The organism is Pseudomonas sp. CCNWLW23 (assembly GCF_037095675.1).
Lineage (GTDB): Bacteria > Pseudomonadota > Gammaproteobacteria > Pseudomonadales > Pseudomonadaceae > Aquipseudomonas > Aquipseudomonas atacamensis.
Genome location: NZ_JBAWKM010000032.1, coordinates 1 through 40,434, shown reverse-complemented (window position 1 = coordinate 40,434; position 40,434 = coordinate 1). Strand labels below are relative to the sequence as shown.

The 40,434-nt window shown below is 61.7% G+C and carries 34 protein-coding genes; 11 read left to right on the top strand and 23 right to left on the bottom strand.

The genetic code is table 11. From position 1 onward, the window contains the following. Positions 1-256: 256 nt before the first annotated feature. The 5 genes from V8J63_RS26400 to V8J63_RS26380 all read right to left on the bottom strand — a co-directional run bounded on the left by V8J63_RS26400 (position 257) and on the right by V8J63_RS26380 (position 7,022). Positions 257-619 carry a DUF6124 family protein gene (locus V8J63_RS26400; protein ID WP_016771835.1) on the bottom strand — a complete coding sequence of 121 codons (363 nt, stop codon included), beginning with the start codon at positions 617-619 and terminating at the stop codon, positions 257-259. 520 nt (positions 620-1,139) lie between these two features. Continuing rightward, the gene (locus V8J63_RS26395; RefSeq protein WP_281881569.1) at positions 1,140-2,810 is read right to left on the bottom strand and encodes a ShlB/FhaC/HecB family hemolysin secretion/activation protein; all 1,671 of its coding nucleotides are present in this window, start codon (positions 2,808-2,810) and stop codon (positions 1,140-1,142) included. A gap of 134 nt (positions 2,811-2,944) precedes the next feature. Continuing rightward, on the bottom strand, positions 2,945-4,510 hold the full coding sequence (locus tag V8J63_RS26390; RefSeq protein ID WP_336464882.1) for a collagen-like triple helix repeat-containing protein: 1,566 nt from the start codon (positions 4,508-4,510) through the stop codon (positions 2,945-2,947). 302 nt (positions 4,511-4,812) lie between these two features. Next, a complete protein-coding gene (locus tag V8J63_RS26385; protein WP_336464881.1) occupies positions 4,813-5,667 on the bottom strand; it encodes a MaoC family dehydratase in 855 nt (284 codons plus the stop codon). A 2-nt stretch (positions 5,668-5,669) separates the two neighbouring features. Further along, positions 5,670-7,022 (bottom strand): 3-oxoacyl-ACP reductase, encoded by a 1,353-nt coding sequence (locus V8J63_RS26380; protein ID WP_336464880.1) that lies wholly within the window; start codon positions 7,020-7,022, stop codon positions 5,670-5,672. Between the two features lie 257 nt (positions 7,023-7,279). Between V8J63_RS26380 and V8J63_RS26375 the strand changes: the two genes are divergently transcribed. From V8J63_RS26375 to V8J63_RS26365, 3 genes are all read left to right on the top strand, one after another. After that, positions 7,280-8,557 (top strand): acetyl-CoA C-acetyltransferase, encoded by a 1,278-nt coding sequence (locus tag V8J63_RS26375; protein ID WP_130901780.1) that lies wholly within the window; start codon positions 7,280-7,282, stop codon positions 8,555-8,557. 429 nt (positions 8,558-8,986) lie between these two features. Then, entirely contained in the window at positions 8,987-9,883 is an 897-nt protein-coding gene (locus V8J63_RS26370) for a PA4780 family RIO1-like protein kinase (protein WP_016771829.1), read from the top strand. A 559-nt stretch (positions 9,884-10,442) separates the two neighbouring features. After that, the gene (locus tag V8J63_RS26365) at positions 10,443-11,651 is read left to right on the top strand and encodes an MFS transporter (RefSeq protein ID WP_336464879.1); all 1,209 of its coding nucleotides are present in this window, start codon (positions 10,443-10,445) and stop codon (positions 11,649-11,651) included. Here the strand turns inward: V8J63_RS26365 and cueR are convergent. From cueR to V8J63_RS26350, 3 genes are all read right to left on the bottom strand, one after another. Beyond that, positions 11,605-12,018, bottom strand: coding sequence for a Cu(I)-responsive transcriptional regulator (gene cueR / locus V8J63_RS26360; RefSeq protein WP_336464878.1), 414 nt, complete (start codon positions 12,016-12,018; stop codon positions 11,605-11,607). The two genes, V8J63_RS26365 and cueR, sit on opposite strands and share 47 nt — an antisense overlap. Then, positions 12,015-14,408, bottom strand: coding sequence for a copper resistance metal-translocating P1-type ATPase CueA (gene cueA, locus V8J63_RS26355; protein ID WP_336464877.1), 2,394 nt, complete (start codon positions 14,406-14,408; stop codon positions 12,015-12,017). Before cueA ends, cueR begins: the two co-directional genes overlap by 4 nt. A gap of 208 nt (positions 14,409-14,616) precedes the next feature. Beyond that, a complete protein-coding gene (locus V8J63_RS26350; RefSeq protein ID WP_024011458.1) occupies positions 14,617-15,000 on the bottom strand; it encodes a hypothetical protein in 384 nt (127 codons plus the stop codon). A gap of 148 nt (positions 15,001-15,148) precedes the next feature. On the opposite strand from V8J63_RS26350, the gene V8J63_RS26345 reads away from it, so the two are divergent. Both V8J63_RS26345 and V8J63_RS26340 read left to right on the top strand, forming a co-directional pair. After that, the gene (locus V8J63_RS26345; protein ID WP_041479643.1) at positions 15,149-15,346 is read left to right on the top strand and encodes a cation transporter; all 198 of its coding nucleotides are present in this window, start codon (positions 15,149-15,151) and stop codon (positions 15,344-15,346) included. An 87-nt stretch (positions 15,347-15,433) separates the two neighbouring features. Next, complete coding sequence (locus V8J63_RS26340) at positions 15,434-16,630, top strand: multidrug effflux MFS transporter (RefSeq protein WP_024011460.1); 1,197 nt, start codon at positions 15,434-15,436, stop codon at positions 16,628-16,630. 17 nt (positions 16,631-16,647) lie between these two features. Here the strand turns inward: V8J63_RS26340 and V8J63_RS26335 are convergent, their stop codons facing one another. From V8J63_RS26335 to V8J63_RS26325, 3 genes are all read right to left on the bottom strand, one after another. Further along, complete coding sequence (locus V8J63_RS26335) at positions 16,648-16,821, bottom strand: hypothetical protein (RefSeq protein WP_016771823.1); 174 nt, start codon at positions 16,819-16,821, stop codon at positions 16,648-16,650. A 152-nt stretch (positions 16,822-16,973) separates the two neighbouring features. Next, positions 16,974-17,987, bottom strand: coding sequence for a zinc-binding alcohol dehydrogenase family protein (locus V8J63_RS26330; protein WP_130928024.1), 1,014 nt, complete (start codon positions 17,985-17,987; stop codon positions 16,974-16,976). Between the two features lie 32 nt (positions 17,988-18,019). Then, positions 18,020-18,313 (bottom strand): putative quinol monooxygenase, encoded by a 294-nt coding sequence (locus V8J63_RS26325; RefSeq protein ID WP_122611296.1) that lies wholly within the window; start codon positions 18,311-18,313, stop codon positions 18,020-18,022. A gap of 121 nt (positions 18,314-18,434) precedes the next feature. Here V8J63_RS26325 and V8J63_RS26320 point away from each other — a divergent pair, with 121 nt between their 5' ends. The 3 genes from V8J63_RS26320 (at position 18,435) to V8J63_RS26310 (ending at position 21,911) form a co-directional block, all read left to right on the top strand. Next, the gene (locus tag V8J63_RS26320) at positions 18,435-19,364 is read left to right on the top strand and encodes a LysR family transcriptional regulator (RefSeq protein ID WP_110603751.1); all 930 of its coding nucleotides are present in this window, start codon (positions 18,435-18,437) and stop codon (positions 19,362-19,364) included. Positions 19,365-19,681: 317 nt separating this feature from the next. Then, complete coding sequence (locus V8J63_RS26315; RefSeq protein WP_016771819.1) at positions 19,682-20,416, top strand: ArsR/SmtB family transcription factor; 735 nt, start codon at positions 19,682-19,684, stop codon at positions 20,414-20,416. Positions 20,417-20,543: 127 nt separating this feature from the next. Continuing rightward, positions 20,544-21,911 (top strand): MFS transporter, encoded by a 1,368-nt coding sequence (locus V8J63_RS26310; RefSeq protein WP_125926203.1) that lies wholly within the window; start codon positions 20,544-20,546, stop codon positions 21,909-21,911. Between the two features lie 121 nt (positions 21,912-22,032). On the opposite strand, the gene V8J63_RS26305 is transcribed toward V8J63_RS26310, so the two are convergent. The 3 genes from V8J63_RS26305 to V8J63_RS26295 form a co-directional block, all read right to left on the bottom strand. Beyond that, positions 22,033-22,986 carry an adenosine deaminase gene (locus V8J63_RS26305; protein ID WP_024011466.1) on the bottom strand — a complete coding sequence of 318 codons (954 nt, stop codon included), beginning with the start codon at positions 22,984-22,986 and terminating at the stop codon, positions 22,033-22,035. Between the two features lie 80 nt (positions 22,987-23,066). After that, complete coding sequence (locus V8J63_RS26300; protein WP_130928022.1) at positions 23,067-24,032, bottom strand: 2-oxoglutarate and iron-dependent oxygenase domain-containing protein; 966 nt, start codon at positions 24,030-24,032, stop codon at positions 23,067-23,069. Between the two features lie 144 nt (positions 24,033-24,176). After that, positions 24,177-25,250, bottom strand: a complete 1,074-nt coding sequence (locus V8J63_RS26295; RefSeq protein ID WP_016771815.1) for a BMP family ABC transporter substrate-binding protein — start codon at positions 25,248-25,250, stop codon at positions 24,177-24,179. Positions 25,251-25,537: 287 nt separating this feature from the next. Here V8J63_RS26295 and V8J63_RS26290 point away from each other — a divergent pair, with 287 nt between their 5' ends. After that, positions 25,538-26,629: a calcium:proton antiporter gene (locus V8J63_RS26290; RefSeq protein WP_336464876.1), complete on the top strand. Its 1,092-nt coding sequence runs from the start codon at positions 25,538-25,540 to the stop codon at positions 26,627-26,629. Positions 26,630-26,753: 124 nt separating this feature from the next. Here V8J63_RS26290 and V8J63_RS26285 read toward each other — a convergent pair whose 3' ends face one another. From V8J63_RS26285 to V8J63_RS26245, 9 genes are all read right to left on the bottom strand, one after another. Continuing rightward, positions 26,754-28,112, bottom strand: a complete 1,359-nt coding sequence (locus V8J63_RS26285; RefSeq protein WP_016771813.1) for an 8-oxoguanine deaminase — start codon at positions 28,110-28,112, stop codon at positions 26,754-26,756. 256 nt (positions 28,113-28,368) lie between these two features. After that, positions 28,369-29,055: an SDR family oxidoreductase gene (locus V8J63_RS26280; RefSeq protein WP_039764086.1), complete on the bottom strand. Its 687-nt coding sequence runs from the start codon at positions 29,053-29,055 to the stop codon at positions 28,369-28,371. Positions 29,056-29,332: 277 nt separating this feature from the next. Further along, positions 29,333-30,259 carry an ABC transporter permease gene (locus tag V8J63_RS26275; RefSeq protein ID WP_041479652.1) on the bottom strand — a complete coding sequence of 309 codons (927 nt, stop codon included), beginning with the start codon at positions 30,257-30,259 and terminating at the stop codon, positions 29,333-29,335. Beyond that, positions 30,259-31,365 carry an ABC transporter permease gene (locus V8J63_RS26270; protein ID WP_336464875.1) on the bottom strand — a complete coding sequence of 369 codons (1,107 nt, stop codon included), beginning with the start codon at positions 31,363-31,365 and terminating at the stop codon, positions 30,259-30,261. Before V8J63_RS26270 ends, V8J63_RS26275 begins: the two co-directional genes overlap by 1 nt. Positions 31,366-31,377: 12 nt before the next feature. Continuing rightward, positions 31,378-32,925 (bottom strand): ABC transporter ATP-binding protein, encoded by a 1,548-nt coding sequence (locus V8J63_RS26265; RefSeq protein WP_336464874.1) that lies wholly within the window; start codon positions 32,923-32,925, stop codon positions 31,378-31,380. A gap of 534 nt (positions 32,926-33,459) precedes the next feature. Beyond that, entirely contained in the window at positions 33,460-34,041 is a 582-nt protein-coding gene (locus V8J63_RS26260; RefSeq protein ID WP_125917571.1) for an IMPACT family protein, read from the bottom strand. Positions 34,042-34,048: 7 nt separating this feature from the next. Next, positions 34,049-34,699: a TetR/AcrR family transcriptional regulator gene (locus V8J63_RS26255; RefSeq protein WP_024011475.1), complete on the bottom strand. Its 651-nt coding sequence runs from the start codon at positions 34,697-34,699 to the stop codon at positions 34,049-34,051. 88 nt (positions 34,700-34,787) lie between these two features. Continuing rightward, positions 34,788-36,176 (bottom strand): uracil-xanthine permease family protein, encoded by a 1,389-nt coding sequence (locus V8J63_RS26250; RefSeq protein ID WP_336464873.1) that lies wholly within the window; start codon positions 36,174-36,176, stop codon positions 34,788-34,790. Between the two features lie 115 nt (positions 36,177-36,291). Continuing rightward, complete coding sequence (locus V8J63_RS26245) at positions 36,292-37,212, bottom strand: LysR family transcriptional regulator (RefSeq protein WP_016771807.1); 921 nt, start codon at positions 37,210-37,212, stop codon at positions 36,292-36,294. Between the two features lie 137 nt (positions 37,213-37,349). On the opposite strand from V8J63_RS26245, the gene V8J63_RS26240 reads away from it, so the two are divergent. Together V8J63_RS26240 and V8J63_RS26235 are read left to right on the top strand one after the other, a co-directional pair. After that, complete coding sequence (locus tag V8J63_RS26240; RefSeq protein ID WP_064362892.1) at positions 37,350-38,699, top strand: aspartate aminotransferase family protein; 1,350 nt, start codon at positions 37,350-37,352, stop codon at positions 38,697-38,699. Positions 38,700-38,773: 74 nt separating this feature from the next. Continuing rightward, entirely contained in the window at positions 38,774-40,267 is a 1,494-nt protein-coding gene (locus V8J63_RS26235; protein WP_336464872.1) for a CoA-acylating methylmalonate-semialdehyde dehydrogenase, read from the top strand. Positions 40,268-40,434: the final 167 nt, after the last annotated feature.

Sequence of the window (40,434 nt, the reverse complement as noted above, 5' to 3'; positions counted from 1 at the left end):
TTCTCGCTGATGTACTCGATTCAAACTGTGGGAGCGAGCTTGCTCGCGAAGGCGGCCTGCCAGCCAACCTGTTTCTCACTGAACGCACCCGATCAAACTGTGGGAGCGAGCCTGCTCGCGATAGCGCCCTGCCAGCCAACCCATTCCTGCCTGATGTACATCAATCCTGTGGGAGCTGGCTTGCCAGCGAAGGCGGCCAGTCAGTCAACAACGCTCTGCCTGACTCACCACCTGCGCAACCAACATCCTGCTCTTGTCACTCCGGCACGAGCCTGTCCAGTACGCGGTTGACTGCCAGTTCGCCCAGCATGATCACTTGCTGTATTCCCAACAGGGAATTGCGCTGCGGTCCATCGATAAATCCGGCGAGGTCGCTGGCCATGATGCTTGCCGAGGCCAGTGATTCGCAGGCATGCACCAGCAGGGTTTCGTTGTCCGCAGCCGGGTCGACGATGAACAGGGTGCTGGGTTTGCGCGGTGCGGCAGGGTCTTTGATGAGGCGGGGGTTGAGGTAGTAATCGATGGCGCGGTCGGCGGCTTCCTTGAGTTTTTGCGCTTCGACGAGCGGGTCGGCGAAAGTCGGATCGGCAAGGGGTGGATCGGGCGTTATCTTTTTCACGGGCTCAGTCTCCTTGTGGAGTAAGGGCCGCAACCTCACGCTGCTAAACGATAAGGGTGGCAGCTGGACGCAGGTTAGCAGACCGATGAGCCACGAAATCGGCGCGCCCGAGGGCGCCCTGCGCACAGCCGCCATCAAGCACAGGAATGTATTCCGGACTGATGGAACTGGTGCAACGTGGTATCGGCGAGCTGCTAAACCCGACCACTGATGAGCAGTGGCAGGCAAACGATAGAACCCGCGCCCCAGGCGCACAAGCCGGCGGATTCTGGCGTAGCCGTAGGCAAAGGCGCAAGGATTTGTGGGCTGTTGCGAGGTAACGGGGCGTGTTTTTAAACGGCTGGTTTAAGCGCTGCGATAAATCGGTTGAATAGCCGAACGCTTTCGCGAGCAGGCTTGCTCCTACAGGGCCGGCGGTTGTACTGAGGAACCGTGAACACCGCCGAATCTGTGGGAGCGAGCCTGCTCGCGAAGGCGGTGCGTCAGTCAAAAAAATCCTGACTGACACACCGCTCGGCCCTTACAACTGGTAACTGAAACTGATGCTGTACCGAGGCTTGCGATTGAACGTGTCCAGCGCTTCATCCGACATGGCCTTCGCCACTTCCAGGGCGACGTTGTAGTACTTGGCATCGCCGAACCTCAGTCCGAGCGCGGTGGATGACAGGTTGTTGGCCTGCACCGGCAGTTGGTTGAACCAGCTGCGCGAGCGGTCTACGACTACGTAGGGTTGCAGGATGCGCACCCAGTTGCCGTCGCGGTTGAAGCGGTAGTTGACCTCGTAGGCCACGCCCCAACCCTTGTCGCCCGAGGCCTGGTCGTCGGGGTAGCCACGACCGAAGTTCTGCCCGCCGAACACCGCTCGTTCGCTGTCGGGCAAGGTGTCGTCGCTCCAGTACAGCGCCGCCGAGAGCACGCCTTGCCAGTTGTCGAGAAACTTGTCGCTCTGCACGCCGGACAGTCTGACGCGGAAAAAATCCAGGTCGATGTCGTCGTAGTTGGTGTGCGCGCCGAGGCTGTCGAAGCCCTGGTAGACGCCGGCGCTGAGGATGCGCAGTTGGCGGGCGTCGGCCTTGCGCCAGTCGCCTTCGAAAGCCAGGGCGCGGACGTCGGTGCGCAGTTCGGTGCTGAAGGGAAAGTTGATGCCGTCGTAGCGCGTCTTGTCGTCGACCGCATACAGGCGCGAGCCGGCGGTCAGCAGTTCGTTGGCGGAGGCGATCAGGGGCGTGCTGAAGCCGATCGAGTAGCGATCGTTCTCGCGGTGGGTACTCAGGCGTCCGCCACCGCCGACCAGCACTTCGGTGTCCGGGTCGGCGCGGTAACGCGAGGCCGAGACGTTGAGTTGCGTGCCTTCGGTATCGAGGAACTGGCTGTAGTCGAGACGGTAGTAATGCTCTTTGTCGTCGCCCGGTGGGAACAGGCCGCTGAGGCTCAACTGTTCGCCCATCGAAGTCTGCGAATTGCTGCTGACACCGAGCAACGCCTGCGGGCCGTTGCGGTTGTCTTCGGTGGTGCTCAGGGTGCTGGTGAACGGTTTGCGACTGGCCTGGGCGACCAGTGTGGTCGCGCCATCGGTGGTGCCCGGTGGCGGCACTTGCGCTTGAATGGTGACGCCGGGAATGCGGCTCATCAGCGTGGTGTAGCGCTCGAAGGTCTTGCGCGTCAGCGGGCGTTCGGCCTGGATTTTCGCGGCGAGTTTGTCGAGCAGACTTTTGACCCGGCCGATGTCGCCCTGCATCTGGATATCGCGCACGTAGCCCTCGACCAGTACCACGCGGGCCACGCCATCATCGAAGTTCTGTTGCGGCAGGAACGCGTAGGACAACAGATAGCCGTCCTGCTGATAGCGGCGGGTGATGTTGCGCGTGGCTTCGATCAGTTCGGCAAGGCTGGCCTGGCGGCCGATCAGGGGCTTGTAGATTTCCGCGAGTTCGTTGAGCGGGTAGATCGTGCCGCCTTCGATCTGCACGGTCTTGAGGTTGACCTTGGTTTCCATCAGCAGTGGCTGTGCGGCGGTCGCACCCGGGTCCGGCACTTGCAGCGGCGCCGCGCTCGGCCGATAGGCGTCGGCGGGCAGGTTGGGTACGGGGAGGTTGCGGATGGTTTCGTTGCTGTTGAGAAAGCTGGGCAAGGTGTCGGCGAGGGCAGCGGAACTGAGGCTCAGGCACAGCAGGGATGCCAGTACGCGCATAGGACACTCCATGGTCAGAACACAGCACAGGGCAAGTTTTTCCTTAGAAAAAAGGCGGAAGACTCGTGGGAATCTTCCGCCCTCAACCAAGCGTAGGCGCTGTAGGTAAGGCCGTCGAATCGGCCAGGTGCAATTTAGCGTTGAGTGCCGCTCAACGCGCCGGTCAGGCCACCGAGTACCCCGCCCAGACCGCCAGTTGTGCCGCCGGTGGCAGTGCCGCTGTTGACCAGACCACCGACCGCTGCCACGGTGCCGCCGACGTTGGTAACCAGACCGCCGACAGCAGTGGTGACCGGGTTGTTGGTGGCGGCAATCGCTCCGCCGAGATTGCCGACGGCGGCGCCCACCTGATTTGTAAGACCAGCGACCGGAGTGCCGAGACCGGTAGCGGCGCCGACCTGTTGAGTGACCGTGGTGACCGCGCTGGTGGCCGGATTGAGGCCCGCACCGACTGCGGCGCCGACACTGGCCAGCGGCGACGTGGTTGCAGTGATCGGTGTGCCCGAGCCGCCAAGTACGGTGTTGATCGACGCAATCGTGGTGCCCAGCCCGCCAGCGGTGACGCCGCCGGCACTGACCACTCCGCTGGTGCTGCCGGCATTCAGGCCGCTGCCAACGTTGACCACCGCACCACCCACGGTTTGCAGCAGGCCGGTACCGCCCAGCCCGCCACCGATGCCACCGATGCCGCCAGTACCCGAGCCAGTGCCATTGGACACCAGGCCGCCCGCTTTGCCGACCGCCGTGCCGGTGTTGCTCAGGGCGCCGCCGAGGGTGTTGGTCAGGGCATTGCCGCTGCCTGCGTCGGTGACTTTGCCGCCAAGGCTGTTCACCGTGCCGCCCACTTTCGAGATCACCCCTTTGAGCGGATCACCCAGACCGGTGGCATCGCCGAGTTTGTCAGTGGTGCTTTCGACCATGGCGATCACCGGCACCAGGCCGCTGCCGACCTTGTTGGTCAACTGGCTGGTCGGGCCGCTGGTCAGTGAGGTGTTGAGGGTGTCGCCAAGCATGGTGACTTTTTCACCGATGCCATCAACCAGCGGCGCCACGCGGGTGACTACACCGCCAACGACGGGAACGCTACCGGTCGCGGTGTTCAGTTTGACGCTGAGGTCCGACACGCCGTCGCCAACATCGGAAACCACGCCGCCAACCGAGGCGACGGTGGTGGTCAGGCCATTGGGGTCAGTGGCCAGTTTGCCGATGCCATCAGTGACGCCATCGCCCAAGGTGCTGACCACGTTGCCGGTGGTGTTGGCCACGCTTTGCACGATGCCGCCAGCGACCGGAACAGTGCTCAGCGAATCGCCGATCTGGCCGACGCCATCGCCGACACCGCTGACGGTTTTGCCGACATCCTGAACAAGTGTTGTGGTCACCAGCGAAGGTGCAGCGGGATTGGTCGGGTTGGTGGGATCGGTCGGGTCTGTCGGATTGGTTGGGTTGGTCGGATCGGTGCCGCCGCCGGTACCGCCAGTGCCACCGGTTCCGCCGCCAGTGCCGCCAGTGCCGGCAGTATCGCCGCCGGTTCCGCCGCCCGCGCCACCGCTGCCATCGGTGCCCGCCGTGCCGTCCGCCGTCGAGCTGCCCGAACTGCTGCGATGGCCGCCACCGCCGCTGCTGCAGCCGACGAGGCCGACCGAAAGAATCAGTGCCAGCGCGATTGCCGATTTGGACCACATCACTTGAGTTTTCATGATTGAGATTCCTGCACCTGTCACAACGTTACGTTGCCTTCGATGGCTCGCCGATCTGTCGTCGGCGATGCCTCGTCCGTGGCTGTAATCTCAGTCGAGGGCAGGTTTTTCACCATTCTCAAGTTGGTATTAACCCCTTTATATAGAGGCTCGGAGCTATGCCGAAGGACTAATACCCAGGTAATAAACGGGCAAAAAAAAGCCTTGAAATTCAAGGCTCGGTTTTTTGCAAAGCGGCGGGCAGGGCGCGGAAAAACTTAAGTGATATATACACAATTAACGGTTTTTTCCGCCCCGCCAGATCAGGCGATCGGTTGCCACTGACCGACCATATGTTCCAGGTCGCCGGCACCGACCAGGCCCAGTTCACCGCTGGAGCCCGCTGCACTGGCCAGTAACGTCACCTCGCTGGGCAGACGCACCGGTTTGCGAAAGTGCACGGCGATTTCCAGGTTGGCTTTGGGCAGGTGATCGGAGAGTCCCGCCAGTGTCCGCGCCTTGTTCCACAGTCCATGGGCAATCGCGGTGGGAAAACCGAACATTTTGGCGCTCGCTGCACTGAGGTGAATCGGGTTGTAGTCGCCGGAGACTTTCGCATACTGGCGACCGATATCGGCCGGCGCAGTCCAGCGCGTCACCTCAAGCAAATCCTGCGACGGCTGCCAGTCCTGTGCCAGCGCCTCGCCCTCGAGTTTTACCCCGCGACAGAGCATCTGGCTTTCGGCTTCCCACAGCGGCCCGAGCTGATCGTCGAGGGTGGTCAACAGATCGAACGTCGCGCCCTTGGCATGTGGTTGCAGGTTGTGCACGCGCACGCTGACTTGCGCGCGACTGATCGCGCCCATCGGCCGCAGCACGCGGATGCGGTTTCTCAGGTGAATCAGCCCCAGCAGCGGGAACGGAAAATCCCTGGCCGTGAGCAATTGCATCTGCAAGGCGAAGGCGAGGATGTGTGGATAGGTCGGCGGCAGCAGGCCGTCATCGACGAAACCGCAGACCTTGCGATAGGCTGCCAGCCGTTTGTTGTCGATATCGACCCAGCAACGCAGGCCGCTATCGGGCAGTTGCGTACCGGTGATTTTGCGTCGCGTCGCTGCGCGCGAATAAAGCCCCGGCAGACTCGGTTCGCGATCCAGCGTGTGCCATTCAATGCTCATGCTCAGGCCCCCAGAACGCTTTGCCCGCAGACCCGCAGCGCTTGCCCGGTGAACGCGCCCGTGCCCGGTTGCGCCAGCCACGCCACGGCTTCGGCGATGTCTTGCGGCAAACCGCCCTGGCCCAGCGAACTCATGCGCCGCCCGGCTTCGCGCAGGCCGAACGGAATGTGCGCGGTCATTTGCGTTTCGATGAAACCGGGGGCCACGGCGTTGATGCTGATGCCGCGTTCCAGCAGCGTTGGCGCCCATGCCTGGGCCAGACCGATCAGGCCAGCCTTGCTTGCCGCGTAGTTGGTTTGCCCGCGATTGCCGGCGATGCCGCTGATCGAGGCGAGCAGGACCACCCGTGCGTTGTCGCGCAGGGTGCCGCTGTCGAGCAGCGCCTTGGTCAGCACTTGCGGGGCATTGAGGTTGACGGCCAGCACCGCGTCCCAGAATTCCGGGGTCATGTTGGCCAGGGTTTTGTCACGGGTGATGCCAGCGTTGTGCACGAGGATGTCGAGGCCGTCGGGCAGCTGTTCAATCAATTGCGCGGCGGCGTCATCGGCGCAGATATCGAGGGTGATCGCACGGCCGCCGAGGCGCGCGGCGAGGGCTTCGAGATCGGTTTTGGCCGGCGGTACGTCGAGCAGAATCACCTCGGCGCCATCACGGGCGAGGGTTTCGGCAATCGACGCGCCGATGCCGCGTGCAGCACCGGTGACCAACGCCTTGCGCCCGGCCAGCGGGCGGGTCCAGTCAGTCACCGGTGTGGCGCACGCGGTCAGGCGAATCACCTGGCCGGAAACGAATGCACTTTTCGGCGAGAGGAAAAATCGCAGCGGGCCTTCCAGTTGATCTTCGGCACCTTCGCCGACGTAGATCAACTGCAACGTACCACCGCTGCGCAGCTCCTTGGCCAGCGAACGCGAAAAACCTTCAAGTGCTCGCTGCGCGCTGGAGGCGAACGGATCACCCAGGCTTTCCGGAGCACGGCCGAGAATCACCAGGTGCGCGCTATGGTCGAGGTTCTTCATCAAGGGCTGGAAGAATTCGCGCAACTGCTTGAGCTGGTCGGTGTGTTGCAGAGCGCTGGCGTCGAACACCACCGCTTTGATTTTCGGCCCGTGGCCGGGGATCCACGCGGTGGCCAGCGAGGGCTCGGTGCCGTAGCTGTAGATTGCATCGGTCAAGCGGTTGGCAAACACGCCGATCCGTTCGGCCAGCGGCCCGCCACCGATCAACAGGGCGCCCTCGATCGGCCGCAGACGCCCCGCCTGCCAGCGCTCCAGCCGCACCGGCGACGGCAGGCCCAAGGCCCCGACCAGACGATGGCCGAAGGATGAGTTGGCGAAGTCGATATAGCGGTCAGACATGGAACGCTCTCCAGAAGTTGGGGTTCAAAGTGTGGACTGTCCACGGCAATCAATCGTTCGATCGGCGCAATAAGGCCTACGCTTGAACACTCAGGTTTAGCAGGTCTTGCAGATAAATGCGGTTCATGTGGGAGCGAGCCTGCTCGCGAAGGCGCTGTATCAGGCGCTGAAGAGGCTGAATGTGCCGACCTCTTCGCGAGCAGGCTCGCTCCCACAGGGATTGGGTAAATTTCGACCATTTGGAACAGGAGCTTTTCATGACCCAGCTGCGCCGCGTCGCGATCATCGGCGGTAACCGCATCCCTTTCGCCCGCTCCAACGGGCCGTACGCCACGGCCAGCAATCAGGCGATGCTCACCGCAGCGCTGGAAGGTCTGATCGAACGCTACAACCTGCATGGCCAGCGCATCGGCGAAGTGGTGGCGGGCGCGGTGCTTAAATTGTCACGGGATATGAACCTGACCCGCGAGTGCGTGCTCGGCTCGCGCTTGTCTCCGACGACACCGGCCTATGACATTCAGCAAGCCTGCGGCACCGGTCTGGAAGCGGCGCTGCTGGTGGCCAACAAAATCGCCCTCGGCCAGATCGACTGCGGCATCGCCGGCGGCGTCGACACCACTTCCGATGCGCCGATCAGCGTCAGCGAAGGCCTGCGCAGGATTCTTCTACAGGCCAACCGCGCCAAGAGCACCGGTGACAAACTGAAAACCCTTTTGCAGTTGCGCCCCCGGCATCTGATTCCCGAATTACCGCGCAACGGCGAGCCACGCACCGGCCTGTCCATGGGCGAGCACTGTGAGCTGATGGCGCAGACCTGGAATATTCCCCGCGCAGAACAGGATCAACTGGCCCTCGAAAGCCACCACAAACTCGCCGCTTCCTACAGCGAAGGCTGGCACAACGATCTGATGACGCCGTTCCTCGGCCTGACCCGCGACAACAATCTGCGCCCGGACCTGACCCTGGAAAAACTCGCCACGCTGAAACCGGCCTTCGAGAAAAGCGCCAAGGGCACGCTGACGGCCGGCAATTCCACGCCGCTCACCGATGGCGCGTCGGTGGTGTTGCTGGGAAGTGAGGAATGGGCCAAAGCGCGCGGCTTGCCGATCCTCGCTTATCTGCGCGACGGCGAAGCGGCGGCAGTGGATTTCGTCAACGGTGCCGAAGGACTGCTGATGGCGCCGGTGTACGCCGTGCCACGCTTGCTGGCGCGCAACGGCCTGACCTTGCAGGATTTTGATTACTACGAAATTCACGAAGCCTTCGCCGCGCAAGTGCTGTGCACGCTCAAGGCCTGGGAAGATCCCGAATATTGCCAAACCCGCCTGGGTCTCGACGCACCGCTGGGTTCGATTGATCGCAGTCGGCTTAACGTCAAAGGCAGTTCGCTGGCGGCGGGGCACCCGTTTGCCGCAACGGGCGGGCGGATTGTGGCGAATCTGGCCAAGCTGCTGGATGCGGCGGGCAAGGGGCGAGGGTTGATTTCGATCTGTGCGGCGGGCGGGCAGGGTGTCACCGCGATCATTGAACGCTGAAAAGCCCCTCACCCTAACCCTCTCCCAAAGGGAGAGGGGACTGATGGGGGGATGCTTGAAATCGACGCCGACCTGAGCGCACTTCACCGAATCCAAAGCAGCGATTCAAACCAGAAGCGCTGCGGTCTCTCAGGTCGATGCATTACGGGAGACACCTCGATCGGCCCCCTCTCCCTCTGGGAGAGGGCTGGGGTGAGGGCAACTGAAGTTCACCGACCATGTCAGATTCTGTCGCAAATGCCCTTGCCGACCGATACCAATCAATGCCACGGTCTCGGCTATGATTCGCCCGGGTCGCTGCGATTGATCCGGCACAGTGTGTGCATCCTCAAGGTTCACAGGTCGGCAACCCCTCCCCGTCGGGCGAGGATTGCCGTATAACGAGTGACATTCGCGTGTTTGGTAATAAAGGACCCACAATAAAAGCTGATGAAGACTCCAAAACGCATTGAACCCCTGATCGAGGACGGTCTGGTCGACGAAGTGCTGCGCCCACTGATGAGTGGCAAAGAGGCAGCTGTTTATGTAGTGCGCTGCGGCAATCAGTTACGTTGCGCCAAGGTCTACAAGGAGGCGAATAAACGCAGTTTCCGCCAGGCGGCCGAGTATCAGGAAGGCCGCAAGGTTCGTAACAGCCGTCAGGCGCGGGCCATGGCGAAGGGGTCCAAGTTCGGTCGCAAAGAGACCGAAGACGCCTGGCAGAACGCCGAAGTGGCGGCGCTGTTCCGTCTCGCCGGCGCCGGTGTGCGAGTGCCCAAACCCTATGACTTCCTCGACGGCGTGCTGTTGATGGAGCTGGTGGCCGACGAATTCGGCGACGCCGCGCCGCGTCTGAATGACGTGGTGCTGGAGCCGGATCAGGCGCGCGAATATCACGCGTTCCTGATTTCGCAGATCGTGCTGATGTTGTGTACTGGTCTGGTGCACGGTGACCTCTCCGAGTTCAACGTGCTGCTGACACCGACCGGCCCGGTCATCATCGACCTGCCCCAGGCAGTCGACGCTGCGGGCAACAACCATGCGTTCAGCATGCTCGAGCGTGACGTTGGCAACATGGCTTCGTACTTCGGCCGTTTCGCGCCGGAATTGAAGAAGACCAAGTACGCCAAGGAAATGTGGGCGTTGTACGAAGCCGGCACCTTGCACCCGAACAGTGTGCTGACCGGCGAGTTCGACGATCCGGAGGACCTGGCCGATGTCGGCGGGGTGCTGCGCGAAATCGAAGCGGCGCGCCTCGACGAGGAACGCAAGCAGGCCATTCGCGCGGCGGACGACGCGCCGAAAGGCAAACCCGAAGAACCGCCTCCACCGCCGTGGATGCAGTGATTGCGTGATGAAAAAGCCCGGCTTCGGCCGGGTTTTTTGTTTGAGTCAAAAAGCACCCTCACCCCAGCCCTCTCCCGGAGGGAGAGGGGGCCGACCGAGGTGTCTTGAGCCATACATCGACCTGAAAAAACCGAGTCGATTACGGATTCAAAGAAAAACGTTCAGGTCGGTGTATTTCCCAAATATCCCCCAATCGGTCCCTCTCCCGGAGGGAGAGGGGGCCGACCGAGGTGTCTTTAGCCATACATCGACCTGAAAAAACCGAGTCGATTATGGATTCAAAGAAAAACGTTCAGGTCGGTGTATCTCCCAAATATCCCCCAATCGGTCCCTCTCCCGGAGGGAGAGGGGGCCGACCGAGGTGTCTTTAGCCATACATCGACCTGAAAAAACCGAGTCGATTATGGATTCAAAGAAAAACGTTCAGGTCGGTGTATCTCCCTAATATCCCCCAATCGGTCCCCTCTCCCTTTGGGAGAGGGCTAGGGTGAGGGGGCTTTCGGATCTTGGCTTATTCGCGTCTACTGTCCAGCGCTCCAACCACACTCAAGGACTGAATGTGACCACCCCACGCAACACCCACCTGATCGTAACCGCCCGGCTGATCTCCGATTTCGGCGCCTTCCTCAACATGGTCGCGCTGGCCACCTACGTCTACCTGCTGAGCAACAGCGCCATGAGCGTCGGCATTTTCCTTGCCAGCCGTGTCGGTGGCGGAATCTTCGCCAGTCTGATCGGCACACGCTTCTACCGACGCTGGCAGGGCCGCGCGCCGCTGATTGCGTTCGATCTGTTGCGTGCTGCACTGCTGGGGCTGCTGTTGATCACACCGGCGAGTCAGCAGGCGTGGCTGTTGCCGTTGATTGCCTTCGGCCTCGGCCTGGGCAATTCGATGTTCGCCATCGGCCTCAACAGCCAGTTGCCGCGTTTGATCGCGCCGGCGCAGCTGCTCAAGGCCAATGCCTGGATCGCCTCAGCCTCTTCAGCCGCCATGGTCGGCGGCAGTCTGGTGTCGGGGTTGCTGGTGGCTGCTTTTGGTTTCGAAACGGTCTTCGCCCTCAACGCGCTGACCTATGTGCTCGCGGCGCTGCTGATCGTGCCCCTGCGTTTCGAAAAAAACGATGTCAGCGAACAGCCGCAACGCGGTGAATGGTTTGCGCTGCGGCAAGGCCTGCGTTCGGCGCCTGTGGTCGCGGCCATGCTCGCGGTGACCATGGCCGACACCTTGGGCAGTGCCGCGCATAACGTCGGCTTCCCGATCATTTCGAAACTGCTCACGCCCGAGGCGGCGAGTACGACCTTGGGCCTGGCGCTTGCGGTATGGGCCAGCGGCAAGCTGCTCGGCGCACGCATCGCCAGTCACCTGAAAGGCTCGGAGAACAGCCACCTCGAAAGAAGATTTTTCTGCGGCGTAGCGCTGATGTCCTGCGGTTTCATTCTGATGTTCCAGCAGCACAGCCTCTACGGTCTGCTGCTGTTCGCCTTGCCGGCGGGGCTTGGCGACGGGGTTTCCGAAGTCAGCTTGATGTCACGGCTGCAAAGGGAACCTGCGGCGTTGCGCCTGCCGATTTTCAGCGTGCTGACCTTGCTGCAGATGAGCGGATTCGGCATCGGCATGCTGGTCGCTGCGCCGTTCTATGCGTGGTGGACGCCGGGGGCCGTGGTCATGCTGTTCCACGGCATTCCCCTCGGCACCCTGTGCGTGGTGACGCTGTTGCGGATCAGGCGCGGGCGGGTTGCGCGCAGCAGCCCGACGCCAGTTCCTTGAGGATCGGGCAGTCCGGGCGATGGTCGCCGCTGCAATGCTCGACCAGATCCTGCAGGGTGTCGCGCAACTCGCCGAGCTCGCGGATCTTCTGGTTCAGCTCGTCGATGTGCTGGCGCGCCAGTGCTTTCACATCGGCGCTGGCACGCTGGCGATCCTGCCAGAGGGCCAGCAGCTTGCCGACCTCTTCCAGGGAAAAGCCCAGATCCCGCGAGCGCTTGATGAACGCCAGCGTGTGCAGGTCGTCGCTGCCGTATACGCGGTAACCGCTGTCGGTGCGATTGGCCGCTTTGAGCAGGCCGATCGATTCGTAATAGCGGATCATTTTTGCACTCAGGCCACTCTGCCGGGCCGCTTGGCCGATGTTCATCGGTGTTCCTCCAGGTCCTTGGGCTTCCAGGTTTTCAACAGTAGCGCATTGCTCACCACGCTGACGCTCGACAGTGCCATCGCCGCGCCGGCCAGCACCGGATTGAGGAAGCCGAACACCGCCAGCGGAATGCCGATCAGGTTGTAGACAAAGGCCCAGAACAGGTTCTGGCGAATCTTCGCGTAGGTCTTGCGGCTGATCTCCAGCGCTGCCGGTACCAGTCGCGGATCGCCGCGCATCAACGTGATGCCGGCCGCGTGCATGGCGACGTCGGTGCCGCCGCCCATGGCGATGCCGATGTCTGCGGCGGCGAGGGCCGGGGCGTCGTTGATGCCATCGCCGACCATGGCGACCACGCCGGTTTTCTTCAGCTCGGCCACCGTCGCGGCTTTGTCGGCAGGCAGCACTTCGGCGTGGACATTTTGGATGCCCAGAGCCTCGGCCACCACCCGTGCGCTGCCACGATTGTCGCCGGTCAGCAGGTGGCTCTGGATATCCCGCGCGGCGAGTTGTTGCACAGCTTGCAGAGCGCCGGGTTTCAGCGTGTCACCGAAGGCGAACAGACCCAGCACCTTCGGCTGAGGACTTTGTTCGATCAGCCACGACAATGTGCGGCCTTCGCGTTCCCACGCTTCGGCGGATGTGCTCAATTCACCGGCACTCAAGGCGCTTTCGTCGAGCATCCGCCGATTGCCCAGCGCCAGGCGCCGGCCATCCAGCGTGCCGGCGATGCCGCGTCCGGTCAGCGACTGGCTGTCGCTGACATCGGGCACGTTCAAGCCGCGTTCGGCGGCGGCATCCAGCACCGCTTTGGCCAAAGGATGCTCGCTGCCGCGCTGCAATGCACCGGCCAAGGTCAGCAGATTATTCTCGTCACCATCGACCGCGCTGAAGTGCGCGATACGCGGCGTGCCCGAGGTCAGCGTGCCGGTCTTGTCGAACACCACGCTGCTGACTTCATGGGCGCGCTCCAGCGCTTCGGCGTCCTTGATCAGAATGCCGTGGCGCGCCGCTACGCCGGTGCCGGCCATGATCGCCGTCGGAGTGGCGAGGCCGAGGGCGCACGGGCAGGCGATCACCAGCACGGCGACGGCATTGATCACCGCAGTTTCCAGGGGTGCGCCGTACAGCCACCAGCCAATCAGCGTGGCCAGGGCGATCAGCAACACGGTCGGCACGAAAATCTGGCTGACCTTGTCCACCAGTTTCTGGATCGGAGCTTTCGCTGCTTGCGCGTCTTCGACCAGACGAATGATCCGCGCCAGCACGGTTTCCGCGCCGAGCGCCTGGGTGCGCACCAGCAAACGACCTTCGCCATTGATCGCGCCGCCGGTGACCTTGTCGCCCGGTTGTTTCGGCGCTGGCAGGCTTTCGCCACTGATCAGCGCTTCGTCGGCGTGGCTCTGGCCTTCGACGACTTCGCCATCCACCGGGAAGCGTTCGCCGGGTTTGACCAGCACCAGATCGTCGAGGCGCAGGGCGCTGATCGCAACGTCCTGCTCACGCCCGTCGATCACTTGAATCGCCCGCTCCGGCCGCAACGCTTCAAGAGCGCGAATGGCGCTGGCGGTCTGGCGTTTGGCGCGGCTTTCGAGATATTTGCCGAGCAACACCAAAGCGATGACCACCGCCGAGGCCTCGAAATACAGATGCGGCATGCGTCCCGCCGCGCTGGCCCATTCATAGACACTCAGGCCATAACCGGCGCTGGTGCCGAGGGCGACGAGCAGGTCCATGTTGCCGGCGCCGGCGCGCACGGCTTTCCACGCCGCAACATAAAAGCGTGCGCCGAAGATGAATTGCACGGGGGTGGCGAGGGCGAATTGCGCCCAGGCCGGGAGCATCCAGTGAATGCCGAACGGCTGCAGCAACATCGGTAACACCAGCGGCAGAGCGAGGGCGATCGCGCAGATCAATGCCCAGCGCTCGCGATGCAGGCGTTTTTGCTGGTCATCGGACTGTGGCCGTTCAGCTTGCCAGACGCTTGCCGAGTAACCGGCCTTGCTCACCGCGTCGAGCAGGATTTGCGTATCGACCTGGCCGAGCAATTCGAGGTGCGCACGTTCATTGGCCAGATTGACGCTGACGCTGCTCACGCCTGGGACTTTGTTCAGGGCACGTTCGACGCGACCGACGCAGGACGCGCAGGTCATGCCGTCGATGTTCAATTCGACGGTTTGCCGGGGCACGCTGTAACCGGCGCGCTCCACGGCTTGCATCAGCGCCGGCAGGCTGTCGTCGGGCGCCTGTACCCGGGCCTGTTCGGTGGCGAGGTTGACGCTGACGGCACTGGCGCCGCTGACCTTGCGCAGCGCCCGCTCGACACGCCCGGCGCAACTGGCGCAGGTCATGCCGGCAATCGGCAGATCGAAAGTGGTGGATTCGGACATCGGTCGCGCTCCCTGTAGTGGATGTCTACAGGATCAACCTTGCCGTGCGGGCAAGGTCAAGCACCATTCCGCAAGATGTTGATCGTTCCCACGCTCAGCGTGGGAATGCCTCCTGTGACGCTCCGCGTCACGCTTCGGGACGCAGAGCGTCCATGGCTGCATTCCCACGCAGAGCGTGGGAACGATCGGCAACGGGTCGGCGCTTGGCTCAGTAACCGAGGCCGGCCGGCTTCAAGTACACGCCTTCGGCATTCATCGCCAGGCGGAACTTCAGCACATCGCCGGCATGCAGCACGACTTCCTGCGAGCCCGGTGCGAGCATGCCGGGGTTGCAACCCGGTGCCTGGCCCGGCAGCAGTTTCAAGCGCAGCGAAACCTTGCCCGGTGGCAGGTTGAACGACGTGCTCTGTTCCTGGAACAGGCGCGCCGACAGCTGGTCCTGGATGTACACGCCGATTTCGCACGAGGTCGCCACTTCGAGGCGCTCGCGGGAAATGATCAGTACCGCGTAATCCTCGCCGGCGGCTTGCACCTGCGGGACGGCGGCGAAAAGGCTGAGCAAGCCAAACAGGCCCAAAGCTGACCAGCGCATGGCTGAATCTCCTGAATTCCAGTCATTGATGCATGCAGCTTGGCCGAGCGCGGCGCCGATTGCCAGCCCGGCAGTTTTTCGCAGAACTTGACCTTGCCATCGTGGCAAGCTCGAGACTGCCGGCAACCTCACTCAAAGGAGTCTTCCCATGCAAGTGTTCAACGTTCAAGGCATGTCCTGCGGTCATTGCGTCAAAGCCATCACCACTGCGGTGCAGGCGCTGGATCCGGCGGCCAGCGTGCGCGTCGATCTGGCGGCCAAGGAAGTCGGCGTCGAAAGCGCGCTGAGTGCCGATCAGGTCATCGCAGCGATTCGCGAAGAGGGTTATGAGGTGAAGCTCGTCTGAAATTGATCGTTAGCGAGCTATCGGAATGTTCAAGGCGTCCGGGCGCGGCTAGACTGTCGGGCTGCGACTTGCCCACCTGGATGCCTGATGAACTTCCGCACGATTTTGATACTCGGCGCCTTGAGCGCTTTCGGTCCTTTGGCGATCGATTTCTATTTGCCTGCCTTCCCGGCCATGGCACTGGCGTTCGGCACCGATGAGCAGCACGTTCAACTGACGCTGGCGGCGTACTTCCTCGGTCTGTCGCTGGGCCAACTGGCGTACGGGCCGATTTCCGATCGTTTCGGCCGGCGGCTTCCGCTGCTCAGCGGTGTCGCCCTGTTTACTCTGGCGTCATTGGCCTGCGCCTACGCGCCGAGCCTAGAATGGCTGATCGGCGCGCGCTTCGTCCAGGCACTCGGTGGTTGTGCAGGCATGGTGATTTCCCGTGCGGTGGTCGCCGACAAGTGCGATGCGGTGGGCTCGGCGAAGGTGTTTTCCCAGTTGATGCTGGTGATGGGCCTGGCGCCGATTCTGGCGCCGATGCTCGGTGGGCTTCTGGTCAACACCACGGGTTGGCAGTCGATCTTTCTGGTCCTCACCGGATTCAGTGCGGCGGCAGGTCTGGCGGTGGCGTTGGGTCTGCCGGAAAGCATGCCGGCCCACGTGCCGCGCCAGCCGTTGTCCGGTGCGTTGCGCCAGTACGCACGGCTGGTCAAGGATTCGGTCTACCTCGGCCACGCCCTGACCGGCGGCATCGCCATCGCCGGCATGTTCGCCTACATCGCCGGTTCACCGTTTGTGTTCATCAAGCTCTACGGTGTACCCGCCGAGCATTTTGGCTGGCTGTTCGGCACCAACGCGGCGGGGTTCATTCTGGTGGCGCAGGTCAATGCTCGTTTGCTGGCCAAGCGTGGCCCGGCGTTCTTGCTGGTGCGCGCGGTGTGGGTGTACTTCCTCGCCGGGCTGACGTTGCTGGCGGTCAGCGCGATGCGTCCAGAGGCATTGTGGCCGTTGCTGATTCCGCTGTTCATCTGCATTGCCAGCCTCGGCTGCATCATTCCCAACGCCTCGGCTTGCGCAATGAACGGTCAGGGCGCCCGCGCCGGCAGTGCGTCGGCGATGCTCGGTTGCCTGCAATTCAGCATCGCCGCCGGTGCCGCCGCGTTGGTGGGGGTGTTGCACGATGGCAGCGCCGTGCCGATGGCCATGGTCATCAGCCTGTGTGGTTTGCTGGTGGTGAGCGTCGCGCTGCTCACCCGGCGCTTGCAGAATGCCCGGGCGCTGGCGCAAGCCCAGGTCTGAACGCTCGACTTTGGAGCTCAGCCGGCGGCGCGCTGCTGGCTGGGTTCGGGAATCCGGTGGGGCGCGCAGAGTCGCGCTTCGAGGGTGCGAGTGAAGGCCAGAGCCTCGGCTTCACTGCGAAAGGTCACGACGTGCTGGTCCAGACGCACCTGCCATTGGGACTTTGCCACTTCTTTTATCAGGATCTTCATTGCTGACCTCCCTTGCGTAAAAGATGTATCGCAGAGGCTTCGATTGTAGACCCCGATACCCGCGCAATTGTGACAAGGGTCAAGCAACCGACTGACGGCAAAAAGCCCCGCAACCGCTCTGGCATCACGAGTGTTTGCGGGGCTTTATTTTTTTAGAAACCTTCTAAAACAATTTTCCCCTTGGCCTTGCCGCTTTCCAGCAGCTCATGGGCACGGCGCAAGTTGGCCGCGTTGATTACGCCGAAGTGCTCGCCCAAAGTCGTCTTCAAAGTGCCGGCGTCAATCAGCTCGGCAACGCGGTTGAGCAGCTTGTGCTGTTCGATCATGTCCGGCGTTTCGAACAGCGAGCGGGTGTACATGAACTCCCAGTGCAGCGACAGGCTCTTGCGCTTGAGCAGGCTGATGTCGAGGGACTTCGGATCGTCGATCAGCGCCAGCTTGCCTTGCGGCGCGAGGGCTTCGACCAGTTGCGGCAGATGCTGATCGGTCTGGGTCAGGCTGGCGACGTGGGTCACGCTGTCGATGCCGGCGCGCTTCAATTCTTCGCTCAGCGGCTGGCTGTGATCGATGACCATATCGGCACCGAGTGCGCTGACCCAGTCACGGGTTTGCGCACGGGAGGCAGTGCCGATTACTTTCAGGCCGGTCAATTGCTTGGCCAATTGAGTGAGGATCGACCCCACGCCGCCCGCCGCACCAACGATCAGCAGGCTCTGGCCTTGATCATTGCTGCCTTCGCTGATTTGCAGGCGCTCGAAGAGCAATTCCCACGCAGTGATCGCGGTCAGCGGCAGCGCGGCGGCTTCGGCAAAACCGAGGGACTTGGGCATGTGGCCGACGATGCGCTCATCAACCACGTGCAGCTCGCTATTGCCACCGGCCCGGGCAATCGAACCGGCGTAGAACACCTTGTCACCGGCCTTGAACAGGGTGACGTCGCTGCCGACCGACTTGACCACACCGGCAACGTCCCAGCCCAGCACTTTCGCCGCGCCGTTTTCCGGCGTCACGTTCTGCCGCACTTTGGTATCGACCGGGTTGACCGAGATGGCTTTGACTTCCACCAAGAGGTCGCGCGGGCCGGCGACCGGTTCTGGCAGTTCGATGTCCTGCAGGGACTTGGCGTCGCTGATCGGCAGCGAAGCGTAATAGGCAATGGCTTTCATAAGTGGCTCCGTACAGTTGATAGAAGGAGGAATCAGGCAATTTTGCCGAGGCGTTTGAGCTGGAAGTGTTCGATGGTGTGGCCGGCGCTGGCCTGAAACTTCTGAAAATGCGCGCTGGCGTTGTGCGCCTCAAGAATCTCGTCACTGGCCCACTGTTCGATCACATAAAAAACCTGTTGATCGGCAAGGTCGCGGTGCAGGTCGTACTGGCCACAACCCGGCTCGGCGCGGCTCGGTTCGACGAGGGCACGCAGCGCCTGTTCGAGAACGTCCTGCTGGCCGGGCTTGGCGGTCAGAGTAGCAATAGCGGTAAAGGGCTGTGACATGCGCGGACTCCAGAGAATCGGGATGAATTTGTTGGAAGCCATCATTGGCTATTTCTCTGCGCGATAAAACCGGCTAAAAGAGCAGTCTCTTTCAATATTTTTTTGATAATCGAGGCTGCGCATGCTGCGTTTTGATGACTTGCAGTTGTTTGTTCGCGCGGCGGATCTGGGCAGCCTGTCGGCGGCGGCACGGGTGATGGACATGTCTGCGGCGGTGGCCAGCGCGGCGTTGAAGCGCATCGAGCAGCAACTCGGTGCGCGGCTGCTGGCGCGGTCGACCCGCAGCCTGCGCCTCACCGCCGAGGGCGAAGGCTTCCTCGAATATGCCCGCGCCGCCCTGAGCAATCTCGACGAGGGGCGTCGCCTGCTCGCCAGCGGTCAGGATCAGGTCAGCGGAATTCTGCAACTGTCAGCACCCTCGGATTTCGGCCGTAATCTGCTGCTGCCGTGGCTCGACGCGTTCCAGCGTGAACACCCGAAACTGACGGTACGCCTGTTGCTCGGCGACCGCATCGCCGACCTGTTCCGGCAACCGGTGGACATCGCCCTGCGCTACGGCGAGCCGGAAGATTCCAGCCTGATCGCCTTGCCCATCGCGCCACACAATCGCCGCGTGTTGTGCGCATCTCCAGACTATCTGGCCCGGCATGGCGAACCGCGCCAGCTCGAGCAACTGGCCCAGCACAACTGCCTTTTGTACATGCTCGGCAGCCGCGTCCACGACCACTGGAGTTTTCACGATGGCAAGCGTGAAGTCGGCCTGACCGTGAGTGGCGACCGCTTCAGCGATGACGCTGACGTAGTGCGGCTATGGGCGGTGGCCGGTGCCGGTATCGCCTACAAATCCTGGCTCGACGTCGGCGCCGATGTGCTCGCCGGACGCCTCAAAGTGCTGATGCCGGAACTGCTGTGTGAGCGCGCACCGCTGAATCTGTTGTGCGCCCATCGCGCACAATTGAGTAAGCCGGTGAACCTGCTGAGGGAGATGCTCGCCAGCCGATGCGCCGAATTGAGTAGCCAATTTCCCGGTTTCCTCAAAGTTGATCATTAGTCGCAGGCAATTAGAGAAATTTCTGTCAGGAACAATCGCCACCTGCCCAGGCCCAGGCGCAGGACGTCTGGCTTAACCCGCTTATACTAGCGCCCGCCTCATGCCTGCACTGACACCCGGCGCGCAGACCCCGTAACGCGTTGCCGGCTTTTGGTGACGGTTGCTACTTCTGCTGCCAGGTTGTGTGCCGGAGCAGCTGGTGTCGGTGGCATCCCTTGCCACCGATCCCGGGCGATTTTCGCGTGTTGGCCGATGCCCCATAACCGGCCAGGATGTCTCCGAGCGGTAGACGATACGATTCAACAGGGAGTGAACATATGGAACATGCACCGTGCATCAGCCAGATCGCGACATTGCTGGCCGACCCCAAGCGCAGCGCGATGATGTGGGCGTTGATGGATGGCTCGGCGCGGCAAGCCGAAGAGCTGGCGCTGCTGGCCGGGCTCTCGCCGTCGTCGGCCAGTGCGCATCTGGGACGCCTGTCCGCAGGGGGGCTGTTGAACATCGAAATGCGTGGGCGCAAACGCTTCTTTCGCCTGGCGGCACCGGAAATCGGCGCGGCGATCGAAGCACTGGCCAGCGCCACCATTGCCAGCGCGCCACGGCAAATCCCTGATGCGCTGAAACGCACGGCTCCCATGGTCAGACCACAGGCGGCGCCGTCTTCGCTGTTGCGCGCGCGGTTCTGCGACGATCATCTGGGCGGTACTTTGGCGGCCGATCTGTATCAGCGCCTGCTCGATGCCGGCTGGATCGAACAGCTTGAGCAGCGGGTGGTGGTGACGCACAAGGGCTCCACCCGACTGGCCCAGCGCGGTGTGTTCATCCAGGCCCTGGCCCACCGCAACGTGCAGGTCGCCTGCGCCTGCCCGGACTGGAGCGAGCGCCGTCCGCACATGGGCGGCTCACTGGGCGCGGCGCTGTTGCAGTTGTTCATGCAGTCCGGCTGGCTGACCTTGCCCAACGATTCCCGCGCCTTGCAGTTGACCGCCACCGGCCAGCGCGAAATCCATCGCTTTGCCAAGGAAACCGAGCTGGAAACAGCGTTCTAGAGCGTTGCTCGGCGATGAGCTGAAGGCTGACGTCGTCCACGGCTGTGAACAGGTCGCATCCAGTACGACCTCTGTATGACCATCGCGCACACTCGATCCGGGGATTTTTCGGATGGGGGAGCACAACATGAATACACAACGCTTTAGTGCGGCTGAGCGCCTGGAACGGCTGCCGCTCAGCAGTTATCACCGCGTCATTTTCATCATCATAGCCTTGGCGTTTTTCTTCGACTCCATGGATCTGGCGATGATGACTTTCCTGCTCGGCTCGATCAAAGCCGAGTTCGGCCTGAGCAGTGCGCAAGCGGGGTTGCTGGCCAGTTCGAGCTTCTTCGGCATGGTGCTCGGGGCGTCGCTGTCGGGAATGCTCGCCGACCGCTTCGGGCGCAAACCGGTGTTTCAGTGGAGCATCGTGTTGTGGGGCGTGGCCAGTTACCTGTGTTCGACGGCGCAGACGGTGGAGACGCTGACGCTGTTTCGCATCCTGCTCGGAATTGGCATGGGTATGGAGTTTCCCATCGCGCAGTCGATGCTCTCGGAGCTGATTCCAGCACAACGGCGCGGGCGCTACATCGCCCTGATGGACGGCTTCTGGCCGCTGGGGTTTGTCGCGGCGGGGGTGCTCTCGTACTTCCTACTGCCGCTGATTGGCTGGCGCGATATTTTCCTGGTGCTGGCAGTGCCGGCGGTATTTGTCCTGGCGATCCGCTTTTTCATCCCTGAATCACCGCGATGGCTGGAACAGGCCGGGCGCGACGCCGACGCGGACAAAGTGTTGAACGGCATTGAAGCGCGGGTGCGTGCTTCGCTGGGCGGTGCGGCGTTACCGGAACCGGTTCGTTTGCCACGCACGGTGACGCCGCCGGGTAATTTCTTCTCGGCACTCAAGCAGATCTGGTCGCCGCAATATCGCCAGCGCACAACGATGATCTGGAGTCTGTGGTTCTTCGCATTGTTGGGCTTCTACGGGCTGACTTCCTGGCTCAGCGCATTGCTGCAGCAGTCGGGTTTCGCCGTGACGCAGTCGGTGTACTACACGGTGCTGATCTCGCTCGGCGGGATTCCCGGCTTCCTCATGGCGGCGTGGCTGGTCGAGCGTTGGGGGCGCAAACCGGTGTGCATCGTCACCCTGCTGGGCGGCGGGGTGATGGCGTTTCTGTATGGGCAGAGTGCGGTGTTCGGCGGCAACGTCGCGTTGCTGATCGGCACCGGATTGTTGATGCAGTTTTTCCTGTTCGGCATGTGGGCGGTGCTCTACACCTACACGCCAGAGCTGTATCCGACTTCAGCGCGGGCAACCGGCTCGGGATTCGCCTCAGCCATCGGCCGCGTCGGCTCACTGCTCGGGCCACTGGTGACCGGGCTGGTGTTCCCGATTACCGGGCAGGGCGGGGTGTTCGCGCTGGGCGCGGCGTGCTTCGCGATTGCGGCGGGCGTGGTGTGGCTGTTCGGGATGGAGACGCGGGGCAAGACCCTGGAAGAGCTTACCGAGTGAACATCGATATGAATGTGGGAGCGAGCCTGCTCGCGAAAGCGGTGTTTCATTCAACGAAAATGTTGACTGACTCTCCCTCTTCGCGAGCAGGCTCGCTCCCACATTGGTTTTGCGGTGTTGCTTACGGTTTTACCAACCGCGCATCCAGGCTGTTCTGCGCCAGGCGCTTGGCCTGATCCTGGGTCATGCCCAGATGCTCGTGCAGCGCATGGAAGTTCTCGGTCACGTACCCGCCGAAATACGCCGGGTCATCGGAGTTCACCGTGACCTTCACGCCGCGCTCGAGCATGTCGAGGATGTTGTGCTGCGACATGTGATCGAACACGCAGAGCTTGGTGTTCGACAGCGGGCACACGGTCAGCGGAATCTGCTCGTCGATGATCCGCTGCATCAGGCGCTCGTCTTCGATGGCGCGCACGCCATGGTCGATGCGCTGGATTTTCAGCAGGTCGATGGCTTCCCAGATGTATTCCGGCGGGCCTTCTTCACCAGCGTGGGCGACGGTGAGGAAGCCTTCGTCGCGGGCGCGATCGAAGACACGTTTGAATTTGCTCGGCGGGTGGCCCATCTCGGAACTGTCGAGCCCGACCGCGACAAACGCATCACGGAACGGCAGCGCCTGATCGAGGGTTTTCTGCGCTTCGTCTTCGCTGAGGTGGCGCAGGAAGCTGAGGATCAAACCGCTGCTGATGCCCAGTTGCGTCTCGCCATCCTTGAGCGCGGCGGCGATGCCGTTGAGCACCACTTCGAACGGGATGCCCCGGTCGGTGTGGGTCTGCGGATCGAAGAACGGTTCGGTATGAATCACGTTCTGTGCTTTGCAGCGCAGCAGGTAGGCCCAGGTCAGGTCGTAGAAGTCCTGCGAGGTGCGCAGCACATCGGCGCCTTGGTAATACAAGTCGAGAAATTCCTGCAGATTGTTGAAGGCGTAAGCCTTGCGCAGGGTTTCGACGTCGCTCCACGGCAGGGCGATCTTGTTGCGTTCGGCCAGGGCGAACAGCAGTTCAGGCTCCAGCGAACCTTCCAGATGCAGGTGCAGTTCGGCTTTGGGCAAGGCGTTGAGCCAGTCGTACATAGTCTTTTCTCATCAGGTGCAATGCCGGCATTCTACAGAGGCTGGCCGCAACAATTGGCAAAACCTGACCAGGTGATCGATCAAACCGCCTCTTGTTCACGGCGATAGGCGTAGGTATCGGCGAAGCGCGACAGCAGGAATTCGGCACAGGTGGTGGTCGGATATTTCGCCGGATGCTGTGCGTCCTGGCAACCGGGCAGGCATTCGATGCGCGTGTCCGGGTGCGGTTCGGCGAAGAACGGCATCGAATAGCGATCCACGCCCAGCGGGCTGATCACCCGGTGCGGGGTCGAGCGATAACGGTCGTTGCTCCAGCGCGCCATCATGTCGCCGAGGTTGACCACGAACGTGCCGTCAATCGGTGGCGCGTCGATCCATTCACCATTGACGTTCTTCACCTGCAAACCGCCGGCGCTGTCCTGATAGAGCAGGGTGATGCAGCCGTAATCGGTGTGGGCGCCGGCACCTTGTTGCTCGGCGGAGCTGGCGGTGTGACGCGGCGGATAATGGATCATGCGCAACACGCTGACCGGGTCGACAAAGCGCGAATCGAAGAAGTCGCGCTCGATGCCCAGCGCAATGGTCATCGCCCGCAACAGGGTTTGCGCCAGCGCCTGCATGTCGAGGTAATGCTGCTCCATCAGCGTTTCCCAGCCGGGTTGCGCCGGATGCCGATTGGGGCCGCGCAAAGGTTTTTCCGCGAGCACCTCGGGATGTTCGTCCGGCAGATGCAGGCCCATGTCGAAAGTTTCTTTGAGATCGCTGGGTTTGTCCGGGTCCAGTTGCTCTGTGGCAATCGCGCCGTAGCCGCGATGGTGGCGGGTCTGAGTAATGTCGATCTTCAGTTTTTCTGCGGCTGGCAATGCAAAGAAGCGCTGGGCGTGATCGAGCAGGGCGTCGATGCGCTGCGCCGAGATCGGATGGCCCTTGATGTAGAAAAAGCCCCACTCGCGACAGGCTTGGTCGATTTGTTCGGCCACCGCAGGCCAGGCGTTTTCGTCGTCGCTATAGAGCGGGCTGATATCAATGATCGGAAGCTGATCCATACACAATCCTTGAATACGCTGTGTTTCCAATGTGGGAGCGAGCCTGCTCGCGAAGAGGGAGTGTCAGACAACATTTTTGTTAATGACACACCGCTTTCGCGAGCAGGCTCGCTCCCACAGGGTTTTGTGTGGTGAATCGGGGGACTACTTCGGCATCTCGGCCTTCATGCCCTCAACGTAATAATTCATCGAAGCCAGTTCCGCATTGGTCGCGCTCACGCCCGCGGGGATTTTTTCCACACCGGCCTGATCCTTGATCGGCCCGGTAAAAGGCTGCAATGCGCCGCTCTTGATGTCGGCGATCAACTGCTCTGCTTCGGCTTTCACCGGCGCCGGCACCAGATCGCTGATCGGCAGTTCCACCGTGCCTTCCTTCAACCCGCCCCAGTAATCCTGAGATTTCCAGGTGTGATCGATCACGCTCTGCGTCGCCTGAATGTAGTGTGGCGCCCAGTCGTTGACGATCGAGGTCAGCACCGCTTTCGGGCCGAAGTGGGCCATGTCCGAGGCATAGCCCACGGCATACACGCCGCGCCGTTCGGCGGCCTGGATCGGCGCCGGGCTGTCGGTGTGCTGGAACACCACGTCGACGCCCTGATCGATCAGCGCGTTGGCGGCGTCGGCTTCCTTACCCGGATCGAACCAGGAGTTGACCCACACCACTTTGATTTCGGTGCCAGGGTTGTACTTGTTCAGGGCCAGCTGGATGGCGTTGATGTCGCGGATCACTTCCGGAATCGGGAACGAGGCGACGTAGCCGATCTTCTTGGTCTTGGTCATCTTCGCCGCGAGGAAACCGCCGACGTAACGGCCCTCGTAAGTGCGCGCCAGGTAAGTGCCGAGATTCTTGTCCTGCTTGTAGCCTGTGGCGTGTTCGAAAGTGACCTTGGGGAATTGCTTGGCGACTTTCACTGTCGGGTTCATGTAGCCGAAAGACGTGGTGAAGATCAGGTCGTATTTGTCCTTGGCCATGTTGCGGATCACCCGCTCGGCGTCGGCGCCCTCGGCGACGTTTTCCACATAGTTGGTGGTGATCTGCGTGCCGAGTTTTTCCGCCAGGGCCTTGCGCCCCTGTTCGTGCTGATACGTCCAGCCGTGGTCACCGATCGGGCCGATGTAGACGAAACCGACCTTCAGCGGATCGGCAGCGCTGGCGCTCAGGCTGATTCCCAGACCGATGGCGGCGTACAGCAGTTTGTGCAGCGGACGTATTGGCATGAACCCGAACTCCATTTTGTTGTGTGTGCTCAGGGCCAATGCAAATTGCTGACCAACAGGACAACAAACGCATTCGAAAACGCGGCGCGGCCTTCGCGAGCAGGCTCGCTCCCACAGGGGACGCATTTGAATGTGGGAGCGAGCCTGCTCGCGAAGAGGCCGGCAAGGCCAATAAAAGTGCATGCCTGAATCCAGCTGCCATCGCGTGGTGCGCAAAGATGTAACGAAACGTTAGCGGCGCGCGGCAGTCAGTAGCTTCATCAGCTCTTTTCGGCAAAAGGCCCGTCATGCTCTCGATCCTCAAACAAGAAAGCTTCCTGGTGCTGGCAGTCCTTGCCGCGTGCGTCGCTTATCCACTGGAACACTGGCTGCTGCACAGCGGCCAGATCGTCGCGCTGGGCGGCGGTCTGCTGCTGATCGCCTTTATTGTCGCCGCTTCGATGCGTGTTGCTCATCACGCTGAACTGCTGGCGGAAAAGGTCGGCGACCCCTACGGCACGATGATCCTCACGCTCTCGGCGGTGCTGGTCGAAGTGGTGATCCTGGCGATCATGATGAGCAACGAAGCCTCGGCAACACTGGTGCGCGACACGATTTATTCAGCGGTGATGCTCGACATCAACGGCATCCTCGGCCTCGCCGCACTGATGGGCGGGATCAAACACGGCGAACAGTCCTACAACGACGATTCGGCGCGCAGCTACAGCGTCATGATCCTCACTGCGATGGGCGTGTCGATGGTGGTGCCGGAGTTCATTCCCGAGGCCAACTGGAAGATGTATTCGGCGTTCACCATTGGCGCGATGATGGTGCTCTACGCGCTGTTCCTGCGCATGCAGGTCGGCCCGCACAGTTACTTTTTCAGCTACAGCTACCCGGACAAACGTCGCAAAAAGGAGCCGGTCGAGCAGGAGCCGAAACCGGTCAGCCTGGCGCTGTCGGTCGGCATTCTGGTGTCGGGGGTGGCGATCATCGGCGCACTGGCCGAGGTGATGTCCAAGACCCTCGATCTGGGCCTGGAAGGCACGGGCGCGCCGCCGGTAATCACGGCGATTCTGGTGGCAGCGATTTCCGCCGCGCCGGAGATTCTCACCGCATTACGAGCGGCGCTGGCCAATCGCATGCAGTCGGTGGTCAACATTGCGATGGGCGCATCACTGTCGACGGTGATACTGACCGTGCCGGTGATGGAAGCGATGGCGCTGTACACCGGCCAGCCATTTCAGATGGCGATGACTCCGGTGCAAACGGTGATGATCTTCATCACCCTGATCGTCAGCGCAATCAACCTCAATGACGGCGAGACCAACGCCATTGAGGGCATGACGCACTTTGTGCTGTTTGCCACATTCATCATGCTGTCCCTACTGGGCCTTTAGGGCTGGCAGATACCCATGTGGGAGCGAGCCTGCTCGCGAAAACGGTGTGTCATCCAACAAACATGTTGTCTGACACTCCCTCTTCGCGAGCAGGCTCGCTCCCACAGTTTTGAACGGCGGTGACTCAGGTGCCGGCAATCAACTGCCGAGCCGCCTGGCTGTGATCGGCGATCAAACCTTTCAGGTCCAACCCTTCAACCTGCCCATCAACCACACGCCACTTGCCGCCAATCATCACTCGATCCGCCCGATCCGCGCCGCACAACAACAGCGCCGAAATCGGATCATGGCTACCGGAGAAGCGCAGTTCATCGAGCTTGAACAACGCCAGATCCGCCTGTTTGCCCACGGCGATTTCGCCGATGTCGCTGCGACCGAGCAGGCTCGCCGAACCCTTGGTCGCCCAGCCCAGCACGCGTTCCGGGGTGATCTTTTCGGCGCCGTAGCGCAGGCGCTGGATGTACAGGGCCTGACGCGCTTCGAGGATCATGTTCGAGGCATCATTGGATGCCGAACCGTCGACGCCAAGACCGAACAGCGCGCCGGCGTCGGTCAGCTCGATGCTCGGGCAGATGCCGGACGCCAGGCGCATGTTCGAGCTTGGGCAGTGGCAGATGCCCGTGCCGGCCTGGCCGAGGCGGGCGATTTCGTCGGGGTTGAAATGGATGCCGTGGGCCAGCCATGTTCGCGGGCCGAGCCAGCCGACGCTGTCCAGATAATCGACGGTGCGCAGACCGAAGCGTTGCAGGCAGAAGTCTTCTTCATCAAGGGTTTCAGCGAGATGGGTGTGCAGACGCACATCGAGTTTGTTCGCCAGATCAGCGCTGGCCGACATGATTTCCGGGGTCACCGAAAATGGCGAACATGGCGCCAGGGCGATCTGGATCTGCGCGCCGTCGCCACGCTCGTGGTACTCGTGAATCAGCCGCTGGCTGTCGTCGAGAATCACCTGGCCTTCCTGCACCGTTTGTTGCGGAGGCAGGCCGCCGTCCTTCTCGCCAAGGCTCATCGAGCCGCGCGTGAGCATGGCGCGCATGCCCAGTTCACGCACCGTTTCGACCTGCACGTCGATGGCGTTTTCCAGACCGTCCGGGAACAGATAGTGATGGTCCGCAGCGGTGGTGCAACCTGAGAGCAGCAATTCGGCCAGCGCCACTTTGGTGGCGAGGGCGAGTTTTTCCGGGGTCAGCCGCGCCCATACCGGGTACAGGGTTTTCAGCCACGGAAACAGCGGCTGATTGACCACCGGCGCCCAGGCGCGGGTCAGGGTTTGATAGAAGTGATGGTGAGTGTTGATCAGGCCCGGCAGGATCACATGCTCGCGGGCATCGAACACTTCATTGCACGGCGCCGACGGCTGCTGACCGGCAGCGAGGACTTCGACGATGACACCGTCTTGCACGACTAGACCGCCACGGGCATCAAGCTCGTTGGAGGTGAAAATGGCGAGGGGATTTTTTAACCAGGTACGGGTCGCAGGCATTGTGGCCGGCTCCTCTGAAAGTTGGGTTCAGGGTTGCCAGCTCAGTGTTGCCCTGTCTGCTGATCCAGGGTCGCCGCGAAGGACGAGGCGCGCAGTTTCAAACAAATCGCAGCGCCGGGCAAGCGCCACCCGACCATTCACCATCACTCCCTGTGGGAGCGAGCCTGCTCGCGAAGGCGTCATGTCAGTCGATACAGATTTACCTGACAGATCGTATTCGCGAGCAGGCTCGCTCCCACATCGGGATTTTCAGTGCTTACCAGGCAATCGTTTCACCCTTGTAATTGACGAAGTGATGCCCGCCCTTGCCGGTGAATGCATTGACCTGGTCAATCAGCCCGCGAGTGCTGGTCTCTACATCCAAGTCAGCACCTTCGCCGCCCATGTCGGTCTTCACCCAGCCCGGGTGCAACGACAGTACGGTGAGTTTCTGTTCACCCAGTTGCGTGACAAAACTGTTGGTCATCGAATTCAGCGCCGCTTTGCTCGCCTTGTACAACGCCAGCTCCGGCGCGTCGGGCATGGTCACGCTGCCGAGCACCGAACTCATGAACGCCAGCACGCCGCTGCCGTCGCGGATCTGCCCGACGAAACGCTGGGCCAGATTGATCGGCGCCACCGCGTTGGTGAAAAACAGTTGCCCGACCTCGGCCAGTGTCGCGCCGCCCGGCGTCTGCACGTCCGGGCCTTTGACCCCGGCGTTGACGAACAACAGATCGAAGGTTTCGCCCTTGAGTTTCTGGCTCAGAGCGATCACCGCTTGCTGATCGTCCATGTCGAGCTTCTCGATGCGCACGTCACCCAGCGCTTGCAGCGCCTCGGCCTTCTGCGGATTGCGCACCGTCGCGGTGACCTGCCAGCCATCGCCCAGCAGGGTCTTCACCAGACCGAGGCCCAAGCCGCGGGAGGCGCCGATGATCAGTGCGTTTTTTGCCTGAGACATGATGGGTTTCCTTGAAAGTCAGCATTCAGGATTCAATGGACACGCCTGACCAAGGCGCAGTTGCAGCGCTTGGCGAAAAACAGGCCTTGATCCCGGAGCATACTCCAGGCTTCTTGAGTTTCTCGAGGGTGTTTGATCAGAAACAATCACGAGGCGTGGTTCAAGTGTTGCCTGTGCGGACGCTTTCGCGAGCAGGCTCGCTCCCACATATGCCCGTGTTCACTCAGATCCCCTGTTGGAGCGAGCCTGCTCGCGAAGAGGCCCGCTCTGACAACGATCAGTGTCCTGACTGCCACGGTTGCCCCAACGAAACCGGCGCATACAATCGCGTACGCACGGCGTCGCGGGACAGCAGCACCAGCACCAAAATCGTCGCCACATACGGCAGCATCGCCAGCAGGCTCGAAGGTATCGCCAGTCCCAATCCCTGTGCCACCAGGTGCAGGATGCTGGCGAGGCCGAACAGATACGCCCCGAGCAGCAAGCGCCACACCCGCCAACTGGCAAACACCACCAGCGCCAAAGCGATCCAGCCGCGCCCTGCGGTCATGTTTTCCGCCCACATCGGCGTGTAGGCCAGCGACAGATACGCCCCGGCCAGCCCGGCCATTGCTCCGCCGAACAACACCGCCAAGGTACGCACGGTCAGCACTGGCAAGCCCATCGCGCTGGCCGCATCCGGATTTTCACCGACCGCTTGAATGATCAGGCCGACACGACTTTTGATGATCACCCACGCCACCAGCGCAAACAGCGCGAACGACAGATACACCAGCAGATCCTGGGCAAACAGCATCCGCCCGATCAGCGGGATCTCACTCAGATACGGAATCGCCAAAGGCTCGAAACCTGCCAGCGGCTTACCCACCCAGGCCGCGCCGACAAATGTCGACAGGCCCACGCCGAAGATCGTCAGCGCCAGCCCGGTGGCCACCTGATTGGCGTTGAACACCAGCGCGACCAGGGCAAACAGTGACGACAACAACATCCCGGCCAACATCGCCAACAGCACACCCAGCCACAGGTTGCCGCTGTTCAGCGCGACGATAAAACCGATCACCGCACCGAACAGCATCATGCCTTCCTGGCCGAGGTTGAGGACGCCGCTTTTCTCGCAGATCAACTCACCCAATGCCACCAGCAACAGCGGCGTGCCGCAGCGGACCATCGCGTAGAAAATATTGCTCAACAGATCGATATCCATCACAGCGCTCCGGCGGTTACGGCAGGGGTCGAGGCGCGCCGGGTCCAGCGCAGTTTCAGGCGTGGCCGATAGAGAATCAGCACGTCACAGGCGAGCAGGAAAAACAGCATCATGCCCTGGAACAATTGGGTGATCGCCTGCGGCAGATTGAGCGACATCTGCGCGCTCTCGCCGCCGATGTACAGCAGCGCCATGAGCAGACTGGAGAACAGAATGCCGAGCGGATTCAACCGTCCGAGAAACGCCACGGTGATCGCCGCGTAGCCATAGCCCGGCGACACTTGGGGCACCAGTTGGCCGATCGGCCCGGTCACTTCGCAGACCCCGGCGAGCCCGGCCAGACCACCGCTGATCAACAGCGCCAGCCAGATCAGGCGCTTCTCGCGGAAGCCGACAAAACCTGCCGCACGTTTGTCCAGCCCGAGCACTTTGATCTGGAAGCCGATGAAGCTTTTCTGCAACAACACCCACACCGCAATCAGCGCGAGCAGGGCGAAATACACCCCGGCATGCACGCGGCCGTCCTCCAGCAGCAGCGGCAGACGACTGGCGTCGCCGAACATCGCCGACTCGGGAAAATTGAAGCCCGCCGGATCCTTCAGCGGCCCGTGCACGCAGAACAGCAGCAGGTTCAGCGCGATGTAGTTGAGCATGATGCTGGTGAGGATTTCGTTGGCATTGAAGCGCGTGCGCAGCCATGCGGTGAGCCCGGCCCATGCGGCGCCGGCCAGCGTGCCGGTCAGCAGAATCAGCACCAGCGCCCAGCGACTTTGCATACCAATAATGTTCACCGCCACAGCACTGCCGGCCAAGGCGCCAAGTAGAAGTTGGCCTTCGGCGCCGATGTTCCAGATCCGCGCCTGATAGGCCACCGCCAGGCCGAGTGCGCAGAGCAGAATCGGCAGCGCCTTGACCAGCAATTCGGACACGCCATACAAATCGCTGACCGGTGCGATCAGCAGTGTGTGCAAGGTTTGCAGTGGGTCGTGGCCCAGCGCGATGAACAACAGCGAGCCGCAGCCGAGGGTCAGGGCCGCCGCCAATAACGGCGAGCACCACAGCATCAGGCGCGATTGCTGGCCACGGGGTTCGAGAGAAAGCAGCATGTTGAAACTCCGTTAAACCGAAGCGGCGCGAGGTGAGTGATCGAACTGGCCGGCCATCCACGCGCCGACATCGCTCAGTTGTGTAAGGCCGGTGTCTTGAAGAGCCGACAGACGCCCGCCGCACAGCGCGCCGAGGCGATCGCTGATCTGGAACAGCTCATCGAGGTCTTCGGAAATCACCAGAATCGCCGCGCCGGCATCGCGCAGGGCAATCAACGCGCGATGAATGGTGGCGGCGGCACCGACGTCGACGCCCCAGGTCGGGTGCGCGGCGATCAGCAGTTTCGGTTGCTGAAGAATTTCCCGGCCGAGGATGAATTTCTGCAAGTTGCCGCCGGACAGGCTGCGCGCAGCGGTTTGCGTGTCCGGGGGCTTCACGCCGAAACGCTGGATGATCTGCTGCGCGAGGGCTTCGACTTTGCCGCGTTGAATCAACCCGTGGCTGACCAGTCCGTGCTGAAAAGCACTGAGCAGGGCGTTATCGGCCAGACTCAACTCAGGAACCGCGCCGTGGCCAAGGCGTTCTGCCGGCACGAAGGCCAAACCCAGTTTGCGCCGCGCATCCGGGCGCAGATCGGCAACGTTTCTATCTGCGAAGCGCAGGGTCGCCGCTTGCGCGCGCGGCAAGGGCTGTTCGCCGCTAAGCAGGGCGAGCAATTCATCCTGACCATTGCCCGCGACCCCGGCGATGCCGACGATTTCACCGCTACGCACTTGCAGGTCGATGTCGGTCAGCGAGCAACCGAACGGATCCGGGTTGTGCCAGCTCAAACCCTGCACCTGCAGAAACGCCGCGCCACCGCTGACCTTCGGATACTCGCCAATCAAAGCCGCCGCTTCACCGACCATCATTTGCGCCAGTTGCTGGTCCGAACATTCGGCGGGCACGCAATGCCCGGCAACCCGGCCGCCGCGCAGCACCGTGGCGCTGTGGCACAAGGCGCGCACTTCACCGAGCTTGTGGCTGATGAACAGAATGCTGCAACCCTCGGCGGCAAGGCGCCGCAGGGTGATGAACAACTCGTCGGCCTCTTGCGGCGTCAGCACTGAGGTCGGCTCGTCGAGAATCAACAGGCGGATGTCCTGCATCAGGCAACGGATGATTTCCACCCGCTGGCGCTCGCCGATCGACAGGCTGTGGACAAGTCGCTCCGGCTCCAGCGCCATGCCGTAACGCCGCGAGACTTCGCGAATCTTCGGCTCCAGTTGCTTCGGCGTGCCGGCCGCCGCGCCCATCGCCAGGGCAATGTTCTGCGCCACGCTGAGGGTTTCGAACAGGGAGAAATGCTGGAACACCATGCCAATGCCCAACTGCCGCGCCTGCGCCGGATTGCGCATCTGCACGCGCTGCCCCTCCCAGAGCATTTCACCGCTGTCGCACTGGGTGACCCCGTAAATGATCTTCATCAACGTACTTTTGCCCGCGCCGTTTTCACCGAGCAGGGCATGGATCTCACCCGGCGCGATGCTCAGGTCGATGGCGTCATTGGCCAGACAACCGGGGTAGCGTTTGCTGATCTGGCGCAGTTGCAGGCGCGGTGGGGAAGGGGCGATGGACATGACAGGCTCGACTGACTTGGAGTTGTGCCTGTGGATAAAGCAATTTCCTGGCCATTGAGTCAGGAACGCTTGCGGAGCCAGCCCGCAAGTGCCGACAGCAGCGCATCGGCGGGCATTTTGTCTTTCGATCAAGCACCAATTCAGCGCAAAGCCATTGAACAGGCTCCAGTTTTGCCCGCTTGCAGTTGGTTAAAAAACGAGCAACTGCCTGGGAGCCAGACAGATCCAGCGGCTGCGGCGGTCATGAACGGCTTATCCACAGGTTGCTCCACAGTAATTGTGCGCAAGCGCCGAGGGTGGGCATAAGCACTGCGATGCTTTGTTCTAATGGTGATAAACGAAGGTAACTGTTTGTTTTTACGCTGGATTTCCCTTTCGTCGGGTCATTTGAACGAAAAGTGAACAAATCGCGCAAAGCCGCATGACAGAAGGGTTACAGCGGTGTGTGCTCAGGTTATCCACAGTCGGGTGCACAGCCGATGTGGGCAAGTCTGTGGAATAAGGAAAACGAGGGATGCCCTAAAAGATCGCAGCCTACCGCTGCAACAAAATCCGCCCACGGCTCAGATCCGCCAACTGACTCTGCAATACTTCGATCTGCGCTTCCCCCACCGCCAGCTTCAACTCAACACCATTGGCCGTGAAGTTTTCCTCCACCACCAAGCCACCGAGATCGGCCACGCGCAACTTCACCAGCGCCAACTCGGCAAATCCACAGGCGCAACTCAGCGGTACGCGGCTGATCAGCTCGATTTTTTCCGCCGCTTGCAGGCACTTGTTGGCGCCACCGCCATAGGCTCGGGCCAAACCGCCGGTGCCCAGTTGAATGCCGCCGTACCAGCGAATCACCAGCACCGCGACCTGATCGCAATCCTGCGCCTCGATCGCCGCCAGAATAGGGCGCCCGGCCGTGCCGCCCGGCTCGCCGTCGTCAGTGCTGCGGTATTGCGCGCCGAGTTTCCACGCCCAGCAATTGTGCGTGGCATTCAAATCGCTGTGCTGCTCGAAAAACGCCTGCGCATCGGCGGGGCTGCTGATCGGCGTCGCCAGAGTGATGAAGCGGCTTTTGCGAATCTCTTCGCGGTATTCGCAAAAACCGCTGAGGGTGAAAGGCATAAACGTCTTATAGAGAAGGAGTGAGGCCGCAGCCTTTGAGAATGATGCGGATCAGGTTGTTGCCGGCGTCTTCCATGTCCTGCTTGGTCAATTTGCTGCGCCCGGTGACGCGGCAGATCTGTGTGGCGAAGTCGGCGTAATGCTGGGTGCTGCCCCACAGCAGGAAGATCAGGTGCACCGGATCGACCGGATCCATCTTGCCCGCATCGATCCATGCCTGAAACACCGCCGCGCGCCCGGTGAACCAGGCGCGGTAGTCCTGATTGAAATATTCGCTCAGGCATTCGCCGCCGCTGATCACTTCCATGGCGAAGATTCGCGAAGCCTGTGGCTGGCGCCGCGAGAACTCCATCTTCGCACGGATGTAGCGGGTCAGCGCTTCGGCCGGGTCATCCTCGGCAGTAAGGGTGTTGAAGGTGCTGTCCCACAACTCGATGATGTTGCTCAGCACCGCCACATACAAACCGAGCTTGTTGGTGAAGTAGTAATGCAGGTTGGCCTTGGGCAGCCCGGCATTCTGCGCGATGGTGTTCATGCTGGTGCCTTTGAACCCGTGACGGGCGAACTCGTCTTCGGCGGCTTTGAGAATGGTCTCTTCGTTCTTCTGACGAATGCGGCTGGCGGGTTTGCCGCCGTGGGCTGGGACTTCAAAGGTCATAGGCACTTCCGGGATTGTCTGTGGGTGCAACCAGTTGCGTTGATAGCGCACCCACAGGCATCCGACAAGTCCTGGCGCGGAAAAACAGTTACGCCTGTTCGATCTTGTTCAATGACGCGGGGCTTTTTGTCTCGGCGGTTTTGCCTTCCGGCAACAACAGACAGAGGACGATTGCCGTCAGCCCGCCGCTGGTGATCGCCGAGTCGAACAGGTTCTGCACCAGTTTCGGCAGCAGGTGCAGCAGGTTCGGTTGCGCGGCGATGCCAAGGCCGACGCCGAACGAAGTGGCGATGATCAACATGCTGCGCCGGTCCAGCGGTGACTGCGCGAGAATACGCACGCCCGCCGCCGCCACAGCGCCGAACATCACCAGCGTTGCGCCGCCCAGCACCGGTTTCGGGATCTGTTGCAGCACCGCGCCGATCATCGGGAACAGGCCGAGGCAGAACAGGATCGCGCCGATGTACAGGCCGACGTAGCGGCTGGCAACGCCGGTCAATTGGATCACGCCGTTGTTCTGCGCGAACGTTGTGTTGGGGAAGGCGCTGAAGGTCGCCGCGATCATGCAGCTCACGCCATCACCGAGCACGCCACCGCGCAAGCGGTTTATATAAGAAGGGCCGCTGATCGGTTGGCGGGCAAGCATGCAATTGGCGGTGAGGTCGCCGACGGTTTCGATGGTGCTGATCAGGTAAATCAGCGCGACCGGCAGGAAAGCGGTCCAGTCGAAGTTGAATCCGAACTTGAATGGCGTAGGAAAACTCACCAGCGGCAAGTCAGGCAACGGCTGCGGGACCAGTTTCCCGCTGAACCACGCCGCGAGGCTGCCGAGCACCAGTCCGATGATGATCGCCGACAGTCGCACCCACGGCGTATTCGAGCGGTTAAGCAGAATGATCGTCAGCAGCACGAACACGCCCAAGGCCAGATTGCCCGGCGCGCCGAAGTCCGGCGCGTTGAAGCCGCCACCCAGATCGGTGATGCCGACCTTGATCAGGCTGATGCCGATCAGCGTGATGACGATGCCGGTCACCAGCGGTGTCACCACTCGGCGCAACTGACCGATGAAACGGCTGAGCACGATCTGCACGATTGCGCCGAAAAAGCACACGCCGAAAATCATCGCCAGGATATCTTCCGGGCTGCCGCCGCGCTGCTTGACCAGAAACCCGGCCGACAGCACCGCACCGAGAAACGCGAAACTGGTGCCTTGCAGACAGATCATCCCCGCGCCAATGCCGAACGGTCGCCGCGCCTGGATAAAAGTGCCGACGCCCGAGACCATCAGCGCCATGCTGATCAGGTACGGTAGATGCGCGGTCAGCCCGAGCGCGGAACCGATCACCAGTGGCGGGGTGATGATGCCGACGAAACTGGCGAGCACGTGTTGCAGCGCGGCGAGAATGGCGGCGAGTGGTTTGGGGCGGTCGTTGAGGCCGTAGATCAGTTCACTGGATGAATCGGAATCTGGCTGCATGGCTTTGGCTTCTTGAAGGAGAGTTACCCCTTCTCTGCAAAAACCTGTCCACTTGCTCAGGTTATTCCAGGATTCTGTCGATGAGGCCCAGCCGGGCTGGGCTCTGCGCGCTTATCTATCGCGTCGCGGCCAGACTCTCGAGGAAACTTTCCAGCACCAAATGAGGGCGCCGCCCCTTGCGCGTGACCGATGCCAGACTCAAATCGTAAAAACGCGTGCCGGCCTTGAGCGCACGCAAGCGCCCCTGCTGCACCCAAAGATTGGCGTAGTGATCCGGCAGGTAACCGATGTAGCGTCCGGTCAGAATCAGAAATGCCATGCCCTCACGGTCAGAGGCACTGGCGGTGCAGTTGAGCGCCTGGTAGTGCGCCTGAATCTCTGCCGGCAAACGGAAGGTCGGCGCAATCGCGTCCTGACTGTCGAGGCGTTGATCATCGAGTTGCTTGTCGTCGACATAAAACAGCGGATGACCCACCGCGCAATACAGCAGCGAACGCTCGCTGTATAACGGCTGATATTCCAGTCCCGACAAGGCGCTGGCCTGCGGCACCACGCCAACGTGCAGGCGCCCGTCGAGCACACCTTGTTCAACTTCATTGGGCGCAATCATGCGGATCTGGATCTGCACATCCGGCCCGCGCTCCTTCAATTGCGCGAGGGCGTGGGTGATGCGCATGTGCGGCAGGGTGACGAGGTTGTCGGTGAGGCCGATGATCAGCTCGCCGCGCAGGTGTTGGTGCAGGCCGTTGACCTCAGTGCGGAAACTCTCCAGCGCACTCAACAATTGCAGCGCTGATTGATACACCTCACGACCTTCCTCGGTCAGCGAAAACCCGGCCCGGCCACGCTGACACAAGCGCAAGCCGAGGCGCTGTTCCAGATCGCTCATCTGCTGGCTAATCGCCGAGCGCCCGATGCCGAGCACGGTTTCCGCTGCGGAGAAGCCGCCACACTCCACGACACTGCGAAAAATCCGCAGCAGGCGAATATCAAAATCACTGACCTGGGCCAATGGATCGGCGCGGCGGCTGCTCATTTCTTGTTCTCTTTGTTTAGCAATGATCTAACTGAAGGTTAGAAGAGTTGGATTTCACCGACTTTATCGCCGTGGCAATTTAGCTGCAACAACGCTTTCCATCTCCCTGACGCTTATGCCCTGCGAGGTTTTGCCCGATGAACATGCCTGAAAACGCGCCGTCGCCACTGGCCAGCCAACTGAAGCTGGACGCGCACTGGATGCCGTACACCGCCAACCGCAACTTTCAGCGCGACCCGCGTCTGATCGTCGGCGCTGAAGGCAGCTGGCTGTTCGATGACAAGGGCCGCAAGATCTACGACTCGCTGTCCGGTCTGTGGACCTGCGGCGCCGGGCACACCCGCAAGGAAATTCAGGAAGCCGTTTCGAAACAACTGGGCACCCTCGACTACTCGCCGGGCTTCCAGTACGGCCATCCATTGTCGTTCCAGCTGGCAGAAAAAATCACCGAACTGACCCCGGGCAATCTGAACCACGTGTTCTTCACCGACTCTGGTTCCGAGTGCGCCGATACTGCGGTGAAAATGGTCCGTGCCTATTGGCGCCTGAAAGGCCAGGCGACCAAGACCAAAATGATCGGCCGCGCCCGTGGTTACCACGGCGTGAACATCGCCGGCACCAGCCTCGGTGGCGTCAACGGCAACCGCAAACTGTTTGGTCAGGCGATGATGGATGTCGATCACCTGCCGCACACACTGCTGGCGAGCAACGCGTTTTCCCGTGGCATGCCGGAGCAGGGCGGTATTGCTTTGGCCGATGAGCTGCTCAAGTTGATCGAACTGCACGACGCTTCCAACATCGCTGCGGTGTTCGTTGAACCGATGGCCGGCTCTGCCGGGGTATTGGTTCCGCCGCAGGGTTACCTCAAGCGTCTGCGCGAGATCTGCGATCAGCACAACATCCTGCTGGTGTTCGACGAAGTGATCACCGGTTTCGGCCGCACCGGTTCGATGTTCGGCGCCGAGAGCTTCGGCGTGACTCCAGACCTGATGTGCATCGCCAAGCAAGTCACCAACGGCGCGATTCCGATGGGCGCGGTGATTGCCAGCTCCGAGATCTACCAGACCTTCATGAACCAGCCGACGCCGGAATACGCCGTGGAATTCCCCCACGGCTACACCTATTCGGCGCACCCGGTGGCCTGCGCCGCCGGTCTTGCAGCACTCGATTTGCTGCAAAAGGAAAACCTGGTGCAGAGCGTCGCCGAAGTCGCGCCGCATTTCGAGAACGCGCTGCACGGTCTGAAAGGCTCGAAGAACGTGATCGACATCCGTAACTACGGCCTGGCCGGCGCGATCCAGATTGCCGGGCGTGACGGTGATGCCATCGTGCGTCCTTTCGAAGCGGGCATGGCCTTGTGGAAAGCCGGGTTCTACGTGCGCTTCGGCGGCGACACCCTGCAGTTCGGCCCAACCTTCAACAGCAAGCCGCAAGACCTCGATCGTCTGTTCGACGCGGTCGGCGAAGTGCTGAACAAGCTCGACTGATTTTTCCTTCTATATATGTACAAAAGTGCGGGCGCCTCTCACGGCGCCTGCGGACCAGAATTCAGGAGTGTTCGATGAGCGTTATTCCGCATTTGATCAATGGCGAACTGGTGACCGAAACCGGTCGCGCGGTAGATGTGTTCAACCCGTCTACCGGTCAGGCAATTCACAAACTGCCACTGGCCAGCCAGGCCACCATTCAGAAAGCCATCGATGCCGCCAAGGCTGCGTTCCCGTCCTGGCGCAACACGCCGCCAGCCAAACGCGCCCAGGTGATGTTCCGCTTTAAGCAATTGCTGGAGCAGAACGAAGCGCGCATCTCGCAACTGATCAGCGAAGAGCACGGCAAGACCCTGGAAGACGCCGCCGGTGAATTGAAGCGCGGTATCGAGAACGTCGAGTTCGCCTGCGCCGCCCCGGAAATCCTCAAGGGCGAGTACAGCCGCAACGTCGGCCCGAATATCGATGCCTGGTCGGACTTCCAGCCGTTGGGGATTGTGGCCGGTATCACTCCGTTCAACTTCCCGGCCATGGTCCCGCTGTGGATGTACCCGCTGGCGATCGTCTGCGGCAACTGCTTCATCCTCAAGCCATCCGAGCGCGATCCAAGCTCGACGCTGCTGATCGCTCAGTTGCTGCTGGAAGCCGGGTTGCCGAAAGGTGTGATGAGTGTGGTCCATGGTGACAAGACGGCGGTGGACGCGTTGATCGAAGCGCCGGAAGTCAAAGCGCTGAGCTTCGTCGGTTCGACACCGATTGCCGAATACATCTACGCCGAAGGCACCAAGCGCGGCAAACGCGTTCAGGCACTGGGCGGCGCGAAGAACCACGCGGTGTTGATGCCGGATGCCGATCTGGACAATGCGGTCAGTGCACTGATGGGCGCGGCCTACGGTTCCTGCGGCGAACGCTGCATGGCCATCTCGGTGGCCGTGTGTGTTGGCGACCAGGTCGCGGACGCGCTGGTGGCGAAATTGGTTCCACAGATCAAAGCGCTGAAAATCGGTGCGGGTACCTCGTGCGGTCTGGACATGGGGCCGTTGGTTACCGGTCAGGCGCGTGACAAGGTCAGCGGTTATGTGGACGACGGTGTGGCGGCGGGCGCGACCCTGGTGGTCGATGGTCGTGGTTTGAGCGTCGCCGGGCATGAAGAAGGCTTCTTCCTCGGTGGCTGCCTGTTCGACAACGTCACTCCAGAGATGCGCATCTATAAAGAAGAGATCTTCGGGCCGGTGCTGTGCGTGGTGCGGGTGAACAGCCTGGAAGAGGCGATGCACCTGATCAATGATCACGAATACGGCAACGGCACCTGCATCTTCACCCGCGACGGCGAAGCGGCGCGGCTGTTCTGTGACGAGATCGAAGTCGGCATGGTCGGCGTCAATGTGCCGCTGCCGGTGCCGGTGGCTTATCACAGCTTCGGCGGCTGGAAGCGTTCGCTGTTTGGCGACCTGCATGCGTACGGTCCGGACGGCGTGCGCTTCTATACTCGTCGCAAGGCGATCACCCAGCGCTGGCCGCAACGTGCGAGCCATGAAGCTTCGCAGTTCGCATTCCCTAGCTTATAAGTAGCTGGATGTGCAGGAGGCCGACCTTTCAGGTCGGCCTTCGCATTTTCGGGGCTTTTTAACCGATATGACAGAAATATGAAAATAGGTGTTGACGGCAGATTCCAGAGGTCTATAATTCGCCCCACTTCCGGCGCAGTCGAAACGGAAAACTCCTTGAGATTCAA

Excerpts from the sequence above, each read along its gene's own strand:
- V8J63_RS26295 (WP_016771815.1), bottom strand. The coding sequence starts at position 25,250 with ATGCCAATACGTCCGCTGCACAAACTGCTGTACGCCGCCATCGGTCTG.
- V8J63_RS26280 (WP_039764086.1), bottom strand. The coding sequence starts at position 29,055 with ATGTCTCAGGCAAAAAACGCACTGATCATCGGCGCCTCCCGCGGCTTG.
- V8J63_RS26375 (WP_130901780.1), top strand. The coding sequence starts at position 7,280 with ATGACCCAGCTGCGCCGCGTCGCGATCATCGGCGGTAACCGCATCCCT.
- V8J63_RS26270 (WP_336464875.1), bottom strand. The coding sequence starts at position 31,365 with ATGCTGCTTTCTCTCGAACCCCGTGGCCAGCAATCGCGCCTGATGCTG.
- V8J63_RS26380 (WP_336464880.1), bottom strand. The coding sequence starts at position 7,022 with ATGTCTGACCGCTATATCGACTTCGCCAACTCATCCTTCGGCCATCGT.
- V8J63_RS26315 (WP_016771819.1), top strand. The coding sequence starts at position 19,682 with ATGGAACATGCACCGTGCATCAGCCAGATCGCGACATTGCTGGCCGAC.
- V8J63_RS26285 (WP_016771813.1), bottom strand. The coding sequence starts at position 28,112 with ATGCCTGCGACCCGTACCTGGTTAAAAAATCCCCTCGCCATTTTCACC.
- cueR (WP_336464878.1), bottom strand. The coding sequence starts at position 12,018 with ATGAACATCGGCCAAGCGGCCCGGCAGAGTGGCCTGAGTGCAAAAATG.
- V8J63_RS26325 (WP_122611296.1), bottom strand. The coding sequence starts at position 18,313 with ATGTCACAGCCCTTTACCGCTATTGCTACTCTGACCGCCAAGCCCGGC.
- V8J63_RS26370 (WP_016771829.1), top strand. The coding sequence starts at position 8,987 with ATGAAGACTCCAAAACGCATTGAACCCCTGATCGAGGACGGTCTGGTC.
- cueA (WP_336464877.1), bottom strand. The coding sequence starts at position 14,408 with ATGTCCGAATCCACCACTTTCGATCTGCCGATTGCCGGCATGACCTGC.
- V8J63_RS26255 (WP_024011475.1), bottom strand. The coding sequence starts at position 34,699 with ATGACCTTTGAAGTCCCAGCCCACGGCGGCAAACCCGCCAGCCGCATT.
- V8J63_RS26305 (WP_024011466.1), bottom strand. The coding sequence starts at position 22,986 with ATGTACGACTGGCTCAACGCCTTGCCCAAAGCCGAACTGCACCTGCAT.
- V8J63_RS26250 (WP_336464873.1), bottom strand. The coding sequence starts at position 36,176 with ATGCAGCCAGATTCCGATTCATCCAGTGAACTGATCTACGGCCTCAAC.
- V8J63_RS26275 (WP_041479652.1), bottom strand. The coding sequence starts at position 30,259 with ATGGATATCGATCTGTTGAGCAATATTTTCTACGCGATGGTCCGCTGC.
- V8J63_RS26235 (WP_336464872.1), top strand. The coding sequence starts at position 38,774 with ATGAGCGTTATTCCGCATTTGATCAATGGCGAACTGGTGACCGAAACC.
- V8J63_RS26265 (WP_336464874.1), bottom strand. The coding sequence starts at position 32,925 with ATGTCCATCGCCCCTTCCCCACCGCGCCTGCAACTGCGCCAGATCAGC.
- V8J63_RS26330 (WP_130928024.1), bottom strand. The coding sequence starts at position 17,987 with ATGAAAGCCATTGCCTATTACGCTTCGCTGCCGATCAGCGACGCCAAG.
- V8J63_RS26350 (WP_024011458.1), bottom strand. The coding sequence starts at position 15,000 with ATGCGCTGGTCAGCTTTGGGCCTGTTTGGCTTGCTCAGCCTTTTCGCC.
- V8J63_RS26290 (WP_336464876.1), top strand. The coding sequence starts at position 25,538 with ATGCTCTCGATCCTCAAACAAGAAAGCTTCCTGGTGCTGGCAGTCCTT.
- V8J63_RS26340 (WP_024011460.1), top strand. The coding sequence starts at position 15,434 with ATGAACTTCCGCACGATTTTGATACTCGGCGCCTTGAGCGCTTTCGGT.
- V8J63_RS26260 (WP_125917571.1), bottom strand. The coding sequence starts at position 34,041 with ATGCCTTTCACCCTCAGCGGTTTTTGCGAATACCGCGAAGAGATTCGC.
- V8J63_RS26385 (WP_336464881.1), bottom strand. The coding sequence starts at position 5,667 with ATGAGCATTGAATGGCACACGCTGGATCGCGAACCGAGTCTGCCGGGG.
- V8J63_RS26320 (WP_110603751.1), top strand. The coding sequence starts at position 18,435 with ATGCTGCGTTTTGATGACTTGCAGTTGTTTGTTCGCGCGGCGGATCTG.
- V8J63_RS26300 (WP_130928022.1), bottom strand. The coding sequence starts at position 24,032 with ATGGATCAGCTTCCGATCATTGATATCAGCCCGCTCTATAGCGACGAC.
- V8J63_RS26390 (WP_336464882.1), bottom strand. The coding sequence starts at position 4,510 with ATGAAAACTCAAGTGATGTGGTCCAAATCGGCAATCGCGCTGGCACTG.
- V8J63_RS26395 (WP_281881569.1), bottom strand. The coding sequence starts at position 2,810 with ATGCGCGTACTGGCATCCCTGCTGTGCCTGAGCCTCAGTTCCGCTGCC.
- V8J63_RS26345 (WP_041479643.1), top strand. The coding sequence starts at position 15,149 with ATGCAAGTGTTCAACGTTCAAGGCATGTCCTGCGGTCATTGCGTCAAA.
- V8J63_RS26245 (WP_016771807.1), bottom strand. The coding sequence starts at position 37,212 with ATGAGCAGCCGCCGCGCCGATCCATTGGCCCAGGTCAGTGATTTTGAT.
- V8J63_RS26240 (WP_064362892.1), top strand. The coding sequence starts at position 37,350 with ATGAACATGCCTGAAAACGCGCCGTCGCCACTGGCCAGCCAACTGAAG.
- V8J63_RS26310 (WP_125926203.1), top strand. The coding sequence starts at position 20,544 with ATGAATACACAACGCTTTAGTGCGGCTGAGCGCCTGGAACGGCTGCCG.
- V8J63_RS26335 (WP_016771823.1), bottom strand. The coding sequence starts at position 16,821 with ATGAAGATCCTGATAAAAGAAGTGGCAAAGTCCCAATGGCAGGTGCGT.